This is a genomic window from Mesorhizobium loti CJ3sym (assembly GCF_000472785.1).
Taxonomy (GTDB): domain Bacteria; phylum Pseudomonadota; class Alphaproteobacteria; order Rhizobiales; family Rhizobiaceae; genus Mesorhizobium; species Mesorhizobium loti_E.
In genome coordinates, this window is the sequence record NZ_AXAL01000009.1 from 222810 (window position 1) to 278326 (window position 55517).

At 63.8% G+C, this 55517-nt stretch carries 56 protein-coding genes (2 of these 56 cut by a window edge); 22 read left to right on the plus strand and 34 right to left on the minus strand.

The genetic code is table 11. From position 1 onward, the window contains the following. Positions 1–1173, minus strand: the 5' portion of a protein-coding gene (locus A3A9_RS0114550) for a ubiquinone biosynthesis hydroxylase (RefSeq protein ID WP_027059430.1). 84 nt of this gene lie to the left of the window's left edge; the window shows 1173 of its 1257 coding nt (coding positions 1–1173); the start codon lies at positions 1171–1173; the stop codon falls past the left edge of the window. Between the two features lie 106 nt (positions 1174–1279). On the opposite strand from A3A9_RS0114550, the gene tesB reads away from it, so the two are divergent. From tesB to A3A9_RS0114570, 4 genes are all read left to right on the plus strand, one after another. Beyond that, positions 1280–2155 carry an acyl-CoA thioesterase II gene (tesB, locus tag A3A9_RS0114555; RefSeq protein ID WP_027059431.1) on the plus strand — a complete coding sequence of 292 codons (876 nt, stop codon included), beginning with the start codon at positions 1280–1282 and terminating at the stop codon, positions 2153–2155. 217 nt (positions 2156–2372) lie between these two features. Then, positions 2373–2711 carry a P-II family nitrogen regulator gene (locus A3A9_RS0114560; RefSeq protein ID WP_027031875.1) on the plus strand — a complete coding sequence of 113 codons (339 nt, stop codon included), beginning with the start codon at positions 2373–2375 and terminating at the stop codon, positions 2709–2711. 49 nt (positions 2712–2760) lie between these two features. After that, a complete protein-coding gene (locus A3A9_RS0114565; protein WP_430515882.1) occupies positions 2761–4104 on the plus strand; it encodes an ammonium transporter in 1344 nt (447 codons plus the stop codon). A 322-nt stretch (positions 4105–4426) separates the two neighbouring features. Next, positions 4427–4705: a hypothetical protein gene (locus A3A9_RS0114570; protein ID WP_027059432.1), complete on the plus strand. Its 279-nt coding sequence runs from the start codon at positions 4427–4429 to the stop codon at positions 4703–4705. Between the two features lie 73 nt (positions 4706–4778). Here the strand turns inward: A3A9_RS0114570 and A3A9_RS0114575 are convergent, their stop codons facing one another. Next, entirely contained in the window at positions 4779–5114 is a 336-nt protein-coding gene (locus tag A3A9_RS0114575; protein WP_245279039.1) for a hypothetical protein, read from the minus strand. Positions 5115–5310: 196 nt separating this feature from the next. Here A3A9_RS0114575 and A3A9_RS0114580 point away from each other — a divergent pair, with 196 nt between their 5' ends. From A3A9_RS0114580 to A3A9_RS0114590, 3 genes are all read left to right on the plus strand, one after another. Then, a complete protein-coding gene (locus A3A9_RS0114580) occupies positions 5311–7974 on the plus strand; it encodes a DNA translocase FtsK (protein ID WP_027059434.1) in 2664 nt (887 codons plus the stop codon). A gap of 143 nt (positions 7975–8117) precedes the next feature. After that, on the plus strand, positions 8118–8798 hold the full coding sequence (locus A3A9_RS0114585; RefSeq protein WP_027059435.1) for an outer membrane lipoprotein carrier protein LolA: 681 nt from the start codon (positions 8118–8120) through the stop codon (positions 8796–8798). Positions 8799–9086: 288 nt separating this feature from the next. After that, positions 9087–9893, plus strand: coding sequence for an exodeoxyribonuclease III (locus A3A9_RS0114590; protein WP_027059436.1), 807 nt, complete (start codon positions 9087–9089; stop codon positions 9891–9893). On the opposite strand, the gene A3A9_RS0114595 is transcribed toward A3A9_RS0114590, so the two are convergent. The 3 genes from A3A9_RS0114595 to A3A9_RS0114605 form a co-directional block, all read right to left on the minus strand. Next, positions 9894–10385 (minus strand): GNAT family N-acetyltransferase, encoded by a 492-nt coding sequence (locus tag A3A9_RS0114595; RefSeq protein WP_027059437.1) that lies wholly within the window; start codon positions 10383–10385, stop codon positions 9894–9896. It lies immediately after the preceding gene. A gap of 14 nt (positions 10386–10399) precedes the next feature. Further along, positions 10400–10855 carry a Crp/Fnr family transcriptional regulator gene (locus A3A9_RS0114600; protein ID WP_027059438.1) on the minus strand — a complete coding sequence of 152 codons (456 nt, stop codon included), beginning with the start codon at positions 10853–10855 and terminating at the stop codon, positions 10400–10402. Positions 10856–10977: 122 nt separating this feature from the next. Continuing rightward, the gene (locus tag A3A9_RS0114605; RefSeq protein ID WP_010912284.1) at positions 10978–11661 is read right to left on the minus strand and encodes a response regulator transcription factor; all 684 of its coding nucleotides are present in this window, start codon (positions 11659–11661) and stop codon (positions 10978–10980) included. Between the two features lie 144 nt (positions 11662–11805). On the opposite strand from A3A9_RS0114605, the gene A3A9_RS0114610 reads away from it, so the two are divergent. Further along, complete coding sequence (locus A3A9_RS0114610; RefSeq protein ID WP_202596374.1) at positions 11806–12342, plus strand: L,D-transpeptidase family protein; 537 nt, start codon at positions 11806–11808, stop codon at positions 12340–12342. Positions 12343–12478: 136 nt separating this feature from the next. Here A3A9_RS0114610 and A3A9_RS0114615 read toward each other — a convergent pair whose 3' ends face one another. Next, entirely contained in the window at positions 12479–12730 is a 252-nt protein-coding gene (locus A3A9_RS0114615; protein ID WP_027059440.1) for a hypothetical protein, read from the minus strand. Between the two features lie 165 nt (positions 12731–12895). Here A3A9_RS0114615 and gcvA point away from each other — a divergent pair, with 165 nt between their 5' ends. Further along, the gene (gcvA, locus tag A3A9_RS0114620) at positions 12896–13828 is read left to right on the plus strand and encodes a transcriptional regulator GcvA (RefSeq protein WP_027059441.1); all 933 of its coding nucleotides are present in this window, start codon (positions 12896–12898) and stop codon (positions 13826–13828) included. Between the two features lie 28 nt (positions 13829–13856). Here gcvA and A3A9_RS0114625 read toward each other — a convergent pair whose 3' ends face one another. From A3A9_RS0114625 to tsaD, 7 genes are all read right to left on the minus strand, one after another. Next, complete coding sequence (locus tag A3A9_RS0114625; RefSeq protein ID WP_027059442.1) at positions 13857–14594, minus strand: glycosyltransferase family 25 protein; 738 nt, start codon at positions 14592–14594, stop codon at positions 13857–13859. A 15-nt stretch (positions 14595–14609) separates the two neighbouring features. Beyond that, on the minus strand, positions 14610–15026 hold the full coding sequence (locus A3A9_RS0114630; protein WP_027059443.1) for a DUF1761 domain-containing protein: 417 nt from the start codon (positions 15024–15026) through the stop codon (positions 14610–14612). Positions 15027–15095: 69 nt separating this feature from the next. Further along, positions 15096–15794 (minus strand): class I SAM-dependent methyltransferase, encoded by a 699-nt coding sequence (locus A3A9_RS0114635; RefSeq protein WP_202596373.1) that lies wholly within the window; start codon positions 15792–15794, stop codon positions 15096–15098. Next, positions 15749–16174, minus strand: coding sequence for an EVE domain-containing protein (locus tag A3A9_RS0114640; RefSeq protein WP_027059445.1), 426 nt, complete (start codon positions 16172–16174; stop codon positions 15749–15751). The genes A3A9_RS0114635 and A3A9_RS0114640 overlap by 46 nt, the downstream gene beginning before the upstream one ends. A gap of 40 nt (positions 16175–16214) precedes the next feature. Beyond that, positions 16215–16511: a YciI-like protein gene (locus A3A9_RS0114645; protein ID WP_027059446.1), complete on the minus strand. Its 297-nt coding sequence runs from the start codon at positions 16509–16511 to the stop codon at positions 16215–16217. A gap of 32 nt (positions 16512–16543) precedes the next feature. Next, on the minus strand, positions 16544–17560 hold the full coding sequence (locus tag A3A9_RS0114650) for an NAD(P)H-dependent glycerol-3-phosphate dehydrogenase (RefSeq protein ID WP_027059447.1): 1017 nt from the start codon (positions 17558–17560) through the stop codon (positions 16544–16546). Beyond that, on the minus strand, positions 17557–18642 hold the full coding sequence (gene tsaD / locus A3A9_RS0114655) for a tRNA (adenosine(37)-N6)-threonylcarbamoyltransferase complex transferase subunit TsaD (protein ID WP_202596375.1): 1086 nt from the start codon (positions 18640–18642) through the stop codon (positions 17557–17559). Before tsaD ends, A3A9_RS0114650 begins: the two co-directional genes overlap by 4 nt. A gap of 102 nt (positions 18643–18744) precedes the next feature. On the opposite strand from tsaD, the gene hemC reads away from it, so the two are divergent. From hemC to A3A9_RS0114685, 6 genes are all read left to right on the plus strand, one after another. Continuing rightward, positions 18745–19671 (plus strand): hydroxymethylbilane synthase, encoded by a 927-nt coding sequence (gene hemC, locus A3A9_RS0114660; protein WP_027059449.1) that lies wholly within the window; start codon positions 18745–18747, stop codon positions 19669–19671. Between the two features lie 2 nt (positions 19672–19673). Continuing rightward, positions 19674–20390, plus strand: coding sequence for a uroporphyrinogen-III synthase (locus tag A3A9_RS0114665; protein ID WP_027059450.1), 717 nt, complete (start codon positions 19674–19676; stop codon positions 20388–20390). Positions 20391–20500: 110 nt separating this feature from the next. Then, complete coding sequence (locus A3A9_RS0114670; RefSeq protein WP_027059451.1) at positions 20501–21982, plus strand: COG4223 family protein; 1482 nt, start codon at positions 20501–20503, stop codon at positions 21980–21982. Positions 21983–21992: 10 nt separating this feature from the next. Continuing rightward, positions 21993–23582, plus strand: a complete 1590-nt coding sequence (locus tag A3A9_RS0114675) for a heme biosynthesis protein HemY (RefSeq protein WP_027059452.1) — start codon at positions 21993–21995, stop codon at positions 23580–23582. Positions 23583–23634: 52 nt separating this feature from the next. Next, complete coding sequence (locus A3A9_RS0114680; RefSeq protein WP_027059453.1) at positions 23635–24114, plus strand: TerB family tellurite resistance protein; 480 nt, start codon at positions 23635–23637, stop codon at positions 24112–24114. An 18-nt stretch (positions 24115–24132) separates the two neighbouring features. Continuing rightward, positions 24133–24849: a glutamine amidotransferase gene (locus tag A3A9_RS0114685; RefSeq protein ID WP_027059454.1), complete on the plus strand. Its 717-nt coding sequence runs from the start codon at positions 24133–24135 to the stop codon at positions 24847–24849. Positions 24850–24873: 24 nt separating this feature from the next. Here the strand turns inward: A3A9_RS0114685 and A3A9_RS0114690 are convergent, their stop codons facing one another. The 8 genes from A3A9_RS0114690 to A3A9_RS0114725 form a co-directional block, all read right to left on the minus strand. Continuing rightward, complete coding sequence (locus tag A3A9_RS0114690; protein WP_027059455.1) at positions 24874–25182, minus strand: NIPSNAP family protein; 309 nt, start codon at positions 25180–25182, stop codon at positions 24874–24876. Positions 25183–25220: 38 nt separating this feature from the next. Next, positions 25221–26459 (minus strand): MFS transporter, encoded by a 1239-nt coding sequence (locus A3A9_RS0114695; RefSeq protein WP_027059456.1) that lies wholly within the window; start codon positions 26457–26459, stop codon positions 25221–25223. Positions 26460–26622: 163 nt separating this feature from the next. Further along, positions 26623–27723: an aminotransferase class I/II-fold pyridoxal phosphate-dependent enzyme gene (locus tag A3A9_RS0114700; protein ID WP_027059457.1), complete on the minus strand. Its 1101-nt coding sequence runs from the start codon at positions 27721–27723 to the stop codon at positions 26623–26625. A 121-nt stretch (positions 27724–27844) separates the two neighbouring features. Next, positions 27845–28303: a MucR family transcriptional regulator gene (locus A3A9_RS0114705; protein ID WP_027059458.1), complete on the minus strand. Its 459-nt coding sequence runs from the start codon at positions 28301–28303 to the stop codon at positions 27845–27847. Positions 28304–28515: 212 nt separating this feature from the next. Then, complete coding sequence (locus A3A9_RS0114710; protein WP_027059459.1) at positions 28516–29220, minus strand: ROK family protein; 705 nt, start codon at positions 29218–29220, stop codon at positions 28516–28518. Positions 29221–29234: 14 nt separating this feature from the next. Then, complete coding sequence (gene zwf / locus A3A9_RS0114715) at positions 29235–30611, minus strand: glucose-6-phosphate dehydrogenase (RefSeq protein ID WP_027059460.1); 1377 nt, start codon at positions 30609–30611, stop codon at positions 29235–29237. 22 nt (positions 30612–30633) lie between these two features. Further along, positions 30634–31650: a phosphogluconate dehydrogenase (NAD(+)-dependent, decarboxylating) gene (gene gnd, locus A3A9_RS0114720; protein WP_027059461.1), complete on the minus strand. Its 1017-nt coding sequence runs from the start codon at positions 31648–31650 to the stop codon at positions 30634–30636. Between the two features lie 48 nt (positions 31651–31698). Further along, positions 31699–34116, minus strand: a complete 2418-nt coding sequence (locus tag A3A9_RS0114725; RefSeq protein WP_027059462.1) for a glucan 1,4-alpha-glucosidase — start codon at positions 34114–34116, stop codon at positions 31699–31701. A gap of 208 nt (positions 34117–34324) precedes the next feature. On the opposite strand from A3A9_RS0114725, the gene A3A9_RS0114730 reads away from it, so the two are divergent. From A3A9_RS0114730 to A3A9_RS0114750, 5 genes are all read left to right on the plus strand, one after another. Beyond that, positions 34325–35338: an ABC transporter substrate-binding protein gene (locus A3A9_RS0114730; RefSeq protein WP_027031843.1), complete on the plus strand. Its 1014-nt coding sequence runs from the start codon at positions 34325–34327 to the stop codon at positions 35336–35338. A 49-nt stretch (positions 35339–35387) separates the two neighbouring features. Further along, positions 35388–36857: a sugar ABC transporter ATP-binding protein gene (locus tag A3A9_RS0114735; protein WP_027059463.1), complete on the plus strand. Its 1470-nt coding sequence runs from the start codon at positions 35388–35390 to the stop codon at positions 36855–36857. 1 nt (position 36858) lies between these two features. Next, positions 36859–37836, plus strand: coding sequence for an ABC transporter permease (locus tag A3A9_RS0114740; protein ID WP_027059464.1), 978 nt, complete (start codon positions 36859–36861; stop codon positions 37834–37836). Between the two features lie 3 nt (positions 37837–37839). Continuing rightward, positions 37840–38787 carry an ABC transporter permease gene (locus tag A3A9_RS0114745; protein WP_027059465.1) on the plus strand — a complete coding sequence of 316 codons (948 nt, stop codon included), beginning with the start codon at positions 37840–37842 and terminating at the stop codon, positions 38785–38787. Between the two features lie 172 nt (positions 38788–38959). Continuing rightward, entirely contained in the window at positions 38960–41026 is a 2067-nt protein-coding gene (locus A3A9_RS0114750) for a 3-hydroxyacyl-CoA dehydrogenase NAD-binding domain-containing protein (protein WP_027059466.1), read from the plus strand. A 27-nt stretch (positions 41027–41053) separates the two neighbouring features. On the opposite strand, the gene A3A9_RS0114755 is transcribed toward A3A9_RS0114750, so the two are convergent. From A3A9_RS0114755 to A3A9_RS0114795, 9 genes are all read right to left on the minus strand, one after another. Continuing rightward, positions 41054–41932, minus strand: a complete 879-nt coding sequence (locus A3A9_RS0114755; RefSeq protein WP_027059467.1) for an intradiol ring-cleavage dioxygenase — start codon at positions 41930–41932, stop codon at positions 41054–41056. A 5-nt stretch (positions 41933–41937) separates the two neighbouring features. Then, positions 41938–43692, minus strand: coding sequence for an FAD-dependent oxidoreductase (locus A3A9_RS0114760; RefSeq protein WP_027059468.1), 1755 nt, complete (start codon positions 43690–43692; stop codon positions 41938–41940). Further along, complete coding sequence (locus tag A3A9_RS0114765; protein ID WP_027059469.1) at positions 43685–44773, minus strand: branched-chain amino acid ABC transporter permease; 1089 nt, start codon at positions 44771–44773, stop codon at positions 43685–43687. Before A3A9_RS0114765 ends, A3A9_RS0114760 begins: the two co-directional genes overlap by 8 nt. 4 nt (positions 44774–44777) lie before the next feature. Then, positions 44778–45641: a branched-chain amino acid ABC transporter permease gene (locus tag A3A9_RS0114770; protein WP_027059470.1), complete on the minus strand. Its 864-nt coding sequence runs from the start codon at positions 45639–45641 to the stop codon at positions 44778–44780. Between the two features lies 1 nt (position 45642). Beyond that, the gene (locus A3A9_RS0114775; RefSeq protein WP_027059471.1) at positions 45643–46347 is read right to left on the minus strand and encodes an ABC transporter ATP-binding protein; all 705 of its coding nucleotides are present in this window, start codon (positions 46345–46347) and stop codon (positions 45643–45645) included. After that, positions 46347–47066: an ABC transporter ATP-binding protein gene (locus A3A9_RS0114780; protein WP_027059472.1), complete on the minus strand. Its 720-nt coding sequence runs from the start codon at positions 47064–47066 to the stop codon at positions 46347–46349. The genes A3A9_RS0114775 and A3A9_RS0114780 overlap by 1 nt, the downstream gene beginning before the upstream one ends. A 64-nt stretch (positions 47067–47130) precedes the next feature. After that, positions 47131–48411, minus strand: coding sequence for an ABC transporter substrate-binding protein (locus tag A3A9_RS0114785; RefSeq protein WP_027059473.1), 1281 nt, complete (start codon positions 48409–48411; stop codon positions 47131–47133). Between the two features lie 23 nt (positions 48412–48434). Then, positions 48435–49496, minus strand: coding sequence for a maleylacetate reductase (locus A3A9_RS0114790; RefSeq protein ID WP_027059474.1), 1062 nt, complete (start codon positions 49494–49496; stop codon positions 48435–48437). Then, positions 49493–50356, minus strand: coding sequence for a dioxygenase (locus tag A3A9_RS0114795; protein WP_033838550.1), 864 nt, complete (start codon positions 50354–50356; stop codon positions 49493–49495). Before A3A9_RS0114795 ends, A3A9_RS0114790 begins: the two co-directional genes overlap by 4 nt. 91 nt (positions 50357–50447) lie before the next feature. Between A3A9_RS0114795 and A3A9_RS0114800 the strand changes: the two genes are divergently transcribed. After that, positions 50448–51398: a LysR family transcriptional regulator gene (locus A3A9_RS0114800; RefSeq protein WP_027059476.1), complete on the plus strand. Its 951-nt coding sequence runs from the start codon at positions 50448–50450 to the stop codon at positions 51396–51398. On the opposite strand, the gene A3A9_RS0114805 is transcribed toward A3A9_RS0114800, so the two are convergent. Continuing rightward, the gene (locus tag A3A9_RS0114805; protein WP_027059477.1) at positions 51395–52270 is read right to left on the minus strand and encodes a LysR family transcriptional regulator; all 876 of its coding nucleotides are present in this window, start codon (positions 52268–52270) and stop codon (positions 51395–51397) included. The genes A3A9_RS0114800 and A3A9_RS0114805 overlap by 4 nt on opposite strands. Positions 52271–52374: 104 nt before the next feature. On the opposite strand from A3A9_RS0114805, the gene bla reads away from it, so the two are divergent. Beyond that, positions 52375–53268: a class A beta-lactamase gene (gene bla, locus A3A9_RS0114810; RefSeq protein WP_027059478.1), complete on the plus strand. Its 894-nt coding sequence runs from the start codon at positions 52375–52377 to the stop codon at positions 53266–53268. A gap of 63 nt (positions 53269–53331) precedes the next feature. Here bla and atzF read toward each other — a convergent pair whose 3' ends face one another. The 3 genes in view from atzF to A3A9_RS0114825 are tightly spaced (each overlapping or abutting the next) and all read right to left on the minus strand, a layout consistent with a single transcriptional unit that may run on beyond the window. Beyond that, positions 53332–55164: an allophanate hydrolase gene (gene atzF / locus A3A9_RS0114815; protein WP_027059479.1), complete on the minus strand. Its 1833-nt coding sequence runs from the start codon at positions 55162–55164 to the stop codon at positions 53332–53334. Beyond that, positions 55161–55511: a cupin domain-containing protein gene (locus A3A9_RS0114820; RefSeq protein WP_027059480.1), complete on the minus strand. Its 351-nt coding sequence runs from the start codon at positions 55509–55511 to the stop codon at positions 55161–55163. Before A3A9_RS0114820 ends, atzF begins: the two co-directional genes overlap by 4 nt. Next, a protein-coding gene (locus tag A3A9_RS0114825) for a cysteine hydrolase family protein (protein ID WP_027059481.1) crosses the window boundary here: on the minus strand, positions 55504–55517 show its 3' portion. It continues 655 nt past the right edge of the window; 14 of the gene's 669 nt are visible here — the last part of the coding sequence; the start codon falls outside the window, past its right edge — the gene reads right to left on this strand; its stop codon occupies positions 55504–55506. Before A3A9_RS0114825 ends, A3A9_RS0114820 begins: the two co-directional genes overlap by 8 nt.

Genomic DNA, 55517 nt, shown 5'->3' on the forward strand with positions numbered 1-55517 from the left:
CATCCGTTCGACGAGACCAAGGCCGATGTCGCGAACGGCGCGCAGCGGGGTGATGTCGTTGGAAAACAGCCGGTTCAACACATCTGTGGTGATGCCCATCTGAACCGTGTCGAAACGGCGCCATTGCTGGTAGCGTTCGAGCACGTCGAGCGCGCCGATGTCCTGGCCGAGCCGGTCCGCCTCGACAATCACCTCGGCAAGCGCCGCGACATCCTTGAAGCCGAGATTGAGGCCCTGGCCGGCGATCGGATGGATGCCGTGCGCGGCGTCGCCGGCGAGCGCGATCCGGTGTGCGACGAAGGCGCGCGCGATAGTCAGGCCGAGCGGCCAGTCACGCGGCTTGTCAGCCACACGGATTTCTCCGAGCTTCAGGCTGAAGCGCTGTTCGAGTTCCTGCTCGAAAGCGAGATCGTCGCCTTCGACGAGCGCTTTGGCATCTTCCGCGCGTTCGACCCAGACGATCGACGAGCGGTTAGTGCCGTCCGCGTCGGGCTTGAGCGGCAGCGTGGCAAAGGGGCCGGCCGGCAAAAAATGCTCTTCGGCGCGGCCATTGTGCGGGCGTTCATGCGCCACGGTGCAGACAATGCCGGATTGGCCATAGTCCCACTTCACCGTCTTGATGCCAGCCATGTCGCGCAGCTTCGAATTGACGCCGTCGGCGGCGACCAGCAGCCGCGCGGTCAGCGTGGCACCGTCGGCCAGATGCACCGATATACCGGCGCCATTGGTCTCAAAACCTTGCACCGCGACACCTTCGATGATGTCGATGCCGAGCTTTTCGGCCCTGGCGCGCAAAGCGCCGTTCAACGCCCTGTTGGCGACCATATGCGCGAAGGGCTCGCCCGGTGCCACTTCGCCGCCGAAGGTCAGAAAGACCGGGCGGACCGGATCGGCGCTGCGCGAATCGGTGATGATCATCTCGGTGATCGCCTGCGCCTGCGGCGCGATCTCCGCCCAGACGCCGAGCTGGTCGAGCATGCGGCAGGCGGCGGCGGCAATGGCCGAGGCACGACCATCCCTTTGCCAGGCGCCGGCGGGCGCGGCATCGACCAGCGCAACGGCAAGGCCCGGCCGCGCCTGCTTCAGCGAGACGGCGGTGGCCAGCCCGACGTAGCCGGCGCCGGCGACCAGGACATCGAGCTTTGCCTTCGCATCGGCCTTGCGTTCCGTCATTCCCGAATTCCTTTCGCACGCGGGGCCATCCAGGCCATTGCGGCCTTGACTGCCTGTCCGTCCTGTCGGAAACCGCCATAACACTTCTGCGGCGAGGGCGCGAAAGATGACGGCAGCCATGGACGAGCTTCTCGGCATTCTCGACCTCGAGAAGCTGGAACACAATCTGTATCGTGGTCGCAGCCCCTTGCTCGATTGGCAGCGCGTCTTCGGCGGCCAGACCATCGCCCAGGCGCTGGTCGCGGCTCAGCGAACCGTCGACCCCGATCGCCATGTCCATTCGCTGCACGGCTATTTCATGCGGCCGGGCGACACCCAGGTGCCGATCGTCTACGAGGTCGACCGCATCCGCGACGGTGGGTCCTTCACCACACGGCGCGTGGTGGCGATCCAGCATGGCCAGGCGATCTTTTCGCTAGAGGCATCGTTCCAGCAGGATGAGGTCGGGCTCGAACACCAGGTTCCGATGCCCCATGACGTGCCTGGACCTGAAACATTGCTGTCGCAGCGCGAGCTGCTGGGCAAGTTCGCCGAAGCTGTGCCCGAAGGGATCAAGCGCTATTGGGAGCGCGACCGCCCGATCGAGATGAAGCCGGTGATGCTGAAGCATTACACCAGCCGGGAAAAACTGGAGCCGAAGCAGAACATCTGGATCCGCACGACCGGTCCTGTGCCGGCCGATCGCGCCACCCAGGCGGCGGTGCTCGCCTATCTCTCCGACATGACGCTGCTCGACACCTCGACCTTCGCGCACGGCCGAGCCATCTTCGACCGCGATATCCAGGCGGCGAGCCTGGACCATGCCATGTGGTTCCACCGCAGCCACCCGCTCGACGACTGGATGCTCTACACGCAAGACAGCCCGTCGACGCAAGGGTCGCGCGGTTTTACACGCGGCTCGCTGTTTGCCCGCGACGGCACGCTGATCGCCTCGGTTGCCCAGGAAGGTCTGATCCGGCTGAAGCGTTCGCCCGCAGAATAGGCATTTCGAGAAAATTGCCTAATATTTAATCAGATGCCTTGCCGCAACTGCGAGCGGACTGCGCCGGCGTAGCTCTCAATCCCTTTGTTTACAACCGGTTAACACCCTGCTTCGGCACTTGGCACGGAGCTTGAATCCTGATGAGCACTCTCCGGCTCTTTGGGATCGGTGAAGTCGTGCAAACGCGGGGGACCGCAACAGCAAAGGGTGAAACCTTATGAAAATCGTGATGGCAATCATCAAGCCGTTCAAGCTGGACGAGGTACGCGAAGCGCTTACCGCCGTCGGCATCCAGGGCCTGACCGTCACCGAAGTCAAAGGCTACGGGCGTCAGAAGGGGCATACGGAAATCTATCGCGGGGCGGAATACGCGGTCAGTTTCCTGCCGAAGATCAAGATCGAGGTCGCGGTGGCTGCAGACGTTGTCGACAAGGCCGTCGAAGCCATCACCGCGGCGGCCAAAACCGGCCAGATCGGCGACGGCAAGATCTTTGTTTTCGGTATCGAGCAGGCGGTGCGCATCCGCACCGGCGAAACAGACTCCGACGCATTGTAAGCGGCGAACACGTATTCCAATGGAGAGTTCAATGAACATACCTTCCACCATGAAGACGACGGGACGCGTGGCGGCGCTGAGCTCGCTCGCTCTCGCTGCATTGGGCACGGTCTCTGCATTCGCGCAGACCGTAGCTCCCGCCGCGGCCGCCGCAACGCCGGCTGCTGCCCCCACCCCGGTGCTCGATACCGGCAACACCGCCTGGATGCTGACCTCGACGGCACTCGTGCTGATGATGACCATCCCCGGCCTGGCCCTGTTCTACGGCGGCATGGTGCGCAAGAAAAACGTGCTCGCCACCATCATGCAGAGCTTTGCCATCACCTGTCTGGTGACGGTGCTGTGGTTCATGTTCGGCTATTCACTCGCCTTTTCCACCAATGACTCCGCCAGCCTGAACAACTACATCGGCGGCGCTTCAAGGTTCTTCCATCACGGCATCACCGTCTCGACCCTGTGGCTGCCGGGCGTGGCGAACATTCCTGAATTCGTCTTTTCGATGTTCCAGATGACCTTCGCCATCATCACGCCGGCGCTGATTGCCGGCGCCTTTGCCGAGCGCATGAAATTCTCGGCGCTGCTGATCTTCATGGCGCTGTGGCTGCTCATCGTCTACGCGCCGATCGCGCATTGGGTCTGGGGCGGCGGCTTCCTTGGCGCGGCTGGCGTGCTCGACTTTGCCGGCGGCACGGTCGTCCATATCAACGCCGGTGTGGCCGGTCTCGTCTGCGCGCTCGTTCTCGGCAAGCGCGAAGGCTACGGCACCACCAACATGGCTCCGCACAACCTGGTCTATTCGGTGATCGGCGCTTCGCTGCTGTGGGTCGGCTGGTTCGGCTTCAACGCCGGTTCGGAACTGGCGGCTGACGGCCTCGCCGGCGCTGCCATGCTCAACACCCAGGTCGCCACCGCCGCAGCGGCGCTGGCATGGATGTTCGCCGAATGGATCGTCGCCAAGAAGCCTTCCGTGCTCGGCATCATCTCGGGTGCTGTCGCCGGCCTGGTGGCGGTGACCCCGGCTTCCGGCTTCGTCAACCCGACCGGCGCCTTCATCGTCGGCATCGTCGCCGGCGTGGTCTGCTACCTCTCGGCGGTCAAGGTGAAGCATATGTTCGGCTATGACGACTCGCTCGACGCCTTTGGCGTCCATGGCGTCGGCGGTGTGGTCGGTGCGTTGCTGACCGGCGTGCTCGCCGATCCGGCGATCAATGCGCTCGGTAAGGACGCTTCGATTGGCAAGCAGCTCTATGGCATCGCCTTCACCATCCTGTGGACGGCGGTTGCCACCTTCGTGATCCTTTACATCGTCAAGGCGCTGGTCGGCCTGCGTCCGACGACCCAGGAAGAGGTCGAAGGCCTCGACATCTCCCAGCATGGCGAAGTGGTGCCGTAAGGCCAGCTTAGCCTACGGGGCCGGCGGAACCCTCCTCCCGCCGGCCCCTTGCTTGCCTTCCCGATGCCAGCCGAGACGCTGCACGATTTCCTGGCTTCGAAAAGAATCCCGTCGTGACACTCCCGCAAGGAGTTCACGCATTGAGGCCCGGATCGCATCCGGGCCTCTTTTTTTGGTAATTCATTCTGCGTATGCCTGACCTTGCGCAATCACGTTCTCGTGAGGAAGATTTTCGAAGAAACATTGACCGTCCTCGCCCCGAACTGTGAAAGCGATCGTCGTTCAGGCGCTCGTTTGCAAAACACAGGGAAGGAATTTCCTCATGAACTTCAAGAATATCTGCCTCGGAGCACTCGCTCTTTCCATGGTCAGCGGCGTTGCATTGGCGGGCATCCTCGACGAACCTGATAACATGGCGCCGTTCTTCACCGATTCCGGCATGAAAACCATGAAGCCGATGGAAGAATTCAAGGCTGCTTTCATGGCCATGCCGAAGGATAAGCAGGACGCCATGATGAAGGAGTGCCAGGACGCGGCGATGAGCAAGGCCCATGCCGAGTTCTGCGGCAATCTGAACACGCTCGGCGGCGCCAACAAGTAACGCTTTCAGGAAAAGTGTGAGACGGGCCGGTGGCAAGTCTAGCCGCCGGCCCCGTCATCCATCATGGTGCCAGTCAGCGTCTCATAGGCGCTGCTGCATATACCGGAATGGGGCAAATGTGGATGATCAACACCGGCGCCACCGTCAGAATCGCTGCAATCAGAATTTGCAGGCCGATCGTCAGCAAGCCAAATCCCCTGCCAAGGATGCCCCTGCAGAGAAAATAGAGACCTTGTGCCAGACAGGCTGCAGCAAGCGTGTGGAGGAGGGGGTCGGTCGCCCTTGCATAGGGCGTGATGTAACCATCCGGAAAGCCCACCATGCCGAGGTCGATGAACCAATGCAGGGCAAGCAAGAGGCTAAATCCCGCCCAGGCCACTACCGCCACGCGGAGGAAGACGGATTGCATGCCTCTATCCACCTTGGTGGTCCGGCAGTGACGTTGCATGCCCTGCCCTTTTGGGCTTCAACCTGGAGTGACGGGGTATGATCATCTCAACCTCTTATAGTTAATGCAGCCTTAACCTTCCCACGGCTAGTCTGGCCCTCGAATCTGCCGCAGTGCGTCATGCGCTGCGGCCAGGCAATCACTGACGGGGAAGAGCATGCGTTCAGGGGCTTCAGCACCGCTCGCGCTGGCCGATACGGGGCACGGCATCCAGGCTTTTGCGCGGCGGCAGGTCGGCCGGCTGGTCGGCGCCGGCCTGTTCCTGTCTGTTGCCTTCGGGGTTGCCAGCCTCGCCACCTGGAACGTTGCCGATCCAAGTTTCTCGCACGCCACCAACAACAATGTCACCAATGCCATGGGCTATGCCGGCGCGGTGTTCTCCGATCTTGCCATGCAGTTCTTCGGGCTTGCCGCCGTCGCCGCGCTGGTTCCGGCAGTGATCTGGGGGTATCTGCTGTTTTCGGCGCGCGGCGTCGACAGGCTGCCCAAGCGCGGGCTGTTCTGGTTCGGCTTCGCGCTGCTCGCCGCCGCGATCGCCGGCTGCATCGTTCCGCCCAAGACCTGGCCTCTGCCCACCGGCCTTGGCGGCGTGTTCGGCGACATGGTGCTCAAGATCCCCGGCGTCCTTGTCGGCGGCTACCCGAGCGGGTTGATCGCCAGTGTGCTCGCCGTGCTGCTGGCCGCGCCGACGCTGTGGCTGTTCGCCTATGGCGCGGCGCTGATCGGGCGCAAGAACGGCTTTGCCGTGATGGAAGAACCGGCTGCGGCGGAACCGCGCGAGGACGATCTTCTGTTCGACAATGACGAGGATGAGGGCGACGAGGGCATATTGGCGCTTGGCGCCATCACCCATTGGTGGCTCTCGTTGCGCGCATGGATGCATCGCCGCGCCGTGCGCCGCAGGCAGGAGCGGGACGAGTATGAACCGGAGATGGAGCAGCGCTCCACCGCCTGGCGGCGCGCCGCCGAACGGGTCGAATCGGCCGAGTACGCTGAATCGCGGATGAGCCCGGACGGCCGCGCCCGCGTCGAACCGGAATTCTTCGCCGCCATGGTCAGTGACCGCAGTGTTTCCGTCGATCCGGACGATGACGATGTCTTCGATCGCGACGACGAGGATATCGATCTCGACGACGAGCCCGCCACCCAGCGCCGTACGGCCCCCACGGCCAAGGTGCAGCAGTTCCGTTCCGATGCCGCGACCCGCGTCGCGGCGCCGGCGGCACGCCCCGTGCCGGGCGCCCGCGTCCAGCGCGAGGCGCAAACCTCGCTGATCGGCTCCGAAACGTTCGAGATGCCGTCACTGCATTTCCTGTCCGAGCCCAAGAATGTGGTGCGCGACGCCAGCCTGTCGAAGGACGCGCTGGAGCAGAACGCGCGGCTGCTCGAAGGCGTGCTGGAGGATTTCGGCGTCAAGGGCGAGATCATTGCCGTGCGTCCCGGCCCTGTCGTCACCCTCTATGAGCTTGAGCCGGCGCCCGGCATCAAGTCGTCGCGCGTCATCGGCCTTTCCGATGACATCGCGCGCTCAATGAGCGCGATCGCCTGCCGCGTCGCCGTGGTGCCCGGCCGCAACGCCATCGGCATCGAACTGCCGAACGCCAAGCGCGAAACCGTCTATCTCAGGGAGATCCTGGCCAGCCGCGATTTCGAAACCACCAAGGCCAAGCTGGCGCTGGCGCTGGGCAAAACCATCAATGGCGAGGCCGTTATCGTCGACATTGCCAAGATGCCGCACGTGCTGGTCGCCGGCACCACCGGCTCGGGCAAGTCGGTCGCCATCAACACCATGATTCTGTCGCTGCTCTACAAGCTGACGCCGCAGGAATGCCGGCTGATCATGATCGACCCGAAGATGCTGGAACTTTCCGTCTATGACGGCATCCCGCATCTGCTGACGCCCGTCGTCACCGATCCAAAGAAGGCGGTGGTGGCGCTGAAATGGACCGTGCGGGAGATGGAGGACCGCTACCGCAAGATGTCCAAGGTCGGCGTGCGCAACATCGACGGCTTCAACGCCCGGGTCCAGCAGGCCGAGAAAAAAGGTGAAAAAATCTCGCGCACGGTGCAGACCGGCTTCGACCGCCAGACCGGCGAGGCGATCTACGAGACCGAGAATCTCGATCTCGAGCCGATGCCCTACATCGTCGTCATCATCGACGAAATGGCCGACCTGATGATGGTCGCCGGCAAAGACATTGAAGGCGCGGTGCAGCGCCTGGCGCAGATGGCGCGTGCCGCCGGCATCCATGTCATCATGGCGACGCAACGTCCTTCGGTCGACGTCATCACCGGTACGATCAAGGCCAACTTCCCGACCCGTATCTCGTTCCAGGTGACGTCGAAGATCGACAGCCGCACCATCCTGGGCGAGCAGGGCGCCGAGCAGCTGCTCGGCATGGGCGACATGCTCTACATGGCCGGCGGCGGCCGCATCCAGCGCGTGCACGGCCCGTTCGTCGCCGACGAGGAGGTCGAGAAAATCGTCGCGCACCTGAAGCTGCAGGGCGTGCCGGAATATCTCGATGCCATCACCGAGGATGACGACGAGGACGATGACGAGCCGTCCGGCAAGAGCGGTTCCGGTGGCGGTGGCGGCAACAGCAATCTGGACGATTCCGACGACCCGTATGACCAGGCGGTGGCCGTGGTGCTGCGCGACGGCAAGGCGTCCACCAGTTACATCCAGCGCCGGCTCGGCATCGGCTATAACAGGGCCGCCTCGATCATCGAGAAGATGGAAAAGGAAGGCATTGTCGGCGCCGCCAACCATGCCGGCAAACGCGAGATCCTGGTGCCGACCGAAGACGACAAATTCTGATCGGAGGCCGGCCGCAACCTTGAACCTTGCGGCGCGTTGAACCTGAACCTTGCAGCGCGTTGAAGCGGATTTCCGCCAAACTTCAGCCCAACTGGGGGCTCAGAACAACGACAGATATAGGAATCACCACGAGAGTGACTGCCATGAAAAACGATCTTTCCGCACTCGGCAATTTCACGCCAACCCGCCGCCAGCTGCTTGGCCTCGGCCTTGTCGCGGTGGGTGCCGCCGCACTCAATGTGGTGCCCGGCTTCGAATTGCTGGCCTCGGCGCAGGCTGCCGTGCCTGCTGCCGCGCAGAAAATCGCCGATCATTTTTCGTCGGTCAAATCGATGAGCGGGGAATTCGTGCAGTTCGGCCCCAAGGGCGAGCAGACCGGCGGCAAGTTCTTCCTCGAGCGGCCGGGCAAGATCCGCTTCAACTATGATGGCGCCTCGAATTTCAAGGTGATTTCCGACGGCAAGTCGGTGGTCATCCTCAACAAGAAAATGAAGACGTCGGATCTCTATCCGCTGTCGAAGACGCCGCTGAAGCTGCTGCTCGACGACCGCATCGACCTCTCCGGCGACCGCGTCAAGAGCGTCAAGGAAGAGGACGACCTCACCACCATCAAGCTCTCGGACAAGTCGGTGTTCGGCAATGCCATGATCACCATGATGTTCGATCCGAAAACCTATGACCTGCGCCAGTGGACGATCACCGACGCGCAGGGCAAGGACACCACGGTGATGATCTTCAACACCAAGGAAGGCGTCAGCTTCGCCGCCGACACCTTCGCCATCGACTATACGGCGAACCGCGAGCTGAACACCAAGACGCGGTAAGGTGCGCAGATATTCAGGTGAGGCCGGCCTGCGAATGGCGGCTTCCTGCGCTTCCGGTGCTCACGTACCCAAACGTACGCTCCGCTCCGGTTCTCGGAATCCACCATTCTCGACTCGGCCTGACCTGAATCTCAGCGCACCTTAGGTCGCGCCTGAGCAGGTTTGCGAGCATAGCCCGGCTTGTCTTTGCGGCGCCCGGCTGGCAGTTTCCAGATCGACTCCCTCAAAAGGCGTCTTCTGCGTCAGGGCCATCGGTCCTGGCCGGCTGTGCGCTGTCCTGGATTGCTAATGCCCTTCTCCATCGCCACCTGGAACATCAATTCGGTTCGCCTGCGCATGCCGATCGTCGAGCGCCTACTCGATGAGTATGCCCCGGATGTGCTCTGCCTGCAGGAAACCAAGGTTCCCGATGAGCTGTTTCCCGAAAAGGCGTTCCGCAGGCTCGGCTACCAGCACATCGCCTTTCATGGCCAGAAGGGCTATCACGGCGTGGCGACGGTGGCGCGGCGGCCGATCGAGGTGGTCGAAAAGCGCCGTTTCTGCGAGATCGAGGACAGCCGGCATCTGTCGGTCACGGTGCAGGCCGGCGGCAAGACGATCCTCGTCCACAATTTCTATGTTCCGGCGGGTGGCGACGAACCAAATCCCGAGATCAACAAGAAGTTCAGGCACAAGCTCGATTTCGTCGCCGAGATGAACGCCATCAGCGCCGAGCACAGCGAAGTTTCCGCCTCGGTGCTGGTCGGCGACCTCAACATCGCGCCGCTCGAGCACGACGTCTGGTCGCATAAGCAATTGCTCAACGTGGTCAGCCACACGCCGGTCGAGACGGAAAATTTCGAGGCGATGCGGCGCGCCGGCAATTGGGTCGACCTGATGCGGCTCAACATTCCGCTCGAGCAGAAGCTCTACACCTGGTGGAGTTATCGCGCGCAGGATTGGGAAGCCTCCAATCGCGGCCGGCGGCTCGACCATGTCTGGTCATCGCCCAACCTAGTGCCCGATTTCGCCGGCTACGAGATCCTGAGGGCGGCGCGCGGCTGGGAACGGCCGTCGGACCATGTGCCGGTCATCGCACGCTTCGACCTGGATTGATCACCCCGACTGCCGCTTTTCCCACTCGGGCCGCAATTGCGCCATGACCAGTTCGTCGCGGTGTACGCCGTTGAAGAACGCACTGCCGCGCGCAATGCCTTCAGCCGTGAAGCCGACAGCCTCGTAAGCGCGGCGCGCGCGATGATTGTCCGGGAAAAGGCCAATGCAGAGCCGGTAGGCATCGGTCTCGACAAAGACCCGATCAACTGCTGCCGCCAGCAGTAGTCTGCCCTGGCCTTGCCCCGGCGCGACGACGGCAATGCGCTTGATCAAGGTAACAAATTCGGCGGAAGCCCAACCGCGCAGGATGACGAAGCCGATCGGCAAGGAATCGCTGATGCCGAGAAAATAGGCGTGGCTGTCATCGAGGAGAGCCCTGCGATGGCGCGCCTCATCCCAACGCCCGACGAAGGCCTCGTAGCCTTCTCGCCGCTCGGTTGCCATGATGAAGGGCAGGTCGTTTTCGCTGGCACGAACAAGCTGAAACGTCATGCCCGCATCGCGCCTCACCCCGAAAACCGCGGCGCCAGTTCCTCGATGCGGCGGATCATGGCCTGGAATTCCTCGGAAATGCGCTGATGCAGCTTCATCGCCACCTCGGGATATTCCTCCAGGATGCGGCGAAACATCTTTCGGCTCAGCCGGATCACTTCCGCATCGGTGGCGGCGGAGGCGCTCGTCAGCCGCTTCGTGTCGGCAATCAGTGCCAGTTCGCTCAGCATGGTGCCGGGTCCGGCGATACCGATCGGGATGCGCTCACCGTCCTGCTCGCGATAGAGCGCGATCTTGCCGCTGACCACGACATAGGCCGAATCGGCCTCGTCGTCCTCGCGGTAGAGCTTGCGGTCGGTTTGCAGGAAGGTGGTCTCGGCACCGAAGGCGAGCAGGCGCAGTTGTTCCTGCGTGAAACCCTGGAAGAGCCTCACGGCGGACAGGATGCGGATATCGTCATCCAGCGCCATCTCTAGCTGCGTCCCCGAACGGTCAGTCCAATCCCTCCTTCACGAGTAGATCCCGAATCCCTCTCCACAGGACCGCACCCGAAAGCGGTCCCGCCCAGACCGCTCATTGGATAATGAAATGTTTAAGGAACCAGCTTGTAGCCGCCGCTTTCTGTCACAAGAATTTCCGCATTGGAAGGATCGCGCTCGATCTTCTGGCGCAGCCGGTAGACATGGGTTTCCAGCGTGTGCGTGGTGACGCCGGAATTGTAGCCCCAGACCTCCTCGAGCAGCACGTCGCGGGTCACTACTTTCTGGTCGGCGCGATAGAGATATTTGATGATCGAGGCTTCCTTCTCCGTCAGCCGCACCTTGCCGCCGCGCGGGTCGATGAGCAGCTTCTGGCTGGGCTTGAAGGTGTAGGGGCCGACCGAGAAGGTGGCATCCTCGCTCTGCTCGTGCTGGCGCAGCTGCGCACGGATGCGCGCCAGCAGCACCGCGAAGCGGAACGGCTTCGTCACATAGTCGTTGGCGCCGGCCTCGAGACCCAGAATCGTGTCCGAATCGGTGTCGTGGCCGGTCAGCATGATGATGGGCGCCTTATAGCCGCCCTTGCGCAGGATCTTCACCGCCTCGCGGCCATCCATGTCGGGCAGGCCGACATCCATGATGAGCAGGTCGATAAGGCCGCCGCGTGCGGCGGTGACGCCTTTTGCCGCGGTCGCTTCCTGCAGCACGTCGAATTCCTCGTAAAGGGCAAGTTGCTCGACCAGTGTGCCGCGCAGGTCGTCATCGTCGTCGACGATCAGGATGGTGCGTGAAGTCATGGATCAATCCGTTGTTTTGAAAATGAAATTCATTTGACCGCTGCGTATTTATGCGGAAGCTGGCGTACACAATAGCCGATCACAGTGATTTGTTCAGTGGCACGATCATACAAGAAAAAACGCGATCGCAATGCAGCCGGCGCAATTTTGGTAAAAGGGCTGCGTGTGCTGACCGTGCGGGCAAGGCCTGGCCACCCCACCCAAGGCCTGCTGCAGGCCGGAAAAACGGTGTTTGCCTGTGCGCTGGGGCGGGGTGGCATTTCGGCCGACAAGCGCGAGGGCGACGGCGCCACGCCGCTCGGCCCGATGCGGATCCTGTCGGGTTACTTCAGGCGAGATCAGTTTGCCGGTGGCCGCCGGACGCGGCTGGCGATGACGCCGATAGGGCCCGATCTTGGCTGGTGCGAGGTACCGGACGACCGCAACTATAACAGGCCGGTCAAAATCCCCTATGGCGCCAGCCATGAACGCATGCGGCGCGACGACCGGCTCTATGACGCATGCCTGGTGCTCGACTGGAACATTGCGCCGCGCCGCCGCGGGCGCGGCAGCGCCATCTTCTTCCACCTGGCGCGCCCCGGTTTCACGCCGACGCAAGGCTGCGTCGCGGTGACCGCGCGGACCATGGCGCGGCTGCTGCCGCTGCTGTCGGATCGGACGGTGGTGAGGGTGGTGAGGTAGGGCAGTAGGGCAGTAGGGCAGTAGGGCAGTAGGGCAGTAGGGCAGTAGGGCAGTAGGGCAGTAGGGCAGTAGGGCAGTAGGAAGTGTCTTCCGGTGCTACCTTGCGTTTCCCCTACTGCCGTACTGCCCTACTGCCTTATTCCCCTAACTTCCGTCTCGGCTGCTGCCAGCCGATGTCGAGCAGGCCCAGACGGCCGATCTCGCGGTCCATGGCCCGGGCGATGTCCTTGCGGCCAGCGCCGATGTCACGCAACTGGCGATCAGACAGATCCTCGACGTTCTGGTGCGGAAGATGGACCGCGACCCTGGCCTGACGCAGCCAGTCACGGACTGCCGACAGCCAGGCCGGCCGGGCGATGTATGCAGGATGAAGAGCGATGTGAGACATGATCTGATCCGTTCTCTCCGGACTTCAAATCCGGTTTAATGGTACTTCGATGATCACATCATGCCTGATTGAAATCTTGGGAGGAAATGAGTAGTTTTTGCTCAATCATCAAGTTTAATTTGAGGATCCGAACGCCATGGTCCGTTCTTTCGAGGTCACGCGCTGATGGCCCGCCTGCTGCCCGGAACACGTGCGCTGAGGACCTTCGAGGCGGCGGCGCGGCACCTCAATTTCACCCGTGCCGCCGACGAGCTCGGGCTGACGCCGGCCGCCGTCAGCCACCAGGTCAAGGAAATAGAGGACCAGCTCGACCTGGTGCTGTTCACGCGCACCAGCCGCACCATGCGGCTGACGGAAGCGGGAAACGTGTTGTTCGAGGCGTCGATCGACGCGCTCGACCTGCTCAACCGGGCGGTGTCCCGGGCTCGCAAGATGACGCGCGGCACGGCGCTGCTGAAGGTGACGCTCGACGCGCAGTTCGCGACAAAATGGCTGATGCGGCGCGTTGATGATTTCCGCCGTCAAAGGCCGGGCATCGAGTTGCGCTTCGACATCACCTACGATGTCAGGGACTTCGAGCGCGACGACGTCGATATCGGTATCCGCTTCGGCACCGGCAAATATCCGGGGCTATGCGCGCACCGGCTGTTCGAAAACATCATCATCCCGGTGTGCAGCCCCGCACTGCTCGCCTCAGGCCCGCCGCTCAATGAGCCGCGCGATCTGTTCCAGCACACGCTGGCGCATATCGAATGGTCGCGGCAAGGCGTCACCTGGCCGAACTGGAGCATGTGGATGCAGGCGGCCGGCGTCGACGATTTCGACGACAGCCGCACCCTCGTCTTCGGCTCCTCGACCGATGCCACGCAGGCGGCACTCGACGGCAATGCGGTGGCGCTGGCCGACTTCGCCATGGTGGCCAACGACCTGTCGCAGGGACGTCTTGTCCGCCCCTTCCAGCTCGGCATCAAGGTCGCGCCGGAGTTCGCCTATTTCCTGGTCTATCCGCAAACCGTGAAGGACGACGCGCGCATCGTCGCATTTCGCGAATGGCTTCTTGAGGAAGCGGCAAAGACGCCCAGCACGGACAAGGCATAGGCCGGTTCCGCCGCGCTCGGTCCTTGGTTCACGACCGGGCGTTGTGACCGAAGACCATCCTTGTGTACTTCTTCCACTTCCATTTCAGGCTCTTGTACAAACGCGGGTATCTTTTCGCGGAAATGGAGGTCTCAAACGCTCCGTTTTCGCTTCCCTGCTCGACAATCGGCCGTTCGAACCACAGCATTTCAATGCCGAGCTTCTCATCCATCTGTTCGACCTGGTGGTCGATCGAGGTGTATATCTTGTTCTGATCGATCCAGGCGCAACGGGCTTCGGCGACCGGACGGGTGATGAGGTAGGAATCGGTGCATCTGGCATGGAGTGCCGGGTAGAGCCTTTGACCCTTGCGCAATTTCCAGCTCGGCGTGTAGTAGTTGCTGCCATTGCCGAGATAGATGACGGCCTTGCGCGTGGGGCTGCCGAGCTCGGTCAGCCCTTGCCGGAACTTGGCGACAAAGTCGCGGGCAAGGAAGACATCGTCCTCGAACACCAGGCAATAGGGCAGGTCGGTTTCGAGGAAATCGCGCCAGATGCCGACATGCTTCAGCGCCAGCGAAACGGCCGGTGGGTGGGTAAAGGCAGGGGCGACGAGCTCGTTGCGGATCTCCGGGGTGATATCCGGCCGATCCCAGTCCGTGTAAAAATAGACCGGCACGCCGCGCCGCTCGAACTCGCGGACGATGTGGCGGCGCCGGTCGTCGTAACCTTGCTTGACGTGACAGATCCGGGTGAACACCAGGTCGCGTGGAAATTCGTCTGCCATCGTCAATGCACTGTCCTAGCTTGCCGTGGCGCCGAACCAGCCGATCACCGCGCCGATGATCAGCAAGACACCCAGCCAGTGGCCGCCGTCGATGAGGGTCAGGTCCCAGCCGAAATTCTCATAGCGATGGTTGACCGACAGGGTCGTGGCGACGAAACCCAGCCAAAGCACGAAGCCGAAAATCAAGCCTGCGAGCCATGTCGGTTCGCCACCGGTCATCGCGCCGACGACCAGGGCCATGATGTAGGCCATGACCAGTTCAGCGATGAAGCTGATGATAAAGGGTAAAGGCGATTTCTTCATGGTCGTGGCATCGAGCCTGGCTGCCTTCAGCCACGGCTTGCTCAACGCCATGTACCATGCGGCGCCGAACAGCCAGGCCACGACAGCGGCGACGATCACCGCCAGCCAGTTCACTGCTGAAAAATCCATGAGCTTCCCCCTCCAGACACAGGCCGAGCACCCTGCATGTGCCTTGTATCGAGCGCTTCGGCGATGGCGTCAAGCAAACCGCCAGACAGTGGTGCGCTTGACCAACGCGTCCTCCAATGCCCGGGTGACGGCGACTTCATAGACGGCAAGCGGTTCCAGCCCGGCCGTTGGCATGTATGACCGACCGGGATCGCCAACGAAGATTTCGGCGCCGCGTGCCTTGAGTGTCGCGAACCATGGCATCAAGAGATCGGCGAAGGATTTGTCGTAGAAAACGTCGCCGGCCAGGATCACGTCCCAGCCTGCATCGGTGCCGATGCAGTCGGTACCGAGGAATTTGATCTGGACGTCATTGGCCTCGCCGTTGAGGCGGATCGCGGTGGCGCAGAACGGATCGATGTCGGCGGCGATCACCTCAACGGCGCCCGCCTTGGCTGCGGCGATGCCGACGAGGCCGGAGCCCGAGGCGAAGTCGAGCACGCGCTTGCTTCGCACCTTGTCGGGATTGTCGAGGACATAGCGGGCGAGGCCCTGGCCGCCGGCCCAGGCAAAGGCCCAGAAGGGCGGTGGCAGGCCGATCTCGACCAGTTCGTCCTCGGTTCGCTGCCAAAGATCGTGCGCTTCATCGGCGAGATGAAGCTGGATTTCTGGCACATGCGGCGGCGCTATCAGCGCCGTGTTGTCGAGAATGAATTTTTGTGCGCTGTTTGGCGTAAGGACCGTCACGGAGCAGGTATCAGGCCGCCCATGCGGCAGACTTCCTTCCATTCGGCCGGGGTCACCGGCTGCACGGAGAGCCGCCCGAGCCGCACCAGTGCCATCTCGGCAAGCTCGGGATTGGCCTTGACCTGTTCCAGCGTCGGCGGGTTCGGCATGTCCTTGACGGCACGGATGTCGACGCATTCCCAGCGCGGGTCGTCCGATGTGGTGTCGGGATGGGCGAGCGCGCAGACCTCGGCGATGCCGACCACGTTCAGCCCCTCATTGGAGTGGTAGAAGAAGCCGAGATCGCCGATCTGCATGGCCTTCATGTTGTTGCGGGCGGCGTAATTGCGCACGCCGTCCCATTGCGTGCCAGCCTTGCCTTTGGCCTTCAGCATCTCGAAGGAGAACTTGAACGGCTCCGATTTGAACAGCCAGTGGTTCATTTTTTCTCCTCCTCGCGGGCCAATTGCGGACTACCGGAAATTAACTAGCCGCCGGCTTGTTGAACGTCCAGTTCCACTGGCGGATTTCGACGCTTTCGAACAGCCCGGCCTTGGCGTAGGGGTCGGCGGCCGACAGGGCTTGTGCCGCCGCAAGGTCCGGCGCCTCGACGACCACGAGGCTGCCATTCGGCTTGCCTTCGGCATCGAGGAACGGGCCGGCAAAGGCCAGTTTCTTCTCCGCATTCAGCCCTTCGAGAAAAGCAACATGCACCGGCCGCGTGTCGATGCGCACCTGCAGGCTTCCGGGCTTGTCCTTGCAAACAAAAGCAAACAGCATGGTCTTTCTCCTGGTCGTTGGATCAAAAGGGATCAGTCATTGGTTTCGGTCTTCAGCGGCCGGGTCATCAGGGCCGTCACAGCCTGGCGGATGGTGATGGTGCCATCCAGTATGGCCGCCACGGCGGCGATGATCGGCGCGTCGATGTTGCGTTCGGTGGCTATGCGGGCGGCGATGGCCGCTGTCGGCACACCCTCGGCCAGCGGCAAGCCAGCGAGCGGTCTACCCTGACCGAGTGCCAGCCCATAGGCAAAGTTGCGTGATTGCGCCGACGAACAGGTCAGCAGCAGGTCGCCAAGGCCGGAAAGCCCCATCAGTGTTTCGGGCCTGGCGCCGAAGGCGGCGCCGATACGGCGCAGTTCGACGAAGCCGCGGGTGACCATGGCGGCCTGGGCGCTGGCGCCGAGCCCGGCTCCGGTGACAGCACCCGCGGCGATGGCAAAGACATTCTTCAAAGCGCCGCCAATCTCGACGCCGATCAGGTCGTCGCTGGAATAGCAGCGCAGGTTTTCGGCGGAAAAGCGGGCGGCAAGATCGGCGGCAAGCGCCTCGTCGCCGGCGGCGACCACCACCGCTGTCGGCAGGCCGCGGGCAACGTCGGTGGCGAAGCTCGGGCCGGACAGTGCGGCGACCGGATTTCCCGGCAGGATTTCCTCGACAATTGCCGACAGCAAGGCGCCGGTGTCGCGCTCGATTCCCTTGGCGCAGAGAACAAGCGGGATATCTGAAGGCATATGGTCCTTCGCGGCCGCCAGCGTCGCCCGCAGCGATTGCGCCGGGGTTACCGCCAGCACGCAGTCGGCCCCGGCGAGCGCTGCCTTGATGTCTGATGTCGCCTCGATGCCGGCCGCAATCGCAATGCCGGGCAAGTAGCGCGGGTTCTGGCCCTGGCCGATCGCGGCGACGGTTTCCGGGTCGCGCGCGAACAAGCGCACCGCATGGCCGGCGCGCAGCATGGCCAGCGCCAGCGCTGTACCCCACGCGCCGCCGCCGAGTACTGTGACGCGCCAGGCTTTTTGACCCGGCAGGTTCGCGGCTTCACCAGTCATGCCTTGGCTCCGCGTCGGCCGGAACCGATCATCGGTGTGGATATGCTATCCAGCGGCCAGCGCGAGCGCGGCACGAAATCGAAGCCGTTCTCCTGCGCCATGCCTTCGCGCAGGCGTTCGATGCCGGCCCATGCGATCATCGCCGCATTGTCGGTGCACAGTTTCAGCGGCGGCGCGACGAAGATGAAGCCGGCGTCAGCGCAGAGCCGCTCCAGCGTTGCCTTGATGGTTCGGTTGGCGGCGACGCCGCCGGCGACGACCAGCGCGGGCTTCTTCGTGCCAGGAAATGTTTGGCTGAATCGTGTCAGTGCGCGGGAAACGCGGTCGGCCAGCGCATCGGCGACCGCCGCCTGGAACGAGGCGCAGATGTCGGCGACGTCCTGGTCGCTCAGCGGCGCGATCGCCGTCGCCGCCTGGCGTACGGCCGTCTTCAAGCCGGAGAAGGAGAAGTCGGGCTGCGCCGAGCCCTTCATCGGGCGCGGGAAGGCGAAGCGCGCGGCGTCGCCTGATACCGCTGCCTTCTCGACATTCGGCCCGCCGGGATAGGGCAGGCCGAGCATCTTGGCCGTCTTGTCGAAGGCCTCGCCGAGCGCGTCGTCGATGGTGGTGGCCCAGCGCTGATAGTCACCGACGCCGCGCACCGCCAGGATCTGCGTGTGGCCGCCGGAGACCAGCAGCAGCAGATAGGGGAATTCGAGCCGGTCGGTCAGCCGGGCGGTCAAGGCATGGCCTTCGAGGTGGTTGATGGCGATCAGAGGCTTGTTCGCCGCTGCGGCGATCGCCTTGGCCGTCATCAGCCCGACGATCAGCCCGCCGACCAGGCCGGGGCCGGCAGTGGCGGCGATCGCATCGATATCGGCAAGTCCAATGCCCGAATCGGCAAGTGCCGCCTCGATAATGCCGTCCAGCGCCTCGACATGGGCACGGGCGGCGATCTCCGGCACGACACCGCCGAAGGCGGCATGCTCCTCGATCTGGCTGAGCACGACGTTGGACAGGATTTTCGGCGCGGCATTGCCTTCCAGCGCCACGACGCTGGCAGCGGTCTCGTCACAACTCGTCTCGATGCCCAGAACGCGGATCAATTCGTCGCTATTCCCGAAGATTGTATCGTGAAGCTTTCCCCTTTAGGAGAAAGCCCGAAAGGCCTCGCTTGCTCGGGGGGTTATCACGGACCGCGCGCCATGCAAACAACCTTGAAAATCGGAACACGCGGCAGCCCGCTGGCGCTGGCCCAGGCACATGAAACGCAGGCGCGGCTGATGGCCGCGCATGGCATGCCGGCGGAGGCGTTCGAGGTGGTCGTCATATCGACCAGCGGCGACCGCATCCAGGACCGGCCGCTGTCAGAGGCCGGCGGCAAGGGCCTGTTCACCAAGGAAATCGAGGAAGCCCTGCTGGCCGGCGCGATCGACATCGCCGTGCATTCGTCGAAGGACATGCCGACGCAATTGCCTGATGGCCTTGAGCTCTCCGCCTTTCTGCCGCGCGAGGATGCGCGCGACGCCTTTGTCGGCAAGGCGGCGAAGACCATCGCCGAACTGCCGCGCGGGGCCAAGGTCGGCTCGTCGTCGCTCAGGCGGCAGGCGCTGATCCGCCGCATGCGGCCGGATCTCGACGTGGTGATGTTCCGCGGCAATGTGCAGACGCGGTTGCGTAAGCTGGACGAAGGGGTCGCCGCCGGCACCATCCTCGCCTATGCCGGGTTGAAGCGGCTCGGGCTCGAACATGTCGCCACCGATTTGATGCCGCTCGACATCTTTCCGCCCGCACCGGGCCAGGGCGCGATCGGCATCGAGACCCGCATCGGCGATCGCGCTGTCGAGAAGATGCTGGTCGCCATCCACGATGTGCCGACCGGGCAGGCGCTGGCTTGCGAGCGGGCCTTCCTGGCGGCGCTCGACGGCTCCTGCCGCACGCCGATCGCCGGCTACGCGGCGATCGACGCGGGAAAGCTCTCTTTTGCCGGCCTGATCATTTCGCCCGACGGCACGCAGTCGCATACGATCGAACTGCAAGGGCCAGCGCAGGATGCCGCCCGTATCGGCGACGAGGCTGCACGGACCGTTCGCGCCAGGGCTGGCGAAAAATTCTTCGACGGCTGGCTCTGAACATGCTTCGCGTCCTGGTGACCAGACCGGAGCCAGGCGCATCGCGCACGGCGCGGCGGCTTCAGGACATGGGGTTCCAGCCGGTTGTTCTGCCGCTGACCGAAACGGTGGTTTTGCCTGCCGGTGCCGGGTTGATCCCTGGCGACGCCATCGCTGTTGCCGTCACCAGCGCCAATGCCGTGCGCCATGCCCCAAAGGCGGTCATCGCCGCGCTTGCTGCTCTGCCTTGCCATGCCGTGGGGACCAGGACCACTGAGGCGGCACGCAAGATGGGCTTCTTGTCGGTCATTGAAGGCTCCGGCGACGCCGAGGCGCTGGCCGACAGCATTGCGTTGGCATTTCCCGGCAAGGCAATCGTCTATCTCTGCGGGCGCGTGCGGTTTCCGGTGTTTGAGCAGAGGCTGGAAGCGGCAGGGGTCCTGGTCCGCGCCGTGGAGACGTATGACACGCTTCCGGTGCGGTATTCGGACGAGACCATTCTTGCGCTTCTGTCTGGTCAAGCGGTCGATGCGGCGTTGCTCTATTCGGCCAAGGCGGCTGCCGCGATGCAGGCCCTGGCCAAACGGCCGGCTCTGCAAGGCCTCTTTGAAAAGACTTTGTTTTTCGCGCTTTCCGCGCGCATCGCCGCTGCCTTCGACGACAGCGCCGGCCAAGCAATCCGTATTGCGGCGCAGCCCGACGAGGAGGCGCTGCTGGCGCTTTTGCGGCCGCCCCGCTGACCCGCGTCATCACACCGCCCCTTTTCACCGCTTGGTGATGTGCTAGACCCTTTCTGAACCATCATGCGCCGCCAGGCGTTGAGACGAAGCGAATTTTGCGGAGCCCCGGCATGGTCAAGACGCCGAAGATGCGACACTCGAAAAGCCGCCGCGAGCCGGTGACCATCGATCTCGAACCGGGCGCCGTCTCCCGCATCGTTGACGAGGATGCCGCGAAGTCGCCGGCGGCAACCGAAGAAGCCCAGGTGGAGGATGCGGACGCACCTCAAGCCGAGGTTCCCGAAGAGCCGGTGCATGCGGACCAGGTCGATCTCGAACCCTGGGAGCATTCCGATGCCGCGACCGCCCGGTCGGCCGAGGCGGAAACGCCGGCAGAGGCTGAGGCCAAAGCCGCTGAGCCGGAGCTGCCCTATCCCGGTTCGGATGCACCTCCCAACCGCGCCAGGGCTTCCGACTACAATTTCGAGGATGCGTCGGCGAAGCGTGCCGACGACAGCAAGGCGAAAACCGAGACACGGGGCGAAACCATGGCGCCGACACCTCCTCCATCAAAGCGTGGCGGTATCAACGGCATCGCCGCCGGCATCATTGGCGGTGTCATCGCGCTGGTCGGCGCAGGCGGCCTGCAGTTTGCCGGCCTGCTCGGCGCACCGGGTTCCGGCACTGGTGTCTCGCTCGACGGCGTCAACGGCGAGATCGTTTCGCTGAAAAGCGAAATCGCCGGGCTGAAGGAAACCGGCGGCAGCAGCGATGCGACGGCCAAGCTGGTCGGGCTTTCCTCGGGCCTGGAGCAGGTAAAGGCCGACGTAGCCGCGTTGAAATCGGCGATCGAATCCGGCGGCGCGGGCGACAATGCCGAGGTCGCCGCGCTGGGCGACAAGGTGAAGCAGATCGAAACCGCGGTCGCCGCCCTTGGCAAGGCCGGCGGCACGGCGCCGGTCGATCTCGGCCCGCTGAACGAAAAGCTGGCTGACCTCGATGCGTTGGTGAAATCAACGGGCGAGGCGGCGAAGGCGCAGGATGGCCGGCTCACCGCGCTGGAACAGTCGGTGTCGCAGCTCTCCGGCAAGGTCGAGGCCGCGGCCGGACAGCCGAAGATCGCGCTCGCCATCGCTGCGTCGGCCTTGAAGTCGGCGCTCGAACGCGGCGCGCCGTTCTCGGCCGAACTCGATACGCTGGCCGCGATTTCACCCAACGCGCCTGAGCTTGCGACCTTGCGCCCCTATGCCGAAAAGGGTGTGCCCACCCGTACCGAGATCGCCGCGCAGATGGATGCCGCCGCAAATGCCATGGTCGCGGCCGCAACGCCGGTCGATCAGAATGCCGGCTTCCTACAGAACCTGATGTCGAGCGCCGAATCGCTGGTCAAGGTCCGGCCGATCGGCGCCGTCGAAGGCGCTGGTGCGCCGGAAACCGTGGCGCGCATGGAGGTGGCGGTCACCCAGGGCGACTATGCCAAGGCGCTCAACGAATACAATTCGCTGCCGGAGGCCGTGAAGGCTGCAGGGGCTGATTTTGCCGGCAAACTGAAGGCGCGCATCGAAGTCGAAACCCAGGTCGACGCGCTGATCTCCGGCGCGATGAAGGCATGAGGGCCACATTATGATCCGCCTGCTCGTCTTCCTCATCGTCGTCTTCGCGCTCGGGCTGGGCTTTGCCTGGCTGGCCGATCGGCCGGGCGACATGGTCGTTACCTTCAACGGCTACCAGTACCAGGTCAGCCTCATGGTGGCGGCGGTGGCCGTCGTTGCCGTGGTCGCCGGGGTGATGATCCTGTGGTGGCTGGTCAAGTCGCTGTGGAACAGCCCCTACACCATCTCGCGCTATTTCCGCGTACGGCGCCGCGACCGTGGCTATCAGGCGCTGTCGACGGGCATGATCGCCGCCGGCGCCGGCGATGGTGCACTGGCGCGCAAGAAGACCAAGGAAGCGGCCAAGCTGATCCGTTCCGACCAGGAGCCGCTGATCCATCTGCTGGAGGCGCAGGCATCGCTGCTCGAAGGCGACCATGAAGGTGCGCGCCAGAAGTTCGAAAGCATGCTCGACGATCCCGAAATGCGGTTGCTTGGGCTGCGTGGTCTGTACCTCGAAGCCGAACGGCTCGGTGACCGCAATGCGGCCCGCCACTATGCCGGCCGTGCCGCCGCAGTGGCGCCGCAACTGGCCTGGGCGGCCGAATCGACGCTGGAGGAACTGGCCGCGCGCGGCGACTGGGACGGCGCACTGAAGCTGGTCGATGCGCAGAAGTCGACACGGCAGATCGAACGCGACGCCGCCAACCGCCGCCGCGCTGTGCTGCTGACCGCCAAGGCGCAATCGCTGGCCGACAGCGATCCCGCTGCCGCCAGGACAGCAGCAATCGAGGCCAACAAGCTGCGGCCGGATTTTGCGCCGGCCGCCGTTGCCGCGGCTGCCGCACTGTTCAAACAGAACGACGTGCGCAAGGGCTCGAAGATCCTCGAAGCCGCCTGGAAGGCCGAGCCGCATCCCGAGATCGCCGAACTCTATACGCATGCCCGTCCGGGCGACGCCGTGCTCGACCGCCTGAACCGGGCGAAGAAGCTGCAGGAGATCAAGAAGAACCACGCCGAATCGTCGATGACGGTGGCGCGTGCCGCGCTCGACGCCCAGGATTTTTCGACCGCCCGCCGCGAGGCCGAGGCCGCGATCCGGATGGACCGCCGCGAGGGCGCCTATCTGCTGCTGGCCGATATCGAGGAAGCCGAGACCGGCGACCAGGGCAAGGTGCGGCAGCTGCTGTCCAAGGCGGTGCGGGCGCCACGCGATCCGGCCTGGGTTGCCGATGGCGTCGCTTCAGAGCGCTGGTCACCGGTATCGCCGGTCACCGGACGGCTTGATGCCTTCGAGTGGCGGGCGCCGATGGAGCGGCTTGGCCAGTTGATCGACAGCCGCGAGGACGCGCCGGAGGCTACGGTTGCCGCCATCGAAGCGCCGGCCAAGCCGGAAAAGCCGATCGATGTGATCGATCATTCCGCGCCGGGCAACGAGGGCAAACGAGCCGAGAGCCACGAAGACCACGTCACCCCAGTCACGGCTGCCGCGTTTGCGGCGGTGCCCGCCGATGCCGAAGGCGTCGATCCGGCGGAAGAACTGGCGCGCTTGCCGGATGATCCGGGCGTCGATCCAGACGAGGAAGCGGAAAAGTCGCCGCGCCGGTTCCGGCTGTTTTGATTTTGGCCTTCGGGTGATTGACTTGGCCATCGGGCCGTTTGGGAATGGATTGATGTTTGAACGCGTTCTGTCGTTTCTCAGGGATTTGCCAGCCGGCGCCAGCGCGCATGCCAGCACGGACGATCCGCGCGTCGCTGCTTCGGCGCTGCTCTACCATGTGATGAATGCCGACGGCGTGCGCCAGGATGTCGAGTGGGAGCGGTTCAAGGCGGTGCTCTCCGAGAGCTACTCGATCAGCGGTGCCGAACTCGAAGCGCTGGCCGCTGCCGGCGAGCGCGCCGACAATGAGTCGATCGACCTCTATGCCTTCACCAGCGTGCTCAAGCGCCACCTCGACGCTGACGGGCGCAAGGCTTTCATCGGCCTGATGTGGGAGATCGTCTATGCCGATGGCGAGCTGCACGAGCTCGAGGACAATACGGTGTGGCGCGTCGCCGAGCTGATCGGTGTCGAGCGTCACGACCGGGTCGAGGCACGCCGCAAGGCCGCGGCGCAAGCCCCGGGTGCGCGCGGAACTTCAAGCGACGAATAGACGGGATCTCGCGTAACGATGCCACGCCAAACGAGTTCGAAGCCAAAGATCCTGATCGTGCTGCATCAGGAGAATTCGAGCCCTGGACGCGTCGGTCACATGCTCATCGAAGAGGGCTTTGAACTCGACATCCGCCGCCCGCCGCTGGGCGACGCCTTGCCGGAGACGCTGGATGGCCATGCCGGCACGGTGGTGTTCGGCGGACCGATGAGTGCCAATGACGAAGACGAGTTCGTCCGCCGCGAAACCAATTGGCTGGACATTCCGCTCCGGGAGAACCGCCCATGTCTCGGCATCTGCCTCGGCGCGCAGATGCTGGTCAATCATCTCGGCGGCAAGGTCGAGGGGCACGGCGAAGGTCTGGTCGAGATCGGCTGGTACCCGCTGAAGGCGACCGAGGCCGGCAAGAAACTGATGCACTGGCCCGAAATGGTCTACCAGTTCCACCGCGAAGGCTTCTCACTGCCGAAGGACGCCACACTTCTGGCGACGGCCGAGACCTACCCCAACCAGGCCTTTCGCTATGGCGACAATGCCTGGGGCATCCAGTTCCATGGCGAACTGACAAGGGTGATGATGCATCGCTGGGTGGTGCGTGGCGAGCATCGCTTCGAACTGCCGGGTGCACAACCCGGTCGCGATCATCTCGGCGGCCGGCTGATCTGGGACATGCACCTGAAGCGCTGGCTGGACGAGTTCCTGCGCATGATCTTCGGCAGACCGGTGGCGCGGTAGCTCTCCCTCTCTTCCGGCAACACTCTAGGGTTCGAGCACCGGCCGCAGGAAGCTGCGCTCATAGCTTAGAATGCTGCGATTGCGCTTTTCCGTTTCATACACTTCCTGGCATTCCGGGTCGGCAGCCATCCGCTTGCGATAGTCCTCGTAGTCGGCAAGGCTCGGAAAGCTGAACATGGCATAGGCGATGTTGTTTGCTCCTTCGCTCGGAAGAAAATAGCCATGATGGTTTCCGCCGAGGCGATTGACCAGACCGATCCAGCGACGGCCATACTCTTCAAACTCGGCAAGCTTGTACGGGTCGATGACATATTTCAGATAACAGGTGATCATGGGAGCTCCTGTGACAGTGTGATGTATCTTGCTGAGCGTCAGTTGCGCCCGTTGAGGTGGCGCACTTTGCGCAATTGCGGGAACAGATAGGCCCACAGGCCAGCAACCGCGATGGCGCCGACGCCGCCGATCACCACAGCCGGCACGGTACCGATCAGCGCCGCCATCGTGCCGGCGCGGAATTCGCCGACTTCATTGGAAGCGCCGACGAAAACCTGGTTGACGGCGTTGACGCGGCCGCGCACCGCGTCGGGGGTCCACAACTGGATCAGCGTTTCCCTGATGTAGACGCTGAACATGTCGGTGGCGCCGAGGAAGGCCAGCGCCACGATCGACAGCCAGGTGATGGTCGACAGACCAAACAGCACGGTGCAGGCGCCGAATGCCGCGACGAAGCTGAGCATGATCTTGCCGGCATTGTCGCGAAGTGGGTGGCCGGCGAGCCACACCGCAACGCAGATGGCGCCGATGCCGGGCGCCGAGCGCAGCAGGCCGAGACCCCACGGGCCGAGCTGCAGAATGTCGCGTGCATAGACCGGCAGCAGTGCCGAGGCGCCGGAGAGAAGCACGGCGAAGAGATCGAGCGAGATGGCGCCGAGCACGATCTTCTCGCTCCAGATGTAGCGAAAGCCGGCAAACAGCGTCTCTATCGTCGGCTTGTCGGTGGCGGTCTGCTGGACGGGCTTGGGAATGGTGAATATCAGCAGACCGGCCACCAGCATCAGCACGGAGGCGACGGCGTAGGCGGCTTCGGGCGAGACGCCGTAGAGCAGGCCGCCAGCGACCGGGCCGATGATTGTCGCTGTCTGCCAGGCCGACGAGTTCCACGCTATCGCGTTGCCGAAATCCTCCGGCGGCACCAGATTGGCGAACAGCGACGACGAGGCGGGCCCGTAAAAGGCACGCGCCATGCCGAACAGCGCCAGAACGACGAAGATCGGCAGCGGACTGACCAGGCCGCGCAGCGTGAAGTACAAGAGAACGAGCGCACAGCCTGCCTCGACCACGGTTGCCAGCGCCATGATCAGGCGACGGCCGAAGCGGTCGGCGACGACGCCTGTGACGAGCACCAAAAGCAGCGACGGCAGGAACTGGACGATACCGACAATGCCGAGGTCGAAGGGATCGCGCGTCAAATCGTAGATCTGCCAGCCGACAGCGACCGAGACAATCATGGTCGCGAAGGTGGTGAGGAAGCGCGCCGTCCAGTAGCTGAGGAAGGCTTTGTGCCGGAAAGCAGCGTAGCGCTGTTCCGGCGAGGTTTGTTCAGGTGTCATGAAGATAAGGCCCCGATTGCTTTGACATCGGCTGGCGGGGCACTTCCCGAATGGGCGCTGGTCCGACCAATGGAACGTCTAACAAAGTTCGCGGCGGGATGTGCGTTAAAATCAGGCCTGGATCAAGGGATTTTCAGCCTGTTCCTTCGATCGCACGATGAAGTTACTGTCGCAGCGCGGCCGAAATTGCCTCGAGCCCGCCCCGCAATTCGGCTTCCGTCGGCCAGCCAAAACCGACGCGGAAGAAGCGCTTTTCCATTTCGAACCAGTGGCCGGGTCCGACATAGGTGCCATGCTTTTCCAGCAGATCGACATAGAACCGGTCGAGGTCGAAACCGGGTTCGACATCGAGGCGCGGAAAGCCGACGACACCCCCTTCGGGCCTGATCCAGTCGACCAGCGGCTCGCGGTCAATCCAGGCCTGGACGATGTCGCGGCGCCTGGCCATCTCGGGCAGCAGCGTGCCCAGGAAGGCATCCCGGCGTTCAAGCATGCCGTGCGCGATGCCTTCGTCGATGACACTGCCGCAGATGCCGATCTGCTCCTTGGCGGCTAGGAATGTCTCCTGAAGGGCCGCATCCCTGGTGATCAGCCAGCCAATGCGGATACCGGGAATGCCGAAGGCCTTTGACAGCGACGCCACACTGATCGCCTTCGGACTCAACGAAGCGGCCGACGGCAGGCGCCTGCCATAAGAAAGGTCGCGATAGGTCTCGTCGACCAGCAGATGGCAGTCGCGGCTCTCCGCGAGCGCCACCAGCGCGTCGAGTTCGGCGCGGGACATCATCGTGCCGGTCGGGTTGTGCGGGCAGGTGACGCTGATCAGTTTCGTGTTCGTCCGGATCGCCGTCTTGACGACCTCGACATCGATGGCAAAGCCGTCCTCGAAGGCGAGGTCGACAAAGCTGATAGCGCAGCCGATCGCCCTTGGGGTTTCGATGTTGGTGGCGTAGTTGGGCCTGATGACGACGAGATGGTCGCTGGCCGACAAAAGCGATGTCGAGATGATGAACAGCGCGCCGGCGGCGCCGGCGGTGACTAGGACATCGTCGGGCGAAACGCCGGCGTCCTGCGCCGCGATCAGCGCGCGCAAGTCCTTGTCGCCGCGATGCTCGCCATAGAAGAGCGTGAGGTCGGGCAGCGACAGGCCGATGTCGGAGAGTTTCTGGTCGGCGATCGAGCTTTCGGAGAGATTGAAGCGGATACGGTCGTAGCCGTATTCCTCCGGCGCCTCTTTCTCGATCACCATCCTGGTGTAGTTCATGGCTTCCCCCAGATCATCTTGTCCGGGCTATCCAAGCCACAAAAACACGAAGCCTGCCAAGGCGTTTCGCCGGCAGGCTTCTGTTCCAGTTATCCTAACTGTTGGCTCAGGACTGAATTGTTCAGGCCGAAACCTTGGCCTTGCGGCCCTTGGCCTTGACGGGCACCACCTCGACGGCCTTGCGGCCGAGACCGATCGACTTTGCCAGCAGCGAGCGCGACGCGGCATAGTTGGGGGCGACCATCGGGTAGTCAGCCGGCAGGCCCCATTTGGCGCGGTAGGCGTCCGGCGTCAGGTTGAAATGCACGCCGAGATGACGCTTCAGCGATTTGAACTTCTTGCCGTCCTCGAGGCAGATGATGAAATCCGGCGTTACCGACTTCTTCGGGTTGACCGCGGGGACCAAGGGTGCTGCCACCGGCACGGTCGGCTTGCCGAGCCCTTCGATCGAGGTGGCGACGCTGGCGATAAGGTCGGCCAGACCGGAGACGGGCAGGCGGTTCTTCTCGACGTAAGCGGATACGATGTGGGCGGTCAGCTCGAGAAGGTCGATGCGAGCGTCGTTGCTGTCGTCGGTCAATGTTTCCTCCGTCTATGGTGCACGGCCTCGAAAATCGGGATCGTTTTCGATAGGACCAGGCGCAAAATCAAAAATGCTGAAGCGTCTTGGGCGTATCACGTGGAACACGCCGGGCATTTCGGCAAAATTCCTAGTCGGCAAATCTGCATAACGCAATGATCTAGCGTGGCGTCACACGCTATTTTGAACAACTATACTAAACTGTAATACTATCAGACGATCAAGGCCTTGTCTCGCCACAGACGAAATCCGCCTTCGAAGGCGCGTGTGTTGTCGCCGCGCCTGCAGTCGGCCGGCAATTCGTCGAGCTTGTCGACATTGCCGCCGCCAATGACGACATAGTCTGGCTGTAGGGCGGCGCGCAGCCGGTTGACGACGTCGAAGACGGATTCGCGCCACTTCTTCTTGCCGCGCCTTTCCAGGCCGCGCTCGCCGACATAGTCCTCGAAACTCCTGGTCTTCTTGTAGGGAAGGTGGGCGAGCTCCATAGGCAAGCCGACATGGTCGGCGATCATCGCTGCACCCAGACCCGTTCCAAGGCCCAGGAACAGCATGCGCCCGCCTTCGTAGCTGCCGATGGCTTGCATCAGAGCGTCGTTGACGACCTTGACCGGCTTGCCGAACTGCGCGGCGAAATCGAAGCCGGCCCAACCCTTGCCGAGATTCATGGGATCGAGCACCGGCTTGTCGTGACGTACCGGGCCGGGATAGCCCATTGAAATGACGTCGTAGGGCAGACCTTCAGCGAGCTTCTTCACCGTATCGATCATCTGCCGCGGCGTCAGGTCCGGGCCTGAGTCGGCCCGGCGCTCGGCGCCGCCGGCGCTGGTCAGGATCTTGACATGCGAGCCGCCAATATCGATCGAAAGCACGATCTTTCCGGCGTCCGATTCTGTTTGCTTTACCGCCTTGGCCATCACTTCCCCTCCGTTCATGCCACCGGGTCGATCCAGCCATTGGGCGGCCCGAAGCCGGCCATGGCGTCCGCCGGTCCCCACGTTTTCGGCTCGTAGAGATCCGGCGGCGTGGTGTTGCCGAGCACCGGGCCGACGATGCGCCACGCAAGTTCAGCCGCGTCCTGGCGGGTGAAGAGCTGGCCATTGCCGTTCATGGCATCGCCGATCAGCCTTTCGTAAGGCGGCATGTCGCTCTTTGAGTCGTCGAGTGCGGTGAGTTCCACCTGCTCGCCGACCATGTCGTCGCCCGGCGCCTTGCGCTGCGCGCCGATGGCGATCATCACTTGCGGGTCGATGCGGAAGCGCACGTAATTCTGGTCGGCGGGCTTGATCGGATCAAAGACATCGAGCGGCGGCCGCTTCAGCCGCACCACCACCTCGGTGACATGCACCGGCATGTTCTTGCCGGCGCGGATGAAGAACGGCACGTCCTGCCAGCGCCAGGTGTCGACGAAAAAGCGCACCGCCGCGAAGGTCTCGACCGGCGAGTTCGGCCTCACACCCGGTTCTGCGAGATAGCCGGTGAACTGGCCGCGCACAACATCGTCCTTGGTCAAAGTGCGGATGGCCCTGAGCACTTGCACCTTCTCGTCGATCAGGTCGTCGGCGGAGCGGCCGACCGGCGGCTCCATGGCCAGCAGCAGCAGGATGTTGAGTAGGTGGTTCTCGATGACGTCGCGGATGGCGCCGACATCGTCATAGAATTTACCGCGCCCCTCGACGCCGAAATCCTCGGCCATGGTGATCTGCACGCTCTCGACGTAATTGCGGTTCCAGATCGGCTCCAGGAACGAATTGGCGAAGCGGAAATAGAGCAGGTTCTGGATCGCTTCCTTGCCGAGATAATGGTCGATGCGGAAGATCGACTGTTCGTCGAATACCAGATGCAGCACCCGGTTCAGCCAGCGCGCCGACTGCAGATCGTGGCCGAACGGCTTTTCGACCATCAGCCGCGCGCCATGCGCGGTGCCCGATTGCTCCAACCCTTGCACGACCGTCTCGAACATGGTCGGCGGCACCGCCATGTAGTGCAGCGGCCGCTGGGCGCTGCCGAGCGCGGTCTTCAGCTTTTCGAACGTGGCCCCATCGCGATAGTCACCGCTGACATAGCGCATCAGCGATGCCAGCTTGGCGAAGACCGTCTCGTCGATAGCGCCCAGCGCGTTGACTATGCCGTCGCGGGCACGGTCCTGCAACTGCTTCAGCTCCCAGGCCTCGAAGGCGACGCCGATCACCGGCTCGGTGAGCGTGCCTTTGGCCACCATTTGGTAAAGCGCTGGAAATATCTTCTTGTGGGCAAGGTCGCCGGTGGCTCCGAAGAGCACCAGCGTGTCGGACCGTTCCTGGCTCATGCGCGCGTCTCCCCTGTCGCCTTCATTTGCCATCCTTCGGCTTCTCGACATGGCCGCCAAAGGCATAGCGCATGGCGGACAGGAGCTTGTCGGCGAATTCGGATTCGCCTTGCGAGGAGAAGCGGTCGAACAGCGCCGAGGACAGCACCGGCGCGGGCACGCCGGTGTCGATCGCAGCCTTCAGCGTCCAGCGTCCTTCGCCGGAATCCGAGACCCGGCCGCCGAAATTCGCCAGGCCCGGGTCGCTCTTCAGCGCGCCGGCGGTGAGATCGAGCAACCAGGAGCCGATCACGCTGCCATGCCGCCAAACCTCGGCCACCTGGGGAAGGTCGACGTCGAACTGGTAATATTGCGGGTTTTCCAGCGGGCTGGTCTCGGCGTCGGCCGTGCGTTGCCGCTTGCCGGCGTTGGCCGACTTCAGGATGTTCATGCCTTCGGCATAGGCGGCCATGACGCCGTATTCGATGCCGTTGTGCACCATCTTGACGAAGTGGCCGGCGCCGCTTGGTCCGCAATGCAGGTAGCCGAAGGGCGCCGTGCCGGCGGCCTTGTCGGGGGTGGGTGCTCCGGCATCGGCGCCGGGTGCCAGCGTCGCGAAAATCGGGTCGAGATGTTTGACCGCCTCGTCGGGGCCCCCGATCATCAGGCAGTAGCCGCGCTCCAGGCCCCAGACACCGCCGCTGGTGCCGACATCGACATAGTGCAGGCCCTTGGCCGCGAGCTCCGCGGCCTGATCGACGGCGTCGTGATAGTAGGAATTGCCACCATCGATGATGATGTCGCCTGGTTCCATCAGGGCCGCGACCTGGTCGGCAATCTTGCCGGTGATGGCAGCCGGCAGCATCAGCCAGACGCAACGCGGCTTGGCGAGCTTGCCGACGAATTCCGTCAGGGATGCCGCGCCCAGGGCACCGTCGCTCACCAGGGCGGCGACACTGGCGGGGTTGATGTCATAGACGACGCATTCGTGGCCGTCGCGCATCAGGCGGCGGACCATGTTGGCGCCCATCCGGCCCAGTCCCATCATTCCGATCTGCATGGTTTCGTCCCTGTTTCCTGGAGATTTGCTGGTTTGTCGAGGAAGGATTTACTGGCTGTCCTGATCGCCTGATATGACGGAGAAGTCGACATTCTCCCAATCGCCGGTTGCGAGCCAGAAAAAAGTGAAGATCAGCGTGTTTCCCTTGCGGAGGCTGGCGGTCGGCAGATCGGCAAGATGGATGCCGAAAGCGTTCTCTTCTGTCTGGGCGTTGATGGCGGTCGCCCAGCTATCCGCGCTCCAGCGAACAATCGCCGGCGCCAGCAGCTCGACGCGCAGCGTCTTGCCTTCCGGCAGCAAGCGGATCTTGTTGTTGAACCGCCATGCCCTGAACGGCGACACGGTCTTGTCCTCGATGTAGCGCTTGACGCCTTGCGGCGGCATGTCGAAGACAGCGCCGTCGCGCAGCGAGCGCAGCAGCTTGATATGCTCCGAGTGTGCCCAGACCAGCGGCATGGCGCTGCCCGAGGGGCGACCAAGCAGCAATTCGCGTTCCGGCAGGTCGGCGACGTCCCAGACCTGCTCCGGCAACAGGCCGCCGGGCTCGGCGGAGCCCTCCAGTGCATCGAGCAGGGCGGCAGCCTCGTCTTTGCGGCCCGCAGCCAGTTCGTAGTGCGCGCGTTCCCCGGCCATCAGCGGCCAAGGCCGGCCCTGGCCGGTGCCGTCGAACGGCGAGCCGTCCTGGTGCTCGCCATAGCCATCGCCATTGTAGCGATACCAGAGCGTTCCTTGCGGCAATTTGCAGCGCAGCCGGTCGTCGATGACCTTGACCGTGTTGAGGATGCGCGCGTCGTCTTCTGCCCGCAGGCCGAAGCGGACCAGCGCCAGCGCGTCCGGGCTGACGATTTCCCCGGCGGGTTGGTCGGTGTCGCCGGGCGGCCGGTTCTTGATGGGGACAAAGCCGTCTTTCGGCGAGCCGGCTTCGGCGCTGTCGGGCGGGGCGATGCGGACATAATAGCCCTCGACGCCTGACGCCTCGCAGATTGCCGTGCCGGTGACATAGGTCCAACGCTCGACCTGGTCGTTCCAGCCATCAGCGGTCTCGCGCAGATAGTTTGCTTCATCAGGCTTGCCGCAGGCGTCGAGCAGGTCGGCGGCGGCAAGCAGTGCCGCGATCTCGACGGCGAGCGTGAACGGGCTGAAGCCGGCATCCTCTTCCCAGCGATCCTCGCCGGTGACGGGTCCGTTGCGCACGACATAGGAGGCAGCGGTCTTGATCATCTGCAGGAATGACGCCAGCTTGGCGCGCGGCAAGGCGCCAGCGCGATGCAAGGCATCCGCCAGCAGCAGTGGAAAGGCGCATTCATCCATCTGGATGCCCGGCCAATAGGCCGACCCATCGAGCCAGGCATTCTGGGGCCAGTGTCCGTCCGGCTGTTGGATGGAGCGCAGATATTCAAGGATCTGCAGCGCCGAGGCGGCATCGCCGGCGGCAAGAAAGCCGCCCGCCGTCTCGACCAGATCGCGCGGCCAGACCAGATGATAACCGCCAAGGTCGTCGTCGCCCTTGTTGAAGCCCCAGGGAATGGACAGGCTGGCGACTGCCGCGCCCGGTATGGCGATGGACCGGTGCGTCGCCAGAACCGCGGTCGAGACGCGATAGAAGTTGATCCCGGACGCCGCGTGCCGGTCCAAAGGCAACAGCCCGGCCTGCCATTTGCGCCAGTTCCTGACGTAGGCTTTCGCTGCCGGCTCAAAACCTCGCTTCAGGCTGGCGAAGGCATTTTCGGCCGCTTCCTCCGGCGTTGCGCCAAAACCCAGCGACAGCACCGCTTTTGTCTTGGTCGCCGAAAAGCCGATCTCGCCGGTCAGCGCGACATTGCCGTCCTCGGCGCGCTGGCAGGCCGTATCGAGCTTGCCGGTATTATCGAGTTGCTGCCAGCCATCGGAGAAGCCGGCATAGCCGGCTGAACAGTCCCGCCAGGGCAGCGACGATACCAGCGCCAGGCAAGAGCCGCGTCCCGAAGCGAACAGTACGGGCTTTCCCTTGTGGTCGCCGACCCAGGCGGTGTTGCCCATGCCGGCATTGACCAGATGCGGCGCCAGCAGCGCGTAGACGCGATAGTCGTTGGGCACACCTTTAAGCGCCGTGAAGGTGATTTCCTGCAGCAGCGCGGGCCGCGCTGGGTCGGCAAGGATGCGTTTTTCGATCCGGTAGGTGCCGTCGCCGGCCGTGTTGACCAGCCTGTAAGCAGGCACACCGGCCTCGAACGGCTCGATCGTGTGGACGGCATCGCGCTTCTCTTCCGAGAAATAGCCGTCAGGCCCGGTGACGATCAGGCCGAGGTCGCGCGTGCAGGCGCTGTCGACGCGCGGATAGTAGACTTCGTTGAGGATGCCGTGGCTGATCGTGAACCAGATCTGGCCTGTCGGTGAAAGCGAAGTGCCGACGCCACTCTTGGCGCTCGACGTCCAGCGCGCCGGAATTCCCGGGGCGCCCGGGGGAACGATCGGCGTCACTGCCATGTTTGTTTGGCCTCCTTTGTGCATGCCTTACCCATCCAGCGAAGCCATTTCAATCATTGCACCGCAAGTTGATCGGCAGGCCTTCGCTGATTGCAGTTGACAGTTTGCGGCCCATCTGCATTTGTCTGACAATAGATAAAAAACAGGAAGACAGGCACGATTTCGTCAACCAATCAGCACGACCACCAACTCTTGGGAGGAGTATGACATGAAGAAACTGTTCGTCTTGGGTACCCTTGCCGCGATGCTCGCATCGGGCACGGCATTTGCCGACACCAGTGGCAAGAAGATCGCGTTCTCCAACAATTACGCCGGCAATTCGTGGCGGCAGGCGATGCTCGACAGCTATGGCATCGTCACCAAGAAGGCGGTCGACGACAAGATCGTCGGCGCGGCCGATATCTTCACCACCGCAGACAAGGAAGTGCCGACGCAGGCAGCCCAGGTGCAGAACCTGATTCTGCAAGGCTATGACGCCATCGTCATCAACGCCGCTTCGCCGGATGCGCTCAACGGCGCCATCAAGCAGGCCTGCGATGCCGGCATCACCGTCGTCTCCTTCGACGGCACCGTCACCGAGCCCTGCGCCTACCGCGTCGTCGTCGACTTCAAGGATATGGGCAAGCAGGAAGTCGAGCAGATGGCCAAGTTCCAGCCGAAGGGCGGCAATCTGCTGGAAATCCGCGGACTGGCCGGTACCTCGATCGACGATGCCATCCATGCCGGCATCCTCGAAGGCGTCGCTGCCCATCCCGAATTCAAGATCGTCGGCTCGGTGACCGGCGACTGGGACCAGACGACGGCGCAGAAGGCTGTCGCCACCATCCTGCCCTCGCTGCCCGATGTCGTCGGCATCGTCGACCAGGGCGGTGACGGTTATGGCGCGGCGCAAGCCTTCGCCGCCGCCGGCAAGCCGCGCCCGACCATCATCATGGGCAACCGCCAGGACGAGCTGAAATGGTGGAAGGAACAGAAGGACAAGGACGGCTACAAGACCTGGTCGGCTTCGATCGCGCCCGGCGTGTCGTCGCTCGCCTTCTGGGTGGCGCAGCAGGTGCTCGATGGCCGCAAGGACATCCCGCACGATCTGCTGGTGCCGTATCTGGCCTTCACCCAGGATGATTTCGAGGCAGCGCTGCCGAAGATCAAGGAAGGCGGCGTTGCCACCCACGAATACACGCAGGAAGACGCCCTCGCGGCCATCAAAGCCAACATCAAGTGAGCGTCACGGCAGCGTTGCCCTTCGTACCATCGCGCGGATATCGTTGAGTATGCCTGAAGGGAACGCTGACATCATCAGACTGAACGGCGCCGAAAAACATTTCGGCGCCGTTCGCGCGCTTGGCGGGGTGGATTTCCATGTCGGGCCCGGCGAGTGCGTCGGCCTGGTCGGCCACAATGGCGCCGGCAAATCGACGCTGATGCACATGGTGGCGGGCACGCTCACGCCCGACAGCGGCAAGATCGGCGTGCATGGCGGCGTCGAGGACAACTATTCGGTGTCGCGGGCGCAAAAGCTCGGCATACGTTGCGTGTTCCAGGAACTGTCGCTGTGTCCCAACCTCAGCATCGCCGAGAACACGCGCATCAACCATGCGTCGCTCACCGGCTTCGGCTGGCGACGCAAGGCAGCCGCGCTGATCACGGCCAAGCTGGATGAGATCTTCCCGGACCACGGCATCTCGGCCTGGGACATTGTTGGCGACCTGTCGATCGGGCGGCGCCAGATGGTCGAGGTGGCGCGCGCCTTCACGGTGACGCAGGACCGGCTCGACCTCGTCATCCTCGACGAGCCGACATCGTCGCTCGACGCGCATACATCAGGCCAGTTGCTGGCTTTCGTGCGCCGTTTCGTTGCCGGTGGCAAAAGCTGCATCCTGATCTCGCATGTGCTGGGCGAAGTGCTGAGGAATGCCGACCGTATCGTGGTTATGCGCGACGGCAAGGTGGTTGTGGCTGACGCCGCAAATGCCTTCGACCGAGACCGCCTGGTGGCGGCAATGGGCGGTGCGGAGGCACGCCAGAAGATCGCGGCCGAAATTGCTGCCACCAAGCCGGCAGCCAGCCCATTGCGGGTTCGCGCGCGACCCGCTCTGCAGAAGGATGGTTCCGAACTTGTCGCCCATGCCGGCGAGATCATCGGCCTGGCAGGGCTGGCCGGGCATGGCCAGACGGACCTGCTGCTGGCGATTTTCGACGCCGCATCGCGCGCCAAGGCCGGCATCGAGGTGACCGCGCCGGTGGCGCTGGTGGCTGGCGACCGCCAGTCGGACGGCATTTTTCCGCAGTGGTCGATCGCCGAAAACATCGGCATCCGCTCGCTGGCGCGGTTGCGCAACGGCCTGCTGATATCGCCGCAGCGCGAGGCCGAGCTTGCCCAATTCTGGCAGAAGAAGATCGGCATCCGCACTCCCGACATGAACAACAACATCTTCTCGCTGTCGGGCGGCAACCAGCAGAAAGCGCTGTTTGCCCGTGCGCTTGGCTCGGATGCGGAAATCGTGCTGATGGACGATCCGATGCGCGGCGTCGACATCGGCACCAAGCTCGAGGTCTATGACCTCGTGCGCGAAGAGGCGCGCAATGGCCGCACCTTCCTCTGGTACACCACGGAAACCGAAGAGCTCGACAATTGCGACCACATCTATGTCTTCAAGAACGGGCGCATCGTTGCCAATCTGCGCCGCGACGAGCTGACCGAAGAGAAGATCATTCAGTCCTCGTTCGGCGATGCGGCCTGAGATGACGGTGGCAAGCGTCGACACCAGCAAAAGTTCTTCCGAGCGTGGCGCGCTGGCGCGTGCGCGCCTGCTGCGCGGCCTGTTGCCGGCGCTGTCGCTGGCGATTGTCTTGATCGCGATCGCCTGGCTCAACCCGCGCGCCATCAGCTATTTCGGCTTCAGCCTGATGCTGAATCTGGCGATCCCCATCGCGCTGGCGACGATCGCGCAGATGTTCGTCATCGCGGGCAATGAACTCGACCTGTCGATCGGCACCTTTGTCGGTTTCGTCGGCTGTGTCACCGCGACCTGGCTGAAGGATGCGCCGCTGCTCGGCGTCCTGATCCTGCTCGGTTCTATCGGCATCTATGCGCTGCTTGGCGCGTTGATCCATCTGCGCAATCTGCCGTCGATCGTAGTGACGCTCGGCATGAGCTTCGTCTGGCAGGGGCTGGCCATCCTTGTTTTGCCCAAGCCGGGCGGCAAGGCGCCGGACTGGCTGCTGGCGATCATGTCGTTCAAGCCGCCCTTCGTGCCGTTCCCGATCATTGCCGCCCTGCTGATCGGGCTCATTGTCCATTTCGGCCTGATGCGCACCTCCTATGGCGTCATCCTGCGTGGTTCCGGCGGCAATCCGGCAGCGCTCAAGCGTGCCGGCTGGTCGCTGCTCAAGACCAAGATCGTGCTGTTTGCGCTGGCCGGCCTGTTCGGCGTGCTGTCCGGCATGGCGCTGATCGGCATCACCACCTCGGCCGATGCCAATATCGGCAATGGCTACACACTGCTGGCGATCGCCGGCGTCATCCTCGGTGGCGGCGAATTCGTTGGCGGCCGGGTGTCGCCGATCGGCGCGGTGATCGGTGCGCTGACCTTGGCGCTGGCAGCCTCGCCGCTGCTGACCTTCATGCACATTCCGCCCGACTGGCAGGTGGCCGCCAACGGCGCCATCCTGATCATCGTGCTGGCGGCGCGGGTGCTGATCAGCCGCAGGGAGAGGTGAGCGATGATCTTGGTGAAATCGCTGGCTGGCAAACCCTGGGTGTGGTCGTTCATCGGAGCGCTTGTCGTGTGGCTGGCGACGATCATCTTCACCGGCGGCTATGGCGCCGGCGGCATGGTCACGGCCGCGCTGTCGCTCGCCGTGTTCACCGTCATTGTCGGCGTCGGCCAGATGTTCGTCATTACGCTCGGCCCCGGCAATGTCGACCTGTCGCTGCCGGCCAATATCGGCCTGGCCAGTGCCGTAGCCATGAAGGTGATGGGCGGCAGCGATTCCATGATCATCGTCGGGTTGCTGGCCGCGCTCGCTTGCGGCGCCGCGATCGGTGCAGTCAACTACCTGCTGATCTGGGCGCTGCGCATTCCGCCGATCATCGCCACTTTGTCGGCGAGCTTCATCATCCAGTCTATCGACATCAGCTATGGGCGCGGGCTGCAGATCAAGCCGCCGCCGGGCTTTGCCGATTTCGCCAACTGGCAAATTCTGGGCGTTCCCGTGCTGGCTATCCTCACCGTGCTGTTCACCGTCGGCGCGGCCATCGCGCTGCAGCGCATGATCTACGGCCGCTCGGTGCTGGCGATCGGCCAGAACATCCGCGCCGCCTGGCTGGCCGGCGTCAATGTCGGCCGCATCCGCCTCCTCACCTACACGCTGTCGGGCGCGCTCGGTGGCATCGATGGGGCGCTGCTCGCCGGCTATTTCCGTGGCGCCAATGTCGACATCGGCAATGAATATCTGCTGGCCTCGATCGCCGTCGTCGTCATCGGCGGCACGTCGGTCGCCGGCGGCAAGGCCAATGTGCCGGGCGTGTGGGGCGCGGCGCTGTTCCTGGTGCTGCTGCTCACCATGCTCAACACGTTCGGCGTCAGTGCCGGGGTGCGGCTGTTGCTGACGGGGCTGATCATTGTGGGAGTGATTACGGCGGCGGGTGGCGAGAAGGCGGCGCGGTGAGCCGGCCCCAAATTGCGTGCGTCAACATGACGATGCCGGAGATGCTGGCGGCGGAGGCCGCCGGCCAGCGCTAATCATTGTGCCAGGTCGGCATCCGGTTCCCATCCGCGTGCAAGCGCTGTAAATCCCGTTCGCGCGGCCCTTGCCGCTTGCCATTGCCCGGAGGTTTTACTTGTCCGATTTCGTGAAGATCAGCCGCGACGACGATATCGCCCTCGTCACCATCGACAACCGGCCGGTCAATGCGCTGAGTTTTCATGTCCGCGGGCCGCTGATGCAGGCGCTGGTCTCGCTGCGCGATGATGCATCGGTCGCGGCCATCATCATCGCTTGTGCTGGACGGACCTTTATCGCCGGCGCCGACATCACCGAGTTCGGCAAACCGGTGCAGCAGCCGGATCTGCGCGCCCTGATCGTGACGCTTGAGAGCATCACCAAGCCGACCGTCGCCGCCATCCACGGCACCGCGCTCGGCGGCGGTCTGGAGCTGGCGCTCGGTTGCCATTTTCGCGTTGCCGATGCCGGCGCCAAGCTCGGCCTGCCGGAAGTTAAGCTCGGCCTGCTGCCGGGCGCCGGCGGCACGGTGCGGCTGCCGCGCCTCGTCGGTGCGGTGAAGGCGCTGAAGATGATCGTTTCAGGCACGCCGATTGGCGCGACCGAGGCGCATGCCGCCGGTCTGGTCGATGCCGTCTTCGAAGGCGATCTGGCCACGCATGCCGTGAACTTCGCCCGGGAAATCGCCCGCAAGGGTGGTCCTTTCACGCCGGTGCGTGATCGCAATGCCGGGGAAACAAACCTCGGCGCCTTCGACGCCGAGGCGGCGGATCTCGCCAGGAAGGCGCGCGGGCTGGAAGCGCCGCTCGCCTGTGCGCAAGCGGTACGCAATGCCGTCACGCTGACTTTCGACGAAGCATTGGCGGCGGAGCGGGCGCTGTTTGTGAAACTGGTCGCCAGCGACCAGTCACGGGCGCAGCGCCATCTGTTCTTCGCCGAACGTGAGGCGGCTAAGATTCCGGCCAAGGGCATCGTAAAGCGCAGGATTGGCCGCGTCGGCGTCATCGGCGCCGGCACGATGGGCGGCGGCATCGCCATGGCCTTCGCCAATGGCGGCTATCCCGTCACTTTGCTGGAAACGAGCCAGGAGGTATTGGATCGCGGGCTGGGCACGATCGAGAAGAACTATGCTGTTTCGGTCTCGCGTGGCTCGTTGAGCGAAGACGCCAAGCGTCAGCGCCTCGCCCAGTTCAAAGGTTCCACCGACTATGCCGATCTCGCCGATTGCGACCTGATCGTCGAGGCGGTGTTCGAGGACATGGCGGTCAAGAAGGAAGTCTTTGGCAAGCTCGACGCGATAGCCAAGGCGGGCGCCATCCTCGCCACCAACACCTCCTATCTCGACATCAATGAAATCGCCGCCTCGATCTCGCGGCCGCAGGACATGCTCGGCCTGCATTTCTTCTCACCGGCCAATGTCATGAAGCTGCTGGAGATCGTGCGCGCCGACAAGACCGCGCCCGATGCGCTGGCGACCGTGGTCGATATGGCGCGCAGGATCGGCAAGGTGGCTGTCGTCGTCGGTGTCTGCCACGGCTTCGTCGGCAACCGCATGCTGGCGGCGCGTGGCTCGGAATCCGAGGCGCTGCTGCTGGAGGGGGCGACGCCCGGCCAGATCGACAAGGCGTTCACGGATTTCGGCTGGCCGATGGGACCGTTCCAGATGGGCGATCTCGCCGGTCTCGACATTGGCTGGCGCAACCGCAAGGCACGCGGCCTGACAGCCGCTATCGCCGATACGCTGTGCGAACAGGGGCGATTCGGCCAGAAGACCGGTCGGGGGTTCTATCTCTACGAGGCCGGTGCGCGCGCGGGTGTCCCTGATCCCGAGGTCGAGACGCTGATCCGCGAAAAGGCTGCGGAAAAGGGCATAAAACCGAGGGAGATCGGGGCCGAGGAAATCATCGAGCGCACGCTCTATCCGCTGGTCAACGAGGGCGCGAAAATCCTCGAAGAGAAGATCGCGGCCCGCGCGTCCGACATCGATGTCGTCTGGGTCAACGGTTACGGGTTCCCGATCGGCAAGGGCGGTCCGATGTTCTGGGCTGGCCTTGAAGGGGCGGCCAGGATTATCGACCGGCTCGACCACTGGCATCGTCAGACCGGCAAGGAGGTCTTCAAGCCTGCGCCGCTGCTGAAGCGGATGGCAGAGATCGGCTCGTGGGAGACTGACGCGACTGGTTGACCACGCTATCCCAGTGGCAAGGGATCGCTATCCCCTCGCGAGCACGAAATCGTGCTCGACCTCCCAGAACGGGCTGGCGAATTCGAGACCCTTGGCGCGGACCGGATCGTCGATGCGCCTGAATTCGGCGAGCAGGGTCTCCTTCACGCCGAACACCGCGTCCGAATTGATGTAGGGATCGTCGGGATCGAAGATGTGGGTGGTCAGCGTCTCGAAGCCGTCAGCCTTGAGGATGTAGTGCAGATGCGCCGGGCGGTAGGGGTGGCGGCCGAGCGCATGCAGCAGCTTGCCGACCGTGCCGTCATCGGGGATCGGGTAGAATTTCGGCTTCACGGCGCGAAACCAATAGCGGCCGTCGGTGCCAGTGCGGAAGACGCCGCGCAGGTTGAAGTCGGGCTGGATGCCCTTCTGCTGCACATCGTAGAAACCCTCGTCATTGGCCTGCCAGACATCGAGGACGGCGTTGGCAATCGGCTTTCTGTCGGTGTCGAGGATGCGGCCATGGATGAACATGTCCTCGCCCTTCTGGTCGAGACAGATGTTGGCTCCCATCGGCAGCTCCGGCGCGTCGGCGAGGTGGAAGGGTCCGAGCACCGTCGATTCCGAAGCGCCTGAAGGCTTGCGGTTGTTGATGGCGTCGACCAGCATCGAAACGCCGAGCACATCGGACAGCAGGATGAATTCCTGCCGCCATTCGGTGGAGAGCTGGCCGGTTTTCGTCAAAAACAAGATCGCCTCGAACCACTCGTCTTGTGTCGGCTCGATCTCCTTGACCGCCTCATGCAGTTTGCGGGTGATGACATCCATCACCGCCTTCAGCCGCTCATCCCTGGCGTTCTTGTTGCGGCCGGTGACGACCTCGACAGAATTCGCCTCGGTGAAGAAGCCTTTCTCGTGCGCTTCCATATCTCTCACCTGTCCAGGATTGACGCCAGGGCCTTGCGCAGGTCCGCTGTCGGATCGCCGCTGATCGCATCCTTTCGCCAGCCTACGTGCTGGTCGGGCCGCACCAGAAGAACGCCGCTGTCGCGGATTTCGCGGGCGCGCGCCCAGTCGCCGGAGAAATCCTGCCAGGGCTGGCGCGGGCCAATCAGATGCCCCGTGATGTCGATGCCTAGTTCCTTGCCGACGGTCTTGGCGGCGTCGAGCCAGCCTTGGCCGCCAATGCCGGTCAGTACGGTGAACTTGCCGTGCCCAGTCAGGTCGAGCGTGGAAACCTTGTCACCCCGATCCGAATGGACCCAGACATGCGGCACTCGTGCGCCGGGCCAGGATGTCGGCTGGTAATGCAGTTCGGCGTCTTTCTCGAAGGCTGGTTCCTTCTGGCCGTCGGTGACGATGGCGTTCGAGATATAGCGCTGGTTCATCTCGACGCCATGAGCATCGAATTCATAGACCTTTGAAGCGATGGTCTCGCGGATCTTGGCGCGTTGCGCTTCGGCCGCCGCCGTATCATCGCAGCGCGCATCCATGTTGGACTGCATCTTCACCGGATCGATGGAATCGAGCAGGCCGAGCGCCTTGAAGATCGGGCCGAATTCCTCGATCGACTTGTTGGCACGGGTGACGATCTGCTTGGCCACCGGGGCACGCTCCTGCGAATAGGAGTCGAGCAGTTTTGGGCCAGCCTTGCCCTTGATGACATAAGCGAGCTTCCAGGCGAGGTTGAAACCGTCCTGGATCGAGGTGTTGGAGCCCAGCCCGTTCGAAGGCGGGTGGCGATGGATGGCGTCGCCCATGCAGAAGACGCGGCCCTTGGAGGTCTGCGTGGCGTACATGTTGTTGACGGTCCAGGTCGATACCGACTGGATCTCGATCTCCAGCTCGGGATCGCCGACCAAGTCACGCGCGACCTTCCTGGCGAAGGCGTCGTCGACCTTGGGCGCCGGCTGGTTGATGTCATAGCCCCAGACGATCAGCCATTCGTTCCATGGCCGGATCATGCGCACCAGGCCCATGCCGATGCCGCCGACATCGGCGCCTGGCTGCACCACCCAGTAGAGCACCGACGGGCGGTGGGCGACGTATTTCGACAGATCGGCCTTGAACAGGATGTTCATCGAGCCGCCGACGCCCATCTTGCCTTCGAAAGGCAGGCCGGCATGTTCGGCGACCAGCGAATTGCCGCCGTCGGCGCCGACCAGATACTTTGAGCGGATGGTGACATCCTTGCCGGTCAGCCGATCGCGGCAAGTCGTGGTGACGCCGTCCGCGTCCTGCACATGCGACAGGTACTCCATCGACATGCGCGATTGCGTGCCGCGCGAACAGGCGGTCTTGAACAGCAGCGGCTCCATGAAGGTCTGCGGCAAATCGTTCATGTGCGAGGGCGATGACAAAAGGTGCTCGGCACGGGAGAGCGGATGCTTGCCCCAACTGCGCATGCGGCCGATCTCCTCGCCGGCGAGCGAGGTGCAGAACACGTTCTCGCCCATCAAATCCTGCTCGGTGGCGTGCATATAGGCTTCCGCCTCGACCTCTTGGCCGAGGTCGCGCAACACCTCCATGGTGCGCTGGTTGGTGATGTGGGCGCGCGGCGTCGCGGCCAGCCAGCGATAGCGGTTGATGACCATGTTCTCGACGCCATAGGTCGAAAGCAAAGCTGCGGTGGCCGAGCCTGCGGGCCCGGTGCCGATGGTCAGCACGTCGGTAGTGATGTCAGCCATGCGGCCCTCCGTTTTTGCTTGACATTAATGGCCCGCCGGTCAGCCGGCGGCGAACCGGAAAAAGCTGGATGCCGGTGCGCTCGGCAAACAGGCCCCACAGGCCGCGCGGCGCAAACAGCATGATGACGATGCCGATCAGTCCGAGGATCAGCAGATACCAGGAGCCGTAATCGGCCAGCAGGTTTTGCAGAAGATAGAAGACGATGACGCCGACGATCGGCCCTTCGATGGTGCCGATGCCGCCGATGACGACGATGAAGATGACATAGGCGGTCCAGTCGACGACGGAGAAGGCGGCGTCGGGCGAAATGCGCGCCTTCTGCACATAGATCAGCGCGCCACAGAGACCGGTGCCGAAGGCCGCCGCCAGATAGACCAGCGTCTTCATGCGGCGGGCATCGACACCGACCGAACGTGCGGCTTCCTGGTTGTCGCGCACCGCTGCGAGCCCCAATCCCTGCTTCGAGCGCAGCAGGCGGTAGACCAGGCCGATCGTGGCGATGGCGAGCAGCAGCGCCAGCCAGTAGGTCAGGATGTCGCCGGCGCCGGAGGATTTGACGCCGAACAATTCGCCGACAAACTTCAGTGCGGGCATGTCGCGCGTCGCTTCACGGGGCAGCGAGGTGCCGGTGCCGCCGCCGAGCATCTTCCATTGCGCCAACGCCAGCCGCACCACTTCGGCGATGACCCAGCTGCCGATGGCGAAATAGGCACCCTGCAAACGAAACAGGAAGAAGGCGGTGGGGATGGCGAGCAAGGCGCTGGCGATGCCGGCGAGCAGGATCGCGATCAGCGGATCGAGCCCGGCGAGGATGACCAGGGCAAACATGGCGTAAGCGCCAAAGCCGACAAAGGCCTGCTGTCCGACCGAGACCAGCCCGGCATAGCCGGCGAGCAGGTTCCAGTTCTGTGCCAGCACGAGCATGGTCAGGATGAAGAACAGGTCTTGCATCACGCTGCGCGAGGCGAACAGCGGTGCGGCAAAGGCGAGCAGGATGATCAGCGCGGCGACGATGGCTGATATCGCTGACGCTTTGGTCTGCGTTTCGACTCTCCAGGGTGTTAGCGAGGTGTCGGTCATGCGCTCAATCCACCGCACGCGGAAACAGGCCGCGCGGCCGGACCAGCAGCACGACGAGGAAGGCCAGATGCCCGGCGAGGATTTGCCATTCCGGGTTGATCGCGGCGCCAAAGGTTTGGGCGATGCCGATGACGATGCCGCCGGCGAGCGTGCCCCACAGCGAGCCAAGGCCGCCGATGATAACCGCCTCGAAGGCGTAGATAAGCCGCGCTGGGCCGATGGTCGGATCGAAATTGGCGCGCGTACCGAGATAGAGCGCAGCAATCGTCACCACAACCATGGCGATGCCGGTGGCGGTTGCGAAGATGCGCTTCGGCTGGATACCCATCAGCCCTGCTGTGACCGGATCGTCCGAGGTGGCGCGGAAGGCGCGGCCGAGCGAGGTGCGATAGAAGAGCTGGTTCAGCCCGACGATCACCGCGACTGCCGAGGCCAGGGTCAACAGTGGCATGACGCCGACATTGATCGGCCCCAGCGCAACGGATGCGGAGTCCATCCCGCCGACCGGGATGCGGCGGCTGTCGGCGGTAAAGCCTTCGAGCAGGCCGTTCTGGATGACGATCGACAGGCCGAAGGTGACGAGCAGCGGCGGCAGAATGTCAGTGCCCAATGTCTGGTTGAGCAGGAAGAACTGCAGCGCCCAGCCGACCGCGAACATCACAGGCATCGCCACCAGTGCCGCCAGGAACGGATTGAGGCCAAGGGCCGAGACGAGCACCAGGATCAGGAAGGCAGCAAGCACGATGAGGTCGCCATGCGCCAGATTGACCAGCCGCATGATGCCGAAGACGAGGCTGAGGCCCGCCGCGAACAAAGCGTAGAGACCGCCGAGCAGAATGCCCTGAATGATGGTGTCGAGCCATGCCATGTCAGGCTACCCCGAAATACGCAGCGTGAATGGCCTCGCGCGTCAGATCTGAGGGCGAACCGGAGAGCGTGATCCGCCCTTCCATCATGCAGTAGACGCGGTCGGCGACCTTCAGCGCCTGGCCGATATCCTGCTCAACCACGACGATCGAAGCGCCTGCTTCGCGGATGCGCGGAAAGGCGGCGTAGATATCCTTGATGACGACGGGCGCCAGGCCAAGGCTGATCTCGTCGCACAGAAGCACGCGCGGGTTGGACATCAGCGCCCGGCCGATCGCCACCATCTGCTGCTGGCCGCCGGACAGCGCCGTGCCGGGATTGGTGCGTCTCTCCTTAAGGATCGGGAACAGCGCGTAGACGGTGTCGAGGCCCCAATGGCCTTCGACCGCGCGGCCGTAGCGGCCAATAAGAAGGTTCTCTTCGACGCTTAGCGAGGGAAACAGTTTTCGTCCCTCCGGCACCATGGCGATGCCGCGCGCCACGATGTCGGGCGCGGCCAGGGCGCCGATCTTCTCACCGTCGAACAGCACCGCGTCTGGTTGATTGGCCAATATGCCTGAAATCGAGCGCATCAGCGTCGTCTTGCCGGCGCCGTTGGCGCCGATGATCGCAATCGTCTCGCCCGGATCCAGCGCGATGTCGACGCCGAACAGCGCCTGGAAATCGCCGTAGCGCGCAATGAGGTTTCTGGTCTCGAGCAGCGCCATCAGACTTCGATCCCGAGATAGATTTCGCGGACCTCGCGCGACGCCATGACGGTGTCGGGTACGCCCATGCCGATGATCTTGCCGAAATTGAGCACCAGCAGTCGCTCGACCACCGAGTTCAGAGCATGCAGCACATGCTCGATCCAGATGATCGACATGCCGCCTGTGTGGATGCCTCTGATGGTGTCGACCAGCATGCCGCATTCGCCTTCGGTCAGGCCACCGGCGATCTCGTCCAGCAGCAGCAGTGTTGGTTCAGTCGCCAGGGCGCGGGCAAGTTCCAGCCGCTTGCGCTGCAAGAGGCTCAAGCCGCCAGCCGGATGGTTGGCGCGATCGATCAGGCCGGTCTCGACCAGAATTTCGGCGCAGCGGTCGCTCACCTCGGCTTCGGACTTGCGCGCCCCGAAGGCGCCAGCCACCAGCAGGTTCTCGAACACGGTCAGCTTCTCGAAAGGCTGCGGGATCTGGAAGGAGCGGCCGACGCCGGCAAAGCACCGTTGCATCGGCGGCAGTCTTGTCACGTCGCGGCCATCGAAGGTGATGGTGCCGGCGTCGGCCGCTATGTTGCCGGTGATCAAGTTGAATAGGGTCGACTTGCCGGCGCCGTTCGGACCGATGATGCCCAACGCCTCGCCCTCGCCAAGCTCGAACGAAACCGCGTCGGCGACCGTCAGGGCACCGAAGCGTTTCGAGACATTGGCGAGGGCGAGGATGGGCATGGCTAGCCTCTCTTCTCCCCGTTCACGGGGAGAAGGTGCAGGCAGGAAAGGTGCGAGGTGCCGCTCATCCGATGACTTCCATCTTGCCGCCCGTCGGGATGTTGGGCGCGGTCTTGTTGTCGGTGATGACAAGATCGTAGCCACCGCCGTCCTTCAGCCGCCACTGGCCGCCGACCAGCGGCGTCTTTGCGATGTTCTTGGCGGCAAAGGGCGGCAATTTGGCGCCGTCCCAGGCAATCGGGCCGACCAGCGTGTCGAGCTTGGTCGCGGCGATTGCCGCCGCCACCTTGTCGCCGTCGCTGGCTTCGCCCGCCCGCTTCATCACATCGACGGCAATCTCGAACAGTGCATGGACAAAGCCGATCGGCTGGGTCCATTGGCGGCCGGTGGCCTTGGTGAAGCCCGCCGCCACCTGCGCGGAGCTCTCGCCGGTCAGCGACGATTTGAACGGGTGGTTGGGCGTCCACCAGACTTCCGACGACAAATTGTGGCCGGACTTGCCGAGCGCCTCGACCGATTGCGGGAACAGCAGCGCCTTGCCGATCGACGCGACCTTCGGTGTGAAGCCCTGCTGCTTGGCCTGGTTCCAGAAGGTGGTGAAATCGGGCGGGATCATCACGCCGGTGATGATTTCGCACGACGCGCCCTTGAAGGCGTTGATCTGCGCCGAGAAGTCGTCGGTCAGGTTCTGGTAGCGGCCGGTGTCGGTCAGCCCGTAGCCGCCCTTGGCCAATACCGGCGGGAAGCCGACCGTGCCGTCGCCCCAGGCATTGCCGTCGCCGTCATTGGGGAACAGGCCGCCAACCTTCTTGTTGGTCTCAACCTGTGCCCACATGTTGGTGAAGACGGCAATGACGTCTTCTAGCCCCCAGAAGAAATGGTAGGCATAGTTGAACGGCTTCCACGAGGAGGGGTCGCCGGGATTGCCTTGCTGGCCGATGAACCAGGGCTGCCAGGGTGCTACGGTCGACAGGCACGGCACCTCTTCCGCCTCGCAGGTGGTTGCGACCGGGTTGGTGGTCTCCGGCGTCGAGGCGACAAGCATCAGATTGACCTTGTCGGTGACGATCAGCTCCTTGGCGACTTCCGCTGCCCGGTTCGGGTTGGACTGGCTGTCCTTGACGACGACCTCGTAGTTGAGGCCGGCGGCCTTGGTGGCGGCGAGAAACCCGTCGATGATGAATTTGTCGGCCTCGGCAAAGGCGGCCAGCGGGCCGGATTGCGGGCTGACATAGCCGAGCTTGATCGGCGCATTCTGGGCGATTGCCGGCATGGCCAGCCCCGACGTGCCGGCAAGCAAGCCGGTGGCTGCCGTATTCCGGATGAATTCGCGTCTGTTAATCATTGTTGTTCCTCCCTGTGTTGCCGTCAGTTCTGTGGTCGTCTTCCCTCCCACGCGTCCTGCAACAGGGCGCGGATTGCGGCGCGGTCGAAAGGCCGCGGATTCCAGTATGGATTCTTCGTCGCGATCTCGGCGGCGCTATCGAGATCGCCCTGCTTGAGGCCGAGTTCCCGGAGTGTGAGCGGCGCGCCGACGGATTTGGCGAAATCGTGGAGACCGCCGCCGGCGCTACCGCCAAGGATGTCGGCGACGGGCTTGAGTAGGTCGGGCACGGCGACGGCGTTGAAGCCGATCGTGTGCGGCAGCATCACCGCATGGGTCTCCGCATGCGGCATGTCGAAGGAGCCGCCAAGCGTGTGGCAGATCTTGTGATGCAGCGCCATGCCGACAGTGCCGAGCACCGTGCCGCACAGCCAGGCGCCGTAGAGCGCGTCGCCGCGGGCTTCGAGATTCCTCGGCTCCTTCACCAGCACTGGAAGTGCCGTCTTAAGGGCGCGCAGCCCTTCGGTCGCCATCAGCGTCGAGACAGGGTTGCGGTCCTGCGCGTAAAGCGCCTCGGCCGCATGCGCCATGGCGTTGAGGCCTGAGGTGACGCTCATCGCTATGGGCAGGCCGATGGTCAGTTCGGGGTCGTAGATCACCACTTCCGGCAGGATTTTTGCATCGCGCACGGTGGTCTTCACGCCGTTCTCGGTCTGGCCGAGGATCGGCGTCACTTCCGAGCCGGCATAGGTGGTCGGGATGACGATCTGCGGCAGGTCGGTGCGATACGCGATCGCTTTGCCGAGACCAGTGGTGGACCCGCCGCCGAGCGAGACGACGCAGTCGGCGCTGATTTCTTTTGCCGTGTTCATGGCGGCTTCGGTCACATCGACCGGCGTGTGCATGGCCGCGCCCGAAAAGGTTCCCGCCGCCAGCGGCCCAAGCCGCTTCGCCAGCGCTTCGCCATCGGCTATTTGATGCGGCGTCGACAGCACCAGCGCACGCTTGCAGCCGAGTTTTTCGACCCATGAGCCGACTTCCAACGAGGCGCCATTACCGAAGACGATGTGGGCAGGGCTGCCGGAATAGGTGAATTGCCTCGTCATGCCGCCCGGCTCCCCTTGCGCGCCATTGCCATGACGAAGCTGAAATCGAGCGACCAGCTGTTGCCGGCACGTTTGAAATCGCCGACCAGTTCGGGTTTAACGCCGAACAATGCGTCTTCGCTCAGACGCGGATCGCCGCGCTCGAACACTTGCGTCGTCAGGGTCTCGAAATTGTTGGCGCGGATGAGAAAATGCAGATGCGCCGGCCGGCTGAGCGGGTAATTTAGCCGGCCAAGCATCTGCCCGACCGGGCCGTCATCCGGCACACCATACCCGGCCGGCTTCACCGTGCGGTAGTGGAAACGGCCATCGCTGTCGGTAGTGAAGACGCCACGCAAATTGAATTCTGGCTGCAGATCGGGTTGCTGGTTCTCATAGAATCCTTGAGCGTTGGCTTGCCAGGTCTCGACCGTCGCACCCGCTACAGGCATTCCGTCGAGGTCGACCACGCGACCTGTCACGGTCAGCGGCGCGCCAACGCCATCGAGAGAAATGTCGGCGCCGAGCGGCAGCCGTGGTGCGTCGGTACGATAGAACGGGCCGCGCCCGGTGTTGGGGGTGGCGCCGTTCGGGCGACGGGAATTGATATCCTCGACCAGCGCGGTGACGCCGAGGAGATCGGACAGCAAAACCCATTCCTGCCGCTTGTCGTCGCTGGCATGGCCGATTTCGGTGAGGAAAGCGATGGCTTGCCGCCAGTCCGCCGCTGTCGGACGTGTCTCCCGGACGATCTGGTGGAGATGGTCGACAACAGTCGCCAGGAAGCGCGGCAACGGTCCGGCCTTGGCCTTCAAAAGGCGTTGGGCGACCATCTCGGCGGAGTTGGCCTCGTTGAACGACGGTATGCCTGGATGTGACATGCTCCTCCCCGGTTCCATCTCACCAAGGGACAATACCGGAGGCCGGATACAAAGATGATGATTTCTGGCCGATTTAATATACCATATTGGTATGAAACTCGATGAACGGCATTTGATCCAGCTGGCGGCGGTCGTGCAGGCAGGGGGTGTCACCGAGGGCGCCGCGCTTGTCGGCCTATCACAGCCGGCGGTTTCGCGCACATTGTCGATGCTGGAAAAGCGGCTGGGCGAGCCGCTTTTTCTGAAGGGCCGCCGGCCTTTGCAGCCGACACCGCTCGGCCAGGCGCTCGCCGATCATGGCCAGGTGATGCTAGCGGCATCACGCAAGGCCTCCGACATCGTCGCCAATTTCAGCCAGGGCCGCTCCGGCGTGGTGCGGGTCGGCGGCACGCCGTTCTTCATGGACGCACTGATCTCCGGCATGATCGCCGATTTCCAGAACGCCTATCCGGATGTGCGTATCGACCAGAGCTATGGCTATCTGCCGGACCTGCGCGCGGCCATCAATGCCGATCGCATCGACCTCGCCGTCTGTCCGATCGATATCCTGAAAGAGGGGTCAGGCATGGAGTTCCGCGAAATCCTGCCTGGCCGCAATGTCGTCGCTTGCCGGTCGACGCATCCGCTGCTGCTGCGGCGCAAGCTGAAAACCAGCGACCTGCTCGACTATCCCTGGATCGCGCCGCCGCCTGGCAGCCCGCTGCTGGAGGATTTGCGCAGCCTGCTTCTGTCGCTCGGCGCGACGGAGATAAAAATTCGCTACTCTGGCGGCTCGCTGACCAGCGCCATCAACTACATGAAGGAAACCGACGCGCTGACCGTGCTGCCGCACAGCGTCGTCTTTGCCTTCCGCCGGGACAAGGCGATCACCGCGCTGCCGCTGGCGATCCCGCATCCAGAGCGGGCGCTCGGCTTGCTCAGGCTCGCCGACACGCCGCGAGCACCGGCCGTCGACGCCTTTGCCAAGCACATCCGTCTTGGTTTCGACAACCTCAAGCACCTGATCAAGCGACATGAGCAAGCGGTGGTCTGGGGCGCTTAGGCATTACCGGTGGCCTCGGCCTTCAGCCAATCGGCGAAGGTCGTCATCGCCTGCGAGTTCTGGCGCCGGCGCCGCGCCGACAGCCAGTAGCGGCCGACATCGACCGTGCTGCTGAAAGGCCGTACCAACTGGCCGGAGCCAAGCTCGCGGCTGAACATCGACACGGGCAGCAGCGCTACGCCGGCGCCCTGGACGGCGGCATTGGCCATAGTGACGGAAGAATCGAAGACGATGCCCTTGATCGGTGGGCAATGGCGCCCGGCCGCCTCGAACCAGCGCAGCCATTCGTCTTCCCGGTAGGAGCAGAGCAGCGTTTCGCGCCCGAGATCCAAGGGGTCACGCAGACGCGCGGCGATGTCGGGCGCGCAAGCGGGTGAGAACGCGCCGGGCAGCAGAGGCGTGTTGTCTGTCCCCGGCCAGGAGCCGTCGCCGAAGCGGATGGCGAAGTCGAGACCGTCGGCGGCCAGATTGACCCGGTTGTTGTTGGTCGAGATGCGCAATTCGATGTCCGGATAGGCCCGGTGAAACAGCGGAAGCCGCGGGATCAGCCAGCCCGAGGCGAAGGTGCCGACGACACCGACGGTGACGATGTCGTGGAAGCGGCCGCCTTCGAAGCGGTCGAGCGTGATGCCAATCCTGTTGAAGGCATCGCTCAAAACCGGCAGCAACGCCTCGCCTTCTTCGCTTAAAGTCAGCCCGTGCGGCAGCCGGCGGAACAGCCTGACGCCAAGCACCTCTTCAAGACCCTTGACCTGATGGCTGACGGCGGCCTGGGTGACGCGCAGCTCGAGGCCGGCGCCGGTGAAGCTGAGATGCCGGGCGGCGGCCTCGAAAGCGCGCAAGCCATTCAGCGGGAGGTGCGATCGCTTCATCGGTCCAGCCCTAGTTTTTCTTATGACGGAGGCGATGTTTACTCGTTTGCGGCGCCGCCGGATTGGGGCCAGTCCTGCGGCGCGGGGCAAGAGAGAGTGTGGACATGACAAGCAGACGCAGTTTCATTGGTGGTCTCGCGGTGGTTTTGACGGCCCCCATCACGTTGAGCGCGATGGCGAAGGCGGCAATAAGCCCGACAAAATTTGATGGGCTGACGCCGAAAATAAGGCGGCTTGAGGCGAAAAGCGGCGGCCGGCTTGGCGTGGCCTGCCGGATCGCCGGAACGACGGCGCAATTCGGCTATCGCGAGAATGAGCTGTTTCCGATGTGCAGCACCTTCAAGACACTTGCCGCGGCACTCATCCTGCACCGCGTCGAGGGCGGCATCGAACAGCTCGACCGCAGCATAGAGGTGCCGCATAACGCCGTTGTCGCGAGTTCGCCAACCACCAAGAACCACGCCGGCGGCGAGATGACGGTGGCGCAGCTTTGCGAGGCCGCGGTAACCGTCAGCGACAATGGGGCCGCCAATCTGCTGCTGGACTCCTTTGGCGGACCGGCGCAACTGACCACCTATCTGCGCTCGATCGGCGATACGGTGACCAGGCTCGACCGCATCGAGCCGGAGCTGAACGAATCGGCGCCGGACGATCCCCGCGATACGACCTCGCCGTTGGCCATGATCGACGACTGTGAACGCCTCGCTCTCGGCGACAGCCTCTCGCAAAAGAGCCGGGCGCAGCTTGTTGACTGGCTGGTGGCCAACAAGACCGGCGACGACCGTATCCGAGCCGGATTGCCGAAAGGCTGGAAATGCGGCGACAAGACCGGCACCGGCGATCGTGGCAGCACCAATGACGCGGCCGTCATCTGGCCGACGTCGGGCAATCCGATTCTGATGTCGGTCTATCTGACCGGCACCAAGCAGAGCCTGGCCAAGCGCAATGCGGTGATAGCATCGGTCTCACGCGCTTTGGTCGAAGCGATCGAGGCGTAAGCCGCATCGGCGCGGAGTTGGTCGCGTCATCGTCGAGGACGCGACGGCTCCCAGGGAGCCCGATCAGCCGCTCGGAACGCTCTCCAGACGGCGCTCCGGTTCGCGCGAATTGGCGATAAAGCTGCGCCAGCCGCCGTGTATCGAGATGTCGGTTGCGGCCAACAGGCCGGCCGTCTCGGCCAGGAAGCCTTTTGCCGACGTGCCGTCGTTGAGTTCGATCGTGCCAATGCCAAGCGGAGCCGGGATGGCGGCGACGAAGCGTCCGAAGGCATCCGGATCAAGCCGCCAGACCTCGACGTCTATCTGCATGCCGTCGCCGGCTACGCGCACCAGGCCAGGCTTGGGCACGGCTTGCCCGGCAAGTGCATAGAGCCGATAGGCAGGCGTTGTCTTCGCGTTCCTCGAGAACCGGGCTCCGAGCTCCCGCAATTGGCCATTGAGCGGCATGCCCGAAAGATGCGCGCCGACAACCACCAGATCGATCATCTCGTCTGCCGCGCATTCGCCGAGTGGCGGGCTACCCGGCTGCGCCCAGCCGGTCGCGCCGAGCGGCAGGCCACTCGCGGCATGGATGTCGCGGGCGAGTCCAGCCGTGAGCCAATCCTTGCCCGCCATGGCGAGCAAGGTCACGCTCATCGGCAGCCCGTCGTCGCGCTTGCCGGTCGGCACTGCGATGCCGCACATATCGAGCAGATTGACGAAATTGGTGTAGGTGCCGAGCCGGCTGTTGGTGGTGATCGGATCGGCTCGCACCGCCTCCAGGGCGTAATGCGTCGGCGCGGTCGGCACGCAGAACAGGTCGACCGAAGCGATGACCGGGCCGAGCTTGGCCTTGTAGGCCTGCAGCGCATAAAGGCCCTTGAATGCATCGGCCGCCGACAGGCCGCGCGCGCCGCCGATGATCTTTCGCGTTACCGGATGCAGCGCCGCTTCGTTGGCGTCCATGAAGTCGCGGATCGCCGCATAGCGTTCGGCCACCCAGGCGCCTTCGTAGAGCAGATTGGCGGTGGCATAGAAATCGCCGAACGGGATTTCGACCAGCCGGCAGCCGAGCTTTTCCAGCACCGCAAGGGCCGCCTCGAAGCCTGCCTGCATCGAGGTGTCGCCGAAGAACTTCAGGTCAGTCTTCGCCGGCACGCCGACGCTCAGCACCGGCGGACGCGTGGCAAGCGCCGGCACCTTGACCGCGCGAGAATAGGCGTCGGCCGTGTCCTTGGCCGCCGCGACGCCGTACACGGCATAGGCATCGTCGACGGTGAGCGCGAACACCGAGATGCAGTCGAGCGTGCGGCAGGCCGGCACGACGCCGGCAGCTGACAACGCGCCGACCGTCGGCTTCAGCCCGACGATGTTGTTGAGGCCGGCGGGTATGCGGCCGGAGCCGGCCGTGTCGGTGCCGAGCGCGAAGGAGACGATGCCGCGCGCCGTCGCCACGGCGGATCCCGATGAGGAACCGCCCGGCACCAGGCTGGCATCGACGGCGTTCCTGGGGATCGGATACGGCGTGCGCACGCCGACAAGGCCGGTGGCGAACTGGTCGAGATTGGTCTTGCCCACCACCAACGCGCCAGCCGTCTTCAGCCGGGCCACCACGGTGGCGTCCTGGTCGGGCACATAGGCATATTCGGCGCAGGCGGCGGTCGTCGGCATGCCGGCGACATCGATGTTGTCCTTGACCGCGAACGGCACGCCCCACAGCGGCTTGCCCACCGGATCGAACGGCCCGAGTGTTCGCGCCTGCGCTAGCATCTCCGCCTTGGCGGCAAGATGAATGAAGATGCCGGGATCGTCGGCCGCCACGATGCGCTCATGCACGGCATCGATCATGTCGGTTACACTTACGCCGGCCGCATAGGCCGCATGCAGACTGCCGATGTCGAAGCGGATATCGCTCATGTGGCCTCTCCCAGAATGATCACCGGCAGGTCCCATTGGATCAGCACGACGCAGCCGTCTTTCGTCCACACCGAATGCTCGGTCCCGACCGGGTTAAGGACGACGCTGCCCGCGGGATAACAGCCATTCTCGTCGCTTTGCGTGCCCTCGAGCACGACAATGGTTTCCAGCCCGACATGGCGGTGGCGCGGCACGCCCGCGCCGGGCCGGTAGTCGAGGATCGCCACCGACGGTTCGACCGGTCCGCCCTTGAGCAGCCAGTGCACCGTGATGCCCTCGCGAAAAGGCTCGAACGCCAGGTCGCGCCAGCCGCCATCGATGAGGCCGGCAAAACTCAGATTAGCCATTGGCAA

Excerpts from the sequence above, each read along its gene's own strand:
- tesB (WP_027059431.1), top strand. The coding sequence starts at position 1,280 with ATGACGGCAGCCATGGACGAGCTTCTCGGCATTCTCGACCTCGAGAAG.
- A3A9_RS0114560 (WP_027031875.1), top strand. The coding sequence starts at position 2,373 with ATGAAAATCGTGATGGCAATCATCAAGCCGTTCAAGCTGGACGAGGTA.
- A3A9_RS0114565 (WP_430515882.1), top strand. The coding sequence starts at position 2,761 with ATGAAGACGACGGGACGCGTGGCGGCGCTGAGCTCGCTCGCTCTCGCT.
- A3A9_RS0114570 (WP_027059432.1), top strand. The coding sequence starts at position 4,427 with ATGAACTTCAAGAATATCTGCCTCGGAGCACTCGCTCTTTCCATGGTC.
- A3A9_RS0114575 (WP_245279039.1), bottom strand. The coding sequence starts at position 5,114 with ATGCAATCCGTCTTCCTCCGCGTGGCGGTAGTGGCCTGGGCGGGATTT.
- A3A9_RS0114580 (WP_027059434.1), top strand. The coding sequence starts at position 5,311 with ATGCGTTCAGGGGCTTCAGCACCGCTCGCGCTGGCCGATACGGGGCAC.
- A3A9_RS0114585 (WP_027059435.1), top strand. The coding sequence starts at position 8,118 with ATGAAAAACGATCTTTCCGCACTCGGCAATTTCACGCCAACCCGCCGC.
- A3A9_RS0114590 (WP_027059436.1), top strand. The coding sequence starts at position 9,087 with ATGCCCTTCTCCATCGCCACCTGGAACATCAATTCGGTTCGCCTGCGC.
- A3A9_RS0114595 (WP_027059437.1), bottom strand. The coding sequence starts at position 10,385 with ATGACGTTTCAGCTTGTTCGTGCCAGCGAAAACGACCTGCCCTTCATC.
- A3A9_RS0114600 (WP_027059438.1), bottom strand. The coding sequence starts at position 10,855 with ATGGCGCTGGATGACGATATCCGCATCCTGTCCGCCGTGAGGCTCTTC.
- A3A9_RS0114605 (WP_010912284.1), bottom strand. The coding sequence starts at position 11,661 with ATGACTTCACGCACCATCCTGATCGTCGACGACGATGACGACCTGCGC.
- A3A9_RS0114615 (WP_027059440.1), bottom strand. The coding sequence starts at position 12,730 with ATGTCTCACATCGCTCTTCATCCTGCATACATCGCCCGGCCGGCCTGG.
- gcvA (WP_027059441.1), top strand. The coding sequence starts at position 12,896 with ATGGCCCGCCTGCTGCCCGGAACACGTGCGCTGAGGACCTTCGAGGCG.
- A3A9_RS0114625 (WP_027059442.1), bottom strand. The coding sequence starts at position 14,594 with ATGGCAGACGAATTTCCACGCGACCTGGTGTTCACCCGGATCTGTCAC.
- A3A9_RS0114630 (WP_027059443.1), bottom strand. The coding sequence starts at position 15,026 with ATGGATTTTTCAGCAGTGAACTGGCTGGCGGTGATCGTCGCCGCTGTC.
- A3A9_RS0114635 (WP_202596373.1), bottom strand. The coding sequence starts at position 15,794 with ATGGAAGGAAGTCTGCCGCATGGGCGGCCTGATACCTGCTCCGTGACG.
- A3A9_RS0114640 (WP_027059445.1), bottom strand. The coding sequence starts at position 16,174 with ATGAACCACTGGCTGTTCAAATCGGAGCCGTTCAAGTTCTCCTTCGAG.
- A3A9_RS0114645 (WP_027059446.1), bottom strand. The coding sequence starts at position 16,511 with ATGCTGTTTGCTTTTGTTTGCAAGGACAAGCCCGGAAGCCTGCAGGTG.
- A3A9_RS0114650 (WP_027059447.1), bottom strand. The coding sequence starts at position 17,560 with ATGACTGGTGAAGCCGCGAACCTGCCGGGTCAAAAAGCCTGGCGCGTC.
- hemC (WP_027059449.1), top strand. The coding sequence starts at position 18,745 with ATGCAAACAACCTTGAAAATCGGAACACGCGGCAGCCCGCTGGCGCTG.
- A3A9_RS0114665 (WP_027059450.1), top strand. The coding sequence starts at position 19,674 with ATGCTTCGCGTCCTGGTGACCAGACCGGAGCCAGGCGCATCGCGCACG.
- A3A9_RS0114670 (WP_027059451.1), top strand. The coding sequence starts at position 20,501 with ATGGTCAAGACGCCGAAGATGCGACACTCGAAAAGCCGCCGCGAGCCG.
- A3A9_RS0114675 (WP_027059452.1), top strand. The coding sequence starts at position 21,993 with ATGATCCGCCTGCTCGTCTTCCTCATCGTCGTCTTCGCGCTCGGGCTG.
- A3A9_RS0114680 (WP_027059453.1), top strand. The coding sequence starts at position 23,635 with ATGTTTGAACGCGTTCTGTCGTTTCTCAGGGATTTGCCAGCCGGCGCC.
- A3A9_RS0114685 (WP_027059454.1), top strand. The coding sequence starts at position 24,133 with ATGCCACGCCAAACGAGTTCGAAGCCAAAGATCCTGATCGTGCTGCAT.
- A3A9_RS0114690 (WP_027059455.1), bottom strand. The coding sequence starts at position 25,182 with ATGATCACCTGTTATCTGAAATATGTCATCGACCCGTACAAGCTTGCC.
- A3A9_RS0114695 (WP_027059456.1), bottom strand. The coding sequence starts at position 26,459 with ATGACACCTGAACAAACCTCGCCGGAACAGCGCTACGCTGCTTTCCGG.
- A3A9_RS0114700 (WP_027059457.1), bottom strand. The coding sequence starts at position 27,723 with ATGAACTACACCAGGATGGTGATCGAGAAAGAGGCGCCGGAGGAATAC.
- A3A9_RS0114710 (WP_027059459.1), bottom strand. The coding sequence starts at position 29,220 with ATGGCCAAGGCGGTAAAGCAAACAGAATCGGACGCCGGAAAGATCGTG.
- zwf (WP_027059460.1), bottom strand. The coding sequence starts at position 30,611 with ATGAGCCAGGAACGGTCCGACACGCTGGTGCTCTTCGGAGCCACCGGC.
- gnd (WP_027059461.1), bottom strand. The coding sequence starts at position 31,650 with ATGCAGATCGGAATGATGGGACTGGGCCGGATGGGCGCCAACATGGTC.
- A3A9_RS0114725 (WP_027059462.1), bottom strand. The coding sequence starts at position 34,116 with ATGGCAGTGACGCCGATCGTTCCCCCGGGCGCCCCGGGAATTCCGGCG.
- A3A9_RS0114730 (WP_027031843.1), top strand. The coding sequence starts at position 34,325 with ATGAAGAAACTGTTCGTCTTGGGTACCCTTGCCGCGATGCTCGCATCG.
- A3A9_RS0114735 (WP_027059463.1), top strand. The coding sequence starts at position 35,388 with ATGCCTGAAGGGAACGCTGACATCATCAGACTGAACGGCGCCGAAAAA.
- A3A9_RS0114740 (WP_027059464.1), top strand. The coding sequence starts at position 36,859 with ATGACGGTGGCAAGCGTCGACACCAGCAAAAGTTCTTCCGAGCGTGGC.
- A3A9_RS0114745 (WP_027059465.1), top strand. The coding sequence starts at position 37,840 with ATGATCTTGGTGAAATCGCTGGCTGGCAAACCCTGGGTGTGGTCGTTC.
- A3A9_RS0114755 (WP_027059467.1), bottom strand. The coding sequence starts at position 41,932 with ATGGAAGCGCACGAGAAAGGCTTCTTCACCGAGGCGAATTCTGTCGAG.
- A3A9_RS0114760 (WP_027059468.1), bottom strand. The coding sequence starts at position 43,692 with ATGGCTGACATCACTACCGACGTGCTGACCATCGGCACCGGGCCCGCA.
- A3A9_RS0114765 (WP_027059469.1), bottom strand. The coding sequence starts at position 44,773 with ATGACCGACACCTCGCTAACACCCTGGAGAGTCGAAACGCAGACCAAA.
- A3A9_RS0114770 (WP_027059470.1), bottom strand. The coding sequence starts at position 45,641 with ATGGCATGGCTCGACACCATCATTCAGGGCATTCTGCTCGGCGGTCTC.
- A3A9_RS0114775 (WP_027059471.1), bottom strand. The coding sequence starts at position 46,347 with ATGGCGCTGCTCGAGACCAGAAACCTCATTGCGCGCTACGGCGATTTC.
- A3A9_RS0114780 (WP_027059472.1), bottom strand. The coding sequence starts at position 47,066 with ATGCCCATCCTCGCCCTCGCCAATGTCTCGAAACGCTTCGGTGCCCTG.
- A3A9_RS0114785 (WP_027059473.1), bottom strand. The coding sequence starts at position 48,411 with ATGATTAACAGACGCGAATTCATCCGGAATACGGCAGCCACCGGCTTG.
- A3A9_RS0114790 (WP_027059474.1), bottom strand. The coding sequence starts at position 49,496 with ATGACGAGGCAATTCACCTATTCCGGCAGCCCTGCCCACATCGTCTTC.
- A3A9_RS0114795 (WP_033838550.1), bottom strand. The coding sequence starts at position 50,356 with ATGTCACATCCAGGCATACCGTCGTTCAACGAGGCCAACTCCGCCGAG.
- A3A9_RS0114800 (WP_027059476.1), top strand. The coding sequence starts at position 50,448 with ATGAAACTCGATGAACGGCATTTGATCCAGCTGGCGGCGGTCGTGCAG.
- A3A9_RS0114805 (WP_027059477.1), bottom strand. The coding sequence starts at position 52,270 with ATGAAGCGATCGCACCTCCCGCTGAATGGCTTGCGCGCTTTCGAGGCC.
- bla (WP_027059478.1), top strand. The coding sequence starts at position 52,375 with ATGACAAGCAGACGCAGTTTCATTGGTGGTCTCGCGGTGGTTTTGACG.
- atzF (WP_027059479.1), bottom strand. The coding sequence starts at position 55,164 with ATGAGCGATATCCGCTTCGACATCGGCAGTCTGCATGCGGCCTATGCG.
- A3A9_RS0114820 (WP_027059480.1), bottom strand. The coding sequence starts at position 55,511 with ATGGCTAATCTGAGTTTTGCCGGCCTCATCGATGGCGGCTGGCGCGAC.